This is a genomic window from Mesorhizobium sp. M2E.F.Ca.ET.219.01.1.1, from assembly GCF_004016445.2.
In the GTDB taxonomy this organism is placed as follows: domain Bacteria; phylum Pseudomonadota; class Alphaproteobacteria; order Rhizobiales; family Rhizobiaceae; genus Mesorhizobium.
The window spans coordinates 497,223-553,266 of the sequence record NZ_SADT02000004.1; the positions used below are offsets into that span (position 1 = coordinate 497,223).

Genomic DNA, 56,044 nt, shown 5'->3' on the forward strand with positions numbered 1-56,044 from the left:
TGCTTCTCGCGCCCATGAAAAAGCTCAGCCTGATGGTTCTGGCGTCGTTGGCGCCGGTCTTGCCGGCCAAGGCGATGGACAATGCGTTGCGCGCCGGCCTGATGAAACTCGATCCCGAAACCCGCCTCGAGCAGCGCTGCGACGCCGAAGTGCTCGACCGGATCAGCCAAGACGATCACAACTACAAGGCCGACCGCGTCGTGGCCTACGCCTTTGCCACGCCGCAGATGAGTGCCGATGCCATCAAGAGCTCGGGCGCCGCCTTCCGCAGCAAGGGCCAATGGTACCGGTTGACATTCAAATGCGAGACCGGGCCGGACCACATGCAGGTGCTGCAGTTCCGCTACAAGATCGGCGATGAAATCCCGGAGTCCGACTGGGCCAAATACAATCTCTATGACTAGTTTGCGCCCGTCCGCCTGACCGGTGAACACCCGAAATCGTTGAGGGTTAGCGCTGGCGGCGCCGTTTTCCGGCGATGTCCAAACCTGCGTCTTGACGCCGGTGAACCATGTCTTTAGGGCCGTCTGGGTATTGGGCGACCCGGCATTTCAGGCAAGGGATTTCTAGTCTATGGAAATATTCACTGCCGCAGGCCTTTCAGCTCTCCTCCAGGTCGTCGCAATCGATCTCGCGCTCGCCGGCGACAACGCAATTGTAATTGGCCTCGCGGCCGCCGGCCTTCCGGCTGATCAGCGCAAGCGCGCCATCATTGTCGGCATCGCCGCGGCCACGGTCCTGCGCATCATCTTCGCCCTCATCACGCAATGGCTGCTGAGCATCGGCCCGATGCTGCTTATCGCGGGCGGCCTTCTGCTTCTGTGGGTGTGCTGGAAGATGTGGCGCGAACTGCGCGTCAGCCATGACGACGAGCGTGACGCGACCGAAGCGCTGTCGAACAGCGATTACAACAAGGACGGATCTGTCGCCGGCAAGGGTGCACGCAAGACATTCTCGCAGGCCGCGTGGCAGATCGTGATCGCCGATGTCTCGATGTCGCTCGACAATGTGCTTGCCGTCGCGGGCGCCGCCATGAAGCATCCGACGGTGCTGATCATCGGGCTGGCCCTATCGATCGCGCTGATGGGTTTTGCCGCATCCTTTGTCGCGCGCCTCCTGCATAGATATCGCTGGATCGCCTATGTCGGCCTGCTGATCATCTTGTATGTCGCGATAAACATGCTTCTCGGAGGCGCCGTGCAGCAGTTTCCCGACCATTTTGCCTTCCTGGCGCCATGGTTCGGATCGGACAGCCATTAGCGCTCCTCAGGGCGGACGTCTGACGCCCACCTCTTGTCCTGTCGACGGCAGTTTGCTTCTCCGCCGAAGCGTGCTATTGCGCCGCGCGAATGGCTCAAAGCCGCGCCGTAGATCGACCTTCAGAAGCCTGAGGCTCAACCCTCGATCTCGCCATCACCTCTTGGAAAACAAGTTTATGTCCGCCCCACGCGTCAGCTTCGTCAGTCTTGGATGTCCGAAAGCGCTCGTCGATTCCGAGCGCATCATCACGCGGCTGCGCGCCGAAGGCTATGAGATCGCCCGCAAGCATGACGGCGCCGACCTCGTCGTCGTCAACACCTGCGGCTTCCTCGATTCCGCTCGCGACGAGTCGCTCAACGCCATCGGCTCCGCGCTTTCGGAAAACGGCCGCGTCATCGTCACCGGCTGCCTAGGCGCCGAGCCTGAGGTCATCCGCGAGAAGCATCCCAATGTGCTGGCGATCACCGGGCCGCAGGCCTATGAGAGCGTGATGGCGGCGGTCCACGAGGCGGCTCCGCCCAGCCACGATCCCTATGTAGACCTTTTGCCGCCGCAGGGCGTGAAGCTGACGCCGCGCCACTACGCCTATCTGAAGATCTCCGAGGGCTGCAACAACCGCTGCACCTTCTGCATCATCCCGGCGCTGCGCGGCGATCTCGTTTCGCGGCCGGCGGCGGATGTGCTGCGCGAGGCGGAAAAACTCGCCAGGGCCGGCGTCAAGGAAATCCTCGTCATCTCGCAGGACACGAGCGCCTACGGCGTCGACATCAAGTACCAGACATCGACGTTCGGCGATCGCGAGGTGCGGGCGAAATTCCTCGACCTTGCCGAGGAGCTCGGAAAGCTCGGCATCTGGATACGCATGCATTATGTGTACCCCTACCCGCATGTCGCCGATGTCATTCCGCTGATGGCGGAAGGGAAGATCCTCCCCTACCTCGATATCCCCTTCCAGCATGCCTCGCCGCAGGTGCTGAAGAACATGCGGCGCCCCGCGCATGGCGAAAGGACGCTGGACCGCATCCGCGGCTGGCGAGAGATTTGCCCCGATCTCGCCATCCGCTCGACCTTCATCGTCGGTTTCCCCGGCGAGACCGAAGACGATTTCCAGATGCTGCTCGACTGGCTGGACGAAGCGAAGATCGATCGCGCCGGCTGCTTCAAATACGAGCCGGTCAAGGGCGCGCGCTCCAACGATCTCGGTCTTGAGCAGGTGCCGCAGGAGGTCAAGGAAGCGCGCTGGCATCGTTTCATGCAGCGCCAGCAGAAGATTTCCGCCGCGCAGCTGGCCAAGAAGGTCGGAAAGCGCCTGCCGGTGCTGATCGACGAGGCGCACGGCACATCGGCCAAGGGCCGCACCAAATACGACGCGCCGGAGATCGACGGCTCTGTGCACATCCAGTCGCGCCGCCCGCTGCGCGCCGGCGAGATCGTCACCGTCAAGATCGACCGCGCCGACGCCTACGATCTTTATGGATCGGCCGTCTGATCGTCCTCGAACGCGAAGGCACACCGAATGAGAAAGGGCGCCGCGCGGCGCCCTTTCCTTTTGACATCAGTAACTTGCAGCTTACTGCGGCAGCTTGTCGTCGACGCCCTTGACGTAGAAATTCATGCCGAGCAGCGTGCCGTCGTCGGCAACCTCGCCGTCCTTCAGCCAGGGCGAGCCGTCCTGCTTGGAGACCGGTCCGGTGAAGGGGTTCCAGCCGCCGGCGATCTTCTTCGTGGTCGCCTCTGCCATCGCCTTGACGTCGTCGGGCATGTTGGTGAAGGGCGCGAGCTTGACGGCGCCGTCCTTGATGCCGAGCCACACATTGTCCGGCTTCCAGGTGCCGTCGAGCGCGGCCTGGACGCGGCTGATATAGTAGGGACCCCACTCGTCGGTGAGCGCGGTCAGCTGCGCGTTCGGCGCGAACTTGATCATGTCGGAGGACTGGCCGAAGCCATGCAGCTTGCGCTCCTCGGCGACCTGCAGCGCCGCAGTGGAATCGGTGTGCTGCACGATGATGTCGGCGCCCTGGTCGAACAGCGCTTTGGCGGCGTCGGCCTCCTTGCCCGGATCGAACCAGGAGTTCACCCACACGATCTTGACCTTGAAGTCGGGATTGACCGACTGCGCGCCGAGCATGAAGGAGTTGATGCCCATCACCACTTCCGGGATCGGGAAGGAGACGATGTAGCCGGCAAGGCCCTTCTTCGATTCCTTGGCCGCGATCTGGCCGAGCACGTAGCGGCCTTCATAGAAGCGGGCGTTGTAGATGCCGAGATTCTTGCCGGTCTTGTAGCCTGTGGCATGCTCGAACATCACCTTGGGAAATTTCTTGGCGACCTTCACCTCGGCGTCCATGAAGCCAAAGGAAGTGCCGAAGATGATCTTGCACTTCTCGCGCGCCAGGCGCTCGAAGGCGCGGTCGGCGTCGGGGCCTTCCGAGACGTTTTCGAGATAAGCGGTCTCGACCTTGTCGCCGAGTGCCTTCTCGACCTGGAGCCGGCCTTGGTCGTGCTGGTAGGAATAGCCGAAGTCGCCGATCGGGCCTGTATAGACCCAGCAGGCCTTCAGCTTGTCGGCCGCCTCGGCGGTTGCCGCGACCGACAGCGCCGCGGCAGTTGTCATCAACGCAATAAGCAGTTTTTTCATAGTGTTACCTCTCTGAGTTAAGCCTTGGAGCTTCCCGTCTTTTTGTTGTCGTCAACGATCCGGAACGAATGGCTGCCCCAACGAAGCCGGCGTGTTCATCATCGTCAGCCGCTTGTTGCGCGAGATTAGAACGAGAACCACGATGGTTGCCAGATAGGGTAGCGAAGAAAGAAACTGCGACGGCACCGGAATGCCAAAAGCCTGTGCATGAAGCTGGCCGATCCACACCGCGCCGAAGATATAGGCGCCGGCCAGCACCCGCCACGGTCGCCAGGAAGCGAACACCACCAGCGCCAGCGCGATCCAGCCGCGCCCCGCGCTCATGTTCTCCACCCATTGCGGCGTGTAGACCAGCGACAGATGACCGCCGGCAAGGCCGGCGCAGGCGCCGCCGAAGATCACCGCCAAATAACGGTAGCGGATGACCTTGATGCCGAGCGCATGCGCCGACGTATGGCTGTCGCCGATGGAGCGCAGCGTAAGGCCGGTGCGCGTCCTGAACAGGAACCACATGACCGCCGCGGTCAGCGCGATGGAAATGTAGAACACCGGGTCCTGGCCGAAGATCAGCCTGCCGACGACCGGGATCGAGCTGATCACCGGAATATCGAGATTGGGCAGCCTGACGCCCGGCTGGCCGACGAAGCTGGTGCCGATCATGCCGGAGAGGCCGAGGCCGAGCAGTGTCAGCGACAGGCCGGTCGCCACCTGGTTGGTCGCGAGCGACAGCGTCATGACGGCGAAAAGCAGCGAAAACAGCGCGCCGACGATGATCGCGGCAAGCAGGCCGATCCACGGTGACCCGGTGAGGTAGCCGGCGCCGAAGCCGCCGACGGCTCCCATGATCATCATGCCCTCGACGCCGAGATTGAGCACGCCCGAGCGTTCGACCACAAGTTCTCCGATCGCCGCGATCAGCAGCGGCGTCGCGGCGGTCGCGATGGTCAAAAGGATGTTGACGGTGATGTCCATCAGCGGGCCTCCTCGAGCTTGGGCGCCGCTTCGAGTTGCGCCGTGCCATTCGCCTTCGTCAGCGCCATGCCGATCAGGCGGATGCGGTAGTGGATGAGCGTGTCGCAGCCGAGCACGAAGAACAAAAGCATGCCCTGGAAGACGCGCGCCACCTTGTCGGAGATGCCGAGCGCGCTCTGCACCGCCTCGCCGCCGAGATAGGTCAGCGCCAGCACAAGGCCCGCGGCCACGATGCCGAGCGGATTGAGCCTGCCGAGGAAGGCGACGATGATGGCGGTGAAGCCATAGCCGGGCGAGATCACCGGCTGCAATTGGCCGATGGCGCCGGAAACTTCCGAGATGCCTGCAAGGCCGGCCAGCGCGCCGGAGAGAAGGAAGGTGAAGAACACCATCCTGTTGAAGCCAAAGCCGGCAAAGCGCCCTGCTCGTGGGCTGGAACCCAGCACGCGCACTTCAAAGCCCTTGAGCATGCGGCTCATCATCAGCCAGATCGCAACTGCAGCGACCAGCGCGAAGACGAAGCCCCAATTGGCGCGGCCGGCATCGGGCATCAGTTCGGGCAGCACGGCCGAGTCGCCGAACTGGATGGTCTGCGGGAAGCCATGGCCTTCCGGGTCGCGCCATGGGCCGCGCACCAGCCAGTCGAGGAAAAGCTGCGCGACATAGACCAGCATCAGGCTGGTCAGGATCTCATTGGTGCTGAAGCGCGTCTTCAAAAACGCCGGGATCGATGCGTAAAAGGCGCCGCCGACCATGCCCAGCAGGAGCATCAGCGGGATCACCAGCGGGCCTTCGAATTGCGGGAACAGCACCGGGATGATCGAGCCGAAGATCGCGCCGAATATGAACTGGCCTTCGGCGCCGATGTTCCAGATGTTGGCCTTGTAGCAGACCGACAGGCCGACAGCGATCAGGATCAGCGGCGCCGCCTTGATGGCCAGCTCGTGCAATTGCCAGACTTCGCTGATCGGCTGGATGAAATAGATGTTGAACGCATCCAGCGGATTGACGCCGAGCAATGCGAACATGATGCCGCCGGCGATCATCGTCAGCGCGAAGGCAATGAAAGGCGACAGCACCGAAAACAGCGCCGAGCGCTGCGGACGTTTGACCAGTTCGATGCGCATCATGCCATCTCCAGGCTGTGTTCGGCGTGGCCGGGCTCGGCGCCGCCCATCAGGAGGCCGATCTTCTCGAAAGTCGCCTCGGCGATCGGCAGCGGCTTCGACAGATCGCCATTGTGCATGACCGCGATCGCATCCGACAGCTCGAACAATTCGTCGAGGTCCTGGCTGATGACCAGGACGGCGGAGCCGCTGCGGGCAAGCTCGATCAGGGCCTGGCGAATGCGAGCGGCCGCACCTGCGTCCACGCCCCAGGTCGGCTGGTTGACGACCATGACGCTCGGCTTGCGGTCGAGTTCGCGACCGACGATGAATTTCTGCAGATTGCCGCCCGACAGCGCGGCCGCCTCCGGATCGGGCGCGCTCTTGCGAACGTCCATGGCGGTGATGATACGCTGGGCGGCGCTGTAGACGGTGCTGTTCTTGACCATGCCGCCCGAGCCGACGAAAGCCTTGCCGTCGGTGGCGTGACGCGAAAGCAGCAGGTTCTCCGAAAGCTTCATGCGCGGGGCGGCGCCGTGTCCCAGGCGCTCTTCCGGCACAAAGGCGGCGCCCATCAGTCGCCGGCCGGTGATGGAGAGCGCGCCGACGTCCTTGCCGCGGATGCGCACCGAACCCGCGTCCTGCTGCAGCACTTCGCCGGAGACGGATTCGAAGAACTCGCCCTGGCCGTTGCCGGCAACGCCGGCGATGCCGATCACTTCGCCGGCGCGCACTGTAAGATTGATGTTCTTCAGCGGGATGGCGAAGGGCGTCGCCGGCTTGCGCGTCAGCCCACGGATTTCCAGCAAGGCCGGCGCGGTCTCGATGCCTTCAGCCGGCGCGCGCTCCACGGCCTTCACCTCGCTGCCGACCATCATGCGGGCGAGCGATGCGGCCGTCTCCTGCCGCGGGTTGCAGTGGCCGACCACCTTGCCGTGACGCAGCACGGTAGCGCTGTCGCAGATGCGTTTGACCTCTTCCAGCCGGTGCGAGATGTAGAGGATCGATTTGCCCTCCGAGCGCAGCCGTTCCAGCGTCTCGAACAGCTTGTCGGCCTCCTGCGGCGTCAGCACCGAGGTCGGCTCGTCGAGGATGATGAGCTGCGGCGTCTGCAGGAGGCAGCGGATGATCTCGATGCGCTGGCGTTCGCCGACGGAGAGGTCCCCAACCAGCGAGTCCGGATCGAGCGGCAGCCCATAGCTGAAGGAAAGCGCCCTCGCCTTTGCCGCGATGGTGCTGATCGGCGAACCGTCATTGAGCGAAAGCGCGATGTTCTCGGCCGCCGTCAGCGCCTCGAACAGCGAGAAATGCTGGAACACCATGCCGATGCCGAGCTTCTTCGCCACGCCCGGACTGGTGATCTTGACCGGCTTGCCGTCCCAGAAGATCTCGCCCGCGTTCGGCTCGAGCGAGCCGAACAGCATCTTGACCAGCGTCGACTTGCCGGCGCCGTTCTCGCCGAGCAGCGCGTGGATCTCGCCCTTCGCGATGTTGAGATCGATGTGATCGCACGCCGTCAGCGAGCCAAAAATCTTGGTAAGACCACGAACCTCAAGCAGGTTCGACCTGTCATGATTTGCACTCACAGTGCCTCCCATCCGGCTTACCGGATATGTTCTGTGTTCCCGAAAGCATGGTATGCGCGGCCGGCTCCCATCGGAAAGCAGCACCCAACTTGAAAGAGCTTCAAGAATTTCAGCGGAAACTCAAGGGCTAAGATAGACCTCTTGAGAACAGCGGCAAATCCGCAGCGCTTTTCAGGCAAGCCGTGCCTTCGGGCACGGCAAGTCGCTGAAAAACAGGGCAGCTGACTTAAGGAATGAGAACGGTCGTGCCCGTCGTCTTGCGGGCTTCGAGATCAGCTTGCGCCTTTCCTGCGTCCTTCAGCGCATAGCGCTGGTTGATCTTGATCGCGACGGCGCCGCTCTTGACCACGTCGAAAAGCGCTTCGGCCGACCTCACCAGATCCTCGCGTCTGGCGTTGTAGACGAACAGCGTCGGCCGGGTCGCATAGAGCGAGCCTTTCTGCGCGAGAAGCGACATGGGGAAAGGCGGGACCGGTCCCGACGACGAGCCGAAGCTGACGAACATGCCGAGCGGCCGCAGGCAATCGAGCGAGGCGGGAAACGTGTCGGCGCCGACGGAATCGTAGACGACGTCGCATTTCTTCCCGCCGGTGAGCGCCGCGACGCCGGCGACGAAATCCTGCTCCTTGTAGTTGATGACATGATCGAAGCCATGCGCCCGGGCGAGCTCGATCTTGTCGGAGGAGCTCGCGGTGCCGATAACCGTCGCGCCGAGATGCTTTGCCCATTGGCCGAGGATCAGGCCGACGCCGCCGGCCGCCGCATGGTAGAGGATCGTGTCGCCGGCCTTGACCGGGAAGGTACGGCGCAAGAGATATTCCGCCGTCATGCCCTTCAGCATCATCGCCGCAGCCTGCTCGTCGCTGATGCCGTCCGGCACCTTGACCACGCGGTCGGCTGCGATCACGCGCTGCTCACTATAGGCGCCGACATTGACTGCATAGGCGATACGGTCGCCGGGCTTCAGCCAGTCGACGCCGGTGCCGAGCGCCAGCACGACGCCCGCTGCCTCGCCGCCCGGGATCAGCGGGAAGCCGCCGGGTGGCGGGTAAAGCCCCGAGCGGTGGTAGACGTCGATGAAGTTGAGGCCGATGGCCGTGTGCCGGATCAGGATCTGGCCTTCTCCCGGCTGGCCGGGATCGGCATCCTCATAGGCCAGGACTTCGGGGCCGCCATGGGCGTGGATGCGGATTGCCTTGGACATCGCTCAACTCTCTGAAGGATACGTAGACTGGAGCATGACCCCAAAAGGAGCGCCGATGTTCGAAAGATCATGCGCCGATAGATAGCTAGGTCAGGATGACCATTCGACCAAAAATATCCTGATCCAGGATCAGGGTTTTCTGGCGCCCAGATTGGGAAACATCTGCATGACGCCCCCAATGCAGGCGAGATAGAGGCCGGTGATCGTGATGCCGATCTTGGTGAAGTCGCTGACCTGTTCTCCCAGCACGCCGATCTTATCGTAGAAGGCGGCAAGCGCTGCCTGCGCCAGCGCCAGCGCGCCGAAGGCGCACCACAAGAGCGTCATGCCAAGATTGACCGGCCTCAGCCGCACGACGCGCACCGGATGGATGAAGTTGATCGGCAGGAAGGTCAAAATGCCGGCAACCACCACCACGGCGAACGATACCCATTGCCCCGGCTCGATGACGAAGAGCGTGAACACCACCATGTTCCAGACGACCGGGAATCCTTTGAAGAAGTTCTCCTTCGTCTTCATGCCGGTGTCGGCATAGTAGATCGCGCTGGAAACGACGATGATGGCCGCCGACAGGAAAGAGAGATTCTCGCCCATGAAGCCGCGCTGATAGAGTGCGAAGGCCGGGATGAGCACGTAGGTGACGTAGTCGATGATGTTGTCGAGGAGTTCTCCCGACCATGTCGGCAGGATTTCCTTGACCTCGAGCTTGCGGGCGATCGGCCCGTCGATGCCGTCGACGAACAGTGCCAACCCGAGCCACCAGAACATTGCCGTCCAGCGTTCCTCGCTGGCCGCCACCAGCGACAGAAAGGCCAGGAACGATCCCGACGCGGTGAGCAAGTGCACGGAGAACGCGCGCGCCTGCGGCCACGTCACCTTCTTCTTCGGCAACGGGATCCGCTGCGCGATCTTCTTCGCCGCTTTCCTGGCCGTTGTGTTCTTGCTCACGGTCCCCGCCAGTCCAGCTTGCAGATTTCGGCCGAGCGGCCGGCAAAATTCCAGTTGCGGCCGAAGGCGCGCATCTTGCTCTTGTCGGACTTCGCCACGATGATTTCCGGCGCGATCCAATATTCGGAATTGGTGATCACCGTGTCCTTCTCGCGGTCCTTGCCGGGGATCGGCGTCACCGCGCCATCGATGATCTTCGGTATCTGGAAGACGCGCGTCCTGTCACGCGTCTCGTAGGTGATCGGCACCTGCTCGACGCCGAGGAATTTTCCGACAAGGATCGACAGCAGCGAGGTGGTGCCGCCCGCCTTGCCGGTGAATATCTTGGTCAGCGCCTTAACCGCATAGACCGACGCCCGCTTGTCGATGAACAGGCCGGCGGTCCAGTTGCCGCGGCTCATATAGCCGGGGATTTCCATGATCAGGCCGAGATTGAGACCCGAAAGGTCGACTTCGCCGAAATGGCCCGCATCGATGCGGAAGCCGGCCCAGGTCTGGCAGTAACCCTCGGTTGGCGGATGGCTGCCGAGCGACAGCACGCAGGGACAGAAAACCGTGCAATTGCAGGAGAGTACCAGCTCCCCTTTCATCGCCCAGCTTTGGTCGGTCATCGAATTCTCCCCTTACGCCGAAACTAATAGCAGGGCTACCGCCCACACAAGCAGTATCGTACCGGCAACCCGGCTGGCCACCCTGCCGGCGGTCTGTTTTTCGATCAGGGTGAACAGGCCGATCAGCGCCATCCAGAAGACGTTCATCGCGCCGACGGCGAACATCACCAGCATCAGCGCCCAGCAGCAGCCGAGGCACCAGACGCCCTGCTCCAGTCCAAGCCGGAAGATTCGGCTTGGTTTCGCGCTCCAATTGGCGAACAGGATCGAGAACGGGTTGCGGCATTTTTCGAGGCACGCTTGTTTGAGGCCGCTGAATTGATAAAGGCCTGCAACAAGCAGCGCCGCGGCGCCGGCAATACCGACTGCGGGATCGAGGATCCGGCCGGAACCGGCAAAAGCGTAGACTGCGAGCGTCAGCGCGGCGAAAGCCACGGACGCGCCAAGCCATGTGGCGAGGTATCCGGCAACGAGCGCCAGCGGATGAACAACCGGCTCGCCCTTGATCCTCGCCGTGTCGGCAATTTCGCAATAGGTGCGGATCAGCGGCACGGCCGAAGGCAGCATCGTGGCCACCGCCATCAGGAACCACATCAGCACAAGCGCCGGCGCTTGCAGGCCGGCCGGGCCGGCAAGCTGCGCTGGCGCAAGGCAGAGAGCGAAGAACCGCTCGAGAAAGTCCGGCAAAGGCAGGCTCGGGAGATTCTTCAGCAGCATATCGCCGGGCCTGCCGGCAAGGCTGGCTTCAGCGCCGCGGATCGCCATCGCCCCGAGAAGCAACCATGCAAGGACAATGGCGACGCCCACCGTGAGCGTGACCACAAAGCGCGGACTGCGCGCCACGCCCGCCGTCGCGCGGCCGGCGCGGTCGAGATGGCTGAAATCGTGCTGCTCGCCGCTCATGGCAGTCGAATGGGCTGAATCGCCGCGTTGATCAAGCCGGCCGGTCTGACCTATATCCTGGATTAAGGCCCGACGGGTCGCCTCTCATCATGGAAGCCTAACGTGGAGCATAACGACAAGGCCCGCATTCTGGTTGCCGGCAGCGGTCCGGCCGGCCTGATCGCGGCGCTCGGCTTTGCCCAGGCTGGCTTTGAGGTGACGCTGGTCGGTCCCGAGGCCAACACCACCGATGGCCGCACCACGGCGCTCATGAATCCGGCCCTGAAAGTGCTCGATCGGCTGGGGGTACTTGCCGAACTCAAGCCTCAGGCGGCAGCGCTCAAGGTGATGCGCATCGTCGACGCCACAAGGCGACTGATCCGCAGCCCAACCGTGACCTTCCGCGCCAGCGAGATTGGCGAGGAACAGTTCGGCCTCAATCTGCCGAACAATGCCCTTGTTCCGGTCCTCGCCAAGGCGGCTTCGGCTCATGACGGCATTCATTGGCTGAAATCCACGGTCGAATCCTGGAGCCTCGACGCCGACCTTGCCCATGCAAGGCTGGCCGACGGCAGCGGGGTGTCGGCATCTCTGGCGGTCGCCGCCGACGGGCGCCTGTCTCCAGCGCGGGAAGCCGCCGGCATTCGCGCTTTCGCGCGGCCTTATCCGCAGTCGGCGCTTGTCCTCAATTTCGGCCACCGCGGCGACCACGGCTTCGTTTCGACCGAATTCCATACCGAAACAGGCCCATTCACCCAGGTGCCGCTGCCCGGCAGGCGCTCGAGCCTTGTCTGGGTCGTGAAGCCGGAGACGGCGCAAGAGCTTGCCGCGCTCGATGATGCAACCCTGTCGGAGCGTATCGAGCAGCAGATGCAGTCGATGCTTGGCCGGGTCTCGGTCGAGCCGGGTCGCCAAATCTATCCTTTGTCGGCGGCTTCGCCCGCCCGGTTCGCGCAAAATCGCGTCGCGCTCGTCGGCGAGGCGGCGCATGTGTTTCCGCCAATCGGCGCCCAAGGGCTCAACCTCGGCATCAGGGACATCGACGATCTGATTGGAATCGCCAGTGAAAACCGCGACGATCCGGGGTCGAGCAGGAGTCTTGCTGCCTATGACACCAGGCGCCGGCCCGACATATGGGCGCGCAGCGGCGCGGTGAACCTGCTCAACATGTCGCTGCTGTCCGACATGCTGCCCGCACAGCTGGCGCGCAGTGCCGGCCTCAATGCGCTCGGCAGCTTCGCGCCGCTGCGGGCTTTCTTCATGCGCGAGGGATTGCGGCCGGGCAGCGGCTTTCGCGCCATTGCCGGCGGCCTGCGCAAACCGGCCGGGCGTTAGAGGCTACTTGCCGCGTTTTTTCGACGCCGCCCGCGAAACCTTACGCGCAGCCCATCCGTGGCTTGCAGCATGGACCGCGGCTATTGAATTGCGGCAGCGCCTGCGCCAAATAGGCCCAAGCCGAAAGTCGGGGTCGATTTTTGGCTACCTGACGTGTAAATTCAAGGTCTTAGGCGCCCTGTGCGCGGCCACGAAAGGCGCCTCGGAACCTGAGTGGTGAGTGCGATGAAAACGGCCAAATTCTCGATCGGGCAAGTAGTTCGCCACAGGATGTTTCCGTTCCGCGGCGTGATCTTCGACGTCGACCCCGAATTCGCCAACACCGATGAATGGTACGAGGCCATTCCGGCCGACGTGCGTCCGCGCAAGGACCAGCCTTTCTACCATCTTCTGGCGGAAAATTCGGAGACCGAGTACATCGCCTATGTGTCCGAGCAGAACCTGCTCGAGGACCGGTCGGGCGAGCCGGTGCGGCATCCGCAGATCGGCGAGATGTTCGACAAGCTGCCGGACGGCCGCTACGAGCCGAAGCGCCATTCGAAGCATTGAATGCAGTGGCCTTGAGGTAACAAAAAAGCGGGGCGAATGCCCCGCTTTTTTGTCCGAGAAACACGATTGCGCGATCAGTTCGCGGTCTTGGCCTTGTCCTGCTCGTCCTTGAGCTTCTTGGCGAAATCCTGGTTGTTCTTGGCAACGAAGTCCTGCAGCTTCTTCTGCCGGTCCTCGATATCCGACTGCTGCAGCGGCGGGCCGTCATAAGCGCCGCTGAAGCCGGTGAGCGCGATCTTGATCGGGTTCGGCTGGTTCTGGAAGTTGATCGAGGTCAGCGAGATCGCCTGACCCTTCTTGAAAGACGCCACGAGTTGGTCCGTCAGCGGCACTTCGGCGACGCAACGATCCGGGAAGCAGATCACATAGTCAAGCTTCTGCGCTTTGCCGCCATCGATCTGCAGGCCGATGCCGGGAGGCACGAGGCGGCCGGTCGGGACCGTGACCTGGAAGACCTTGCGGTTCACCTTGCCCTTGAGCTCGATCAGGCTGACGCCGGTGACGAGCTGGCCGTTGCCGGCGGTGACGATGTTCTGCACATTGCAGATGTCGACGTCTTCCTGCTTGGTGCAGGCCTTGAACCAGCCCTGCGGGATCTGCGGCTGTTGTTGAGCCGAGGCGGTGAAAAGCCCGGCGCCCAGAACGCCGACCACGCCTGCGGCCAGCACCGAAAGGCGGTACGCGTTGATCGTCATATGGTGCACTTTCCTCTCAAATGATCCCGGGGACCGGCTTCTTCGTGCCGTGTGGTCCAGCTACCTGTTGCCCAAATGAGGCAACAGGATGACTTCGGAGCGCGTGTTACACTGCCAGCGGCGTCGAATCCAGCCCGGTTTCCGCGATTTCTTCGTGGTTCCTTGTCCCCAGGAGCGGGCATCGATCGGCGGTGGAGCGGCTGAACCCGCCTCCAGTTGGCGCGCCGATTCAATCGGATGGCGAAATGCTCTACGGTGCATGGCGAATCACAAAGCCGCCCGGCAAGGAGACGGTCATGGGCCGCGTTCTCGTCCAATTGATCGCCGCGACCTCGTTTCTGGCTCTTTCGCTCCTTCCGGCGCAGTCGGAGCCGAAGCACGGCATAGCCATGCAGGGCGAGCCGGCGCTGCCGCCCGACTACCAGCATTTCGACTACGTCAACCCGGACGCGCCGAAAGGCGGAAGCGTCACCTATTGCGTCGTCGGCTCCTTCGACAACCTCAACCCCTTCATCCTGAAAAGCCTGCGCACTACCGCGCGCGGCATGATCGATACGGTGTACGGCAATCTCGTCTTCGAGCCGCTGATGCAGCGCAACTATGACGAGCCTTTCAGCCTCTACGGCCTGCTTGCCGACAGCGCCGACATGGATCCGGACCGCAAGTCGATCGAGTTCCATCTCAACCCGAAAGCAAAATGGTCGGACGGCCAGCCGGTGACGCCGGAGGACGTGCTGTTCACCTATGACGTTTTCAAGGACAAGGGCCGCCCGCCCTACAGCGACCGCATGAGCATGATCGCCAAGCTGGAGAAGACCGGCGAGCACAGCGTGAAATTCACCTTCAACGACAAGGCCAATCGCGAATTCCCGCTGATCGTGGCGCTGACGCCCATCGTCCCCAAGCACGCCTTCGACAAGGAGACGTTCGACAAGACCACGCTGAAGCCGCTGATCGGCAGCGGACCCTACACCGTGGACAAGGTGCTGCCGGGGCAGCGCATCGTCTTCAAGCGCAATCCGGATTACTGGGGCAAGGACATCCCGTCCAAGCGCGGCTTCGACAATTTCGACCAGGTCACCATCGAGTATTTTCTCAACGCCAATGCCAAAACGGAGGCGTTCAAGAAAGGCATCTGTGCCCTCGATGACGAGGCGGATCCGGTCAAGCGCGAGCGCGACATCGACTTTCCGGCCTTCCGAAGGGGCGATGTGAAGGAGGAATATTTCAACACCGGCATTCCCCCGGTGGTGACCGGCTTCCTGTTCAACACCCGGCTGCCGAAATTCGCCAATCCGATCGTGCGGCGCGCGCTGGGCATGCTTTACGACTTCGAATGGGCGAACAAGAACCTCTTCGGCGGCAAGTTCAACCGCACCATGAGCTATTGGCAGAACTCCGAGCTGTCCGCGCTCGGCCACCCGGCCGACGATCGCGAAAAGGCGCTGCTTGCGCCCTACCCCGGCCGGGTGCCTGCCGATGTCATGGACGGCACCTGGCGCCCGCCCGTGACGGACGGTTCAGGCCAGGACCGCAAGGTGCTCAAGGCGGCCTTCGAATTGCTGAAAGGCGCCGGCTTCCGCGTGCAGGACGGCAGGATGGTCGACCCGCAGGGAAACCCTTTCAGCTTCGAGATCCTGACCTCATCGCAGGACGAAGAGCGGCTGGCGGCCATCTACCAGCGCACGCTGGAAAAGATCGGCATCGACGTCAGCATCCGCACCCTCGACGGCGACCAGATCCAGTCGCGCAAGCAGCGTTACGACTTCGAGGTGCTGATCGGCACCAGTGGCTTCAGCAACTCCCTGTCGCCCGGCAGCGAGCAGCTCGGCCGCTGGGGATCGGTCGCGGCGAAGACCGAAGGGTCGTTCAACCTCGCCGGCGTCGCCGATCCCGCGATCGACGCCGCGATCGATGCCATGCTGAATGCTCGTACCAAGGAAGACTACGTCGCGGCGGTGCGCGTGCTCGACCGGCTCTTGATCTCAGGCAACTATATCGTGCCGATGCAATACAACACCCAGCAATGGCTTGCTTACTGGAGCTATCTGGAACATCCGCAAAAGACCCCCATATTCGGCTATCAGCTGCCGACCTGGTGGCGAAAGCCCAACTGATGCAAGCCCAGCCCAATCGAGACCAAACAGGAGACGAGCATGAGCGCCGAGAACTCCATCACCGTCGACGTGGTGTCCGATGTCGTCTGCCCCTGGTGCTTCATCGGCCAGAAGCGCCTGGATAAGGCTATTGCCACGGCGGACGTCGACGTGCATGTCCGCTGGCGGCCGTTCCAGCTCGATCCGACCATCCCGCCTGGAGGCATGGATCGCCGCCAATACATGCTCGGCAAGTTCGGCAGCGAGGAACGCATTCAACAGATCCACGCGCGCATAGAACCGCTGGGCGAAGCCGAGGGCATCCACTTCGCGTTCGGCGCCGTCAAGGTCGCGGCCAACACGCTGGACGCTCATCGCGTCATCCGCTGGGCGGGCGCCGCCGGCGAGGATGTGCAGAACCGGCTGGTGCGCCGCCTCTTCCAGCTGAATTTCGAGGAAGGCGTCAACATCGGCGACCATGCCGTGCTGGTGAAGGCAGCCGGAGAGGCCGGCATGGATGCATCAGTGGTCGAGACGCTGCTGCCGACCGACGCCGACGTCGAGGCCGTCCGCAACGAGATCGCCACCGCTTCGCGCATGGGCATCACTGGCGTGCCCTGCTTCCTGCTCGAAGGCAAATATGCCGTCATGGGCGCGCAGGATACCGGCACGCTTGCCGACGCGATCCGCCAGGTCGCCCAGCTCAAGGCTCGCGGCGAGTTGGAAACTGCCGCGGGTTGAGCGTTCCTTGTGCGCGGTTCCGCTTGGAATTACGCCCCTACTTCGCGGATACCTTGGCCTTGCTCAGGAAGAATCCGTGGCCATTGCTGCCCGTGCAGTTCAGTCCCTTCGTCGACGACTGGCAGGAAAACGGCCCCTGGCTCCAGCTGTTGCCGTAGCCGAGCTTGGTCACATCGCTGCAACAACCCTGCTCGCCGGGATTCTTGATCAGTGTCGCCGGCCCTTTGGGTCCCAAAATCACCGTGACGTAGCTCGGCTCGACGCGTGAACAGGAAAGCTCCGGGCCGCCATCCTGCGGCTGGTAGGTGCCGGTTCCGCCCTTCGGCGTGTAGATGCAACCGATATTGCCGGATGGCGTGTTAAACTCGACCTGGCCTTCGGCGCTGGCCGGAATGCTCTGGCTGCCGGCATGCGCCACCGACAGACAGGTGAAAATGCCGAGCAGCGCGGCAGCAACTCTCCGTGCAGGCATGTCATCCCCCTTCGACATAAACCGTCGCGGACAGGTTCGACCCGGGAGGGCGCCGTTGTCAAATCCTGTCCTGCCGCCGAACACGTTCTGGTGAATCGCCTTGTACGCCGCCCTGAGCTAGAACCGCCAAGGGTTCAGCTGATTTTGAAGGGGCACCGAATGGCGGTCAGGCGTCGCGCATTGTTGCTGTTGTGCTTGCCTCTCGCCCTTGGGCTTCCGCTGACATTACAGCGCGTGTCCGCCGAGGAAGCCGTCATGTCGGCGACCTTCGAAGGCAAGCCCTGGACGGCGTCCTTCACCTTGGCCCAGACGATGCAGATGGGCGGCAAGCCGATGCTGAACCTGTCGGGAACAGAACAGGGGTCGCCGACCATGACCTTCAATTCGATGCTCGAGCTGAAGGATCCGAACGACCTTGCCGGCGGCTATCCGCTCAAGACGGGCTCCCCCGCCAGCAGCGCCAACTTCAACATCCTCGATTCCGGCGCCATGGTCGGCCATGTACGGTTTGTCACCGGTGAGATCGTGATCGAGAAGTACGACACAGCCGCAAAGACTATCTCCGGTCATTTCAGCGCCTCGGGGAAAGACGAATCGGGCAAGCCCGAAGAGCTCACCGACGGTAAATTTTCGGGCATTCCGGTCACCGCACAGTAGCCATTTCGGCGGATCGGCACCTGTTTTTCGATCACAAACCCGTGTTTTTTGCTTCCCTAAGGGAAGCTTTCCGTCCGCTGGCTCAATTGCCCTTAACGCACTGGGATAAAAGCCGAAATCAGCGCGATGAATGATCTTCCGGCATTGGCTTTCTGTTGCCTTCGCGCCACGGCGGGTAACCCTGTTCACATTCCCCGGCAGAAAATTAATGGAAAATGATCAATTGGTGTTACCCTGTGTAACAAAACTAGAAAGGTTTGGGCGGGATCGTGACTGGGGTCGGTAGACCGCGACGTACAGTACCGGAGCAAACATCCAGCGAGGCAAAGACCTCGTCCCTGACGCCGGTATCGTCGATGCGTACATTCTGGGGGCTGATGCGAGCCTACTGGTTCTCCGACCGGTGGAAGGAAGCCTGGACACTCACTCTCGTCATCGCGGCCCTGACAACACTGCTCAGCAAGACCGGCGTTTGGCTGGCCCTGATGCTGGGTGAGTTGACCAATTCGGTCAATTTCTACCATGACGCCGCCAACACCGCGCCGCTCAAAACGCTGCTGACCAATGCAGGTCTGGTGATGGTGCTCTTCGTACTCAAGGATGCCGGCATCGCAGGTGCGAGAAGTCTGGTGTCGGCGACCTTGCATCGCAAATGGCGCGGTTGGTTGAACAGCCAGTTCAACGAAGCGCTGCTCGATGGCAACCACACGCACTTCCACGCGCAGCACGGGTCGCCGAGCACCGGTACCGCAGCGCCAGACAATATCGACCAGCGTATCCAGGAATCGATGAAGGCCATGACCGGCGGCGCGATCGGCCTTGCAATGGGTGTGCTCGGCGTCGCCACGTCGCTTTATTTTATCGGCGAGAACCTTATCCAAAGTTCGGTAGAGGTTACCGGATTGGAGTTCCTGGGTGGCTACGGCACAGCCGTTCTTTCGCTCTTGGCTATCGCCACCTACGTGCCAATCAACACCTGGATCGCCGTAAAGCTCGGAAAGGCGCTGGAGAGATTGAACGTGCGGCTGCAGCAGGCCGAGGGTAGCTATCGCGGTGAATTGACCACCTTTCTGCGCCGCAGTTTCCATGTCGCGGCTTCGCGCGGAGAAGATGTGCAGAAGACCATGCACAACCGGCTCTACAGCGACATCGATCGGACCTGGGCGCGATTCAATATCGTCACGGTCTGTTACGCTTCCTTCGAGGCGATCCACAATTTCATGGGTTTTCGCATCATCGCCTATGCGCCGGGTCTGGTCTCCTTCATTCACAACAAGCTTGACCTGAAGGGCTATGTGACGGGCGCCGAGATGCTCAATCAATTGATTGGCCAGTGTTCCTGGCTCATTCGTGTGATGCCGGACATCGCCACCTTGCGGGCCAATGCTCAGCGCGTGACCGAGCTGGCCAATGCCATCGAGAGCGTGCAGCAGCCGCAGGAATTCTACCAGCAGACCGGCCGCTCCGACTTCAGCTACGCAACCCAGAATCCGGTGTTCGGTCTCACCATCCAGAAACTGGAACTCGCCCATCAGGGCGAGGACGCCACACCTTTCCTCAGCGCTGCGAATCTCCGTTTCCGCCGTGGCGAATGGACCTTCCTCAAGGGCGAGTCCGGCTGCGGCAAGACTTCTCTCATCAAGGCGATCAATGGCCTGTGGCCTTATGGCCGCGGCACCATCGTCTTCCCGGAAGGCGTGATGAATTTCTACGCTGCCCAGGAGGTCAAGCTGCAGCAGGTTTCGCTGAAGCAACTCGTCTGCCTGCCGGGTTCAGAGAACGACCATGGCGACACACAGGTGGCGGCGGCTTTGCACAAGGCCGGTCTCGGCGACTTCATCGAACACCTTGCCGACGAGAGCCGCGAAGGCAAGATCTGGGACCAGGTGCTTTCGGGTGGCCAGAAGCAGAAGCTGGTGGTCGCGCGCATCATCCTGCAGCAGCCTGGACTTCTCTTCCTCGACGAGGCGACCGGCGCGCTCGATCCCGAAGGCAAGATCGCCTTCCACCAGGCGATCAAGGACAATTGTCCGAACGTCACCGTCATCAGCGTCATGCACGAGGCGGTGCCGCCGCGCTCGCTTGCCGGCGAGGAATTCTACCATAGCGTGGTTGCGATCGCCGACGGCGTCGCCACCAAGAAGCCGCTCGCTCCCAGCCTGCCGCGCGAGCTCACCACCATCCTCGCCCAGCCGCCGCGGCCGACCGAGGACAAATGGCTGCGCTTCCGCCGGCTGAAGCAGAAATAGCAGTCATACCAAGCCTTTGGCCGGCGGCCGTGGCCCGGCTTGAGTTGTCCTCGATCACAGTCTCGCGATCCGGCCTCTCGCATCCATTTTCAGCGCCCTTCGCGATTGACTCGGCAAAAACCGCTCCTATGTTGCGCGCGCTCGCTGATTTCCAACTCGAACCCCGCGAGCAGAAAGGTCAACCCGCCATGCCTGGCGACAGTCACAGTCGAACGCAACCGCCGTCCGCCTTGACGTGACCTGATTGGCTCGCGTCCTGCCGGACGGCAAGGAGTGAGCCCATGAACGAATTCGCACCCGTACTGGACGACGAAGCCGTCGCCGTCGCCCGTGTTCTTGCCAACGATCACGTCGCCGACGTCGTCGAAGCCCTCAATCGCGAACCCCGCGAGACGGCCATCGAGCTGCTCTGCGCGGTTCCATTCGAGCGGCTGGTCGAGATTTTCGACCAGCCGGAACTCGAAAGCGCTCCGGAACTCGCGGAAGCCCTGCCACGCGCCAAGGTGAGCAAGCTTTTGACCGCCATGTCGGTCGACCGCGCGGCCGACATTCTGCGCGAGCTGGATGAACCGGCCCGCTCGGAGCTGCTCGGCGCGCTTGCCCCGCCGTTGCGCGCGACGTTGCTGTCCATCCTCGGTTATCCGGAAGGCAGCGCCGCATCGATCATGACGACGGAATTCGTCAGCGTGCCTTCGGATTGGACCGTCGGCCGCACGCTCGACTACATCCGCAAGGTAGAGCGCACCCGCGAAACCATCTACGCCATCTACATCGTCGATCCGCAGACGCAGCTCCTGCTGCGTTCGACCGGGTTGCGCCGGTTGATCACGGGTAACCCGGAGGATTCGATCCTGTCGGTGGCGCCTGATCGTATGCCGGTGACGGTGACGCCGCTCACCGATCGCGAGAACCTGGCGCAAACCATCTCCAAATACGACCTGCTCGCCTTGCCGGTGGTGGACCACGGCAGGATCCTGGGCATCGTCACCGTCGACGACATCATCGACACGATGATCGAGGAGACGACCGAGGACGTGCATCGTTTCGGCGGCATGGAGGCGTTGGACGAGCCCTATATGAAGATGGGCTTCCTCGCCATGATCCAGAAGCGCGCCGGCTGGCTGTGCGCGCTGTTCCTCAGCGAGATGCTGACGGCCAACGCCATGCAGAGCTATGAGGGCGAGCTGGAGAAGGCGATCGTGCTGACGCTGTTCATCCCTCTGATCATGAGCTCCGGCGGCAATTCCGGCTCGCAGGCGACCTCGCTCGTCATCCGCGCGCTGGCACTGCGCGAGATCGGCCTGCGCGACTGGTGGCGGGTGGCGCTGCGCGAGTTGCCGACCGGCGTCGTCCTCGGCTCGATCCTCGGCGTCGTCGGCATCTGCCGCATCGCGCTGTGGCAGTATTTCGGCTTCTACGACTACGGTCCGCACTGGATGCTGATCGCGGCGACGGTGGGCGCGGCGCTGATCGGCATCGTCACCTTCGGCTCGCTGTCGGGATCGATGCTGCCCTTCGCGCTGAAGCGTATCGGCTTCGACCCGGCGAGCGCCTCTGCACCCTTCGTCGCCACGCTGGTCGACGTCACCGGGCTGGTGATCTACTTCTCGGTGGCGCTGGTGATCCTGCGCGGCACGCTGCTTTAAAGCGATGCTGGCAGCCGCTGGCATCGCTGGCGGCTGCCACGCTGCGATCAGACGCGTTCGCCGTTCTTCACGCGGTAGCTCGGCTTATACATCGTCACCAGTTCCTCGGCCGCGGTCGGATGCACGGCCATGGTGCGGTCGAAATCGTCCTTGGTAAGCCCCGCCTTCAGCGGGATGCCGAGAAGCTGCGCCATCTCGCCGGCATCCGGCCCGAGGATATGGGCGCCGATCACCTTCCTTGTCGAGCCGTCGACCACCAGCTTCATCAGCATCTTCTCGTCACGCCCCGACAGCGTGTGCCGCATCGGACGGAAGGACGCGCGATAGATCTCGACGTCGGGGAAGCGCTTGATCGCGTCGTCTTCCGAAAGGCCGACCGTGCCGATCTCCGGCTGGGAGAACACAGCAGTCGGAATGGTGTCGTGGTCCGGCGAGGTCGGATTGCCCTTGAAGGCGGTCTCGATGAAGCACATCGCCTCGTGGATCGCGACCGGCGTCAGTTGCACGCGATGGGTGACGTCGCCGATCGCCCAGATGTTGTCGATGTTGGTGCGCGAATATTTGTCGACGACGATCGCGCCCGTCTTGCTGAGTTCGACGCCAACGCCTTCGAGGCCCATATTCTCCGTGTTGGGAATACGCCCGATCGCCAGCATCACCTGGTCGACCGTCAGGGTCTGGCCGGAAGACAGCAGCACATCCAGCCTGCCCTCAGGCGTCTTGCGCACCCATTCCGACACCGCGGGACAGACGATCTTGATCCCCTTCTTCTCCATGGTCTCGTGCAGCGAGCGGCGCAGATCCATGTCGAAGCGGCTGAGGATCTCCTGGCCACGGTACACAAGCGTGGTTTCCACGCCCAAGCCATGGAAAATGTTGGCGAACTCGACGGCGATGTAGCCGCCGCCCTCGATCATGATCGCCTTTGGCAGTTCCTTGAGATCGAAGGCCTCGTTGGAGAAGATGCAGTATTCGTGGCCCGACAGCGCCGGATGCGGCGCCGGCCTGCCGCCGGTGGCGATCAGGATCTGGTCGGCGCTGACGGTGCGGTCTTCGGCAACCAGGTAGACGGAATGCTGGTCGACCAGCACGGCGCGCGAGTGAAAGGTCTCGCCGCCCGCGCCCTCGACGTTCCGCTTGTAGATCGCCTCGAGCCGCGCGATCTCCTTGTCCTTGTTGGCGACCAGCGTCGGCCAGTCGAAGCTTGCCTCGGGCACCGTCCAGCCATAGCCGGCCGCATCGGCAAAATGTTCCGGAAATTGCGAGGCGTAGACGTAGAGCTTCTTCGGCACGCAGCCGCGGATGACGCAGGTGCCGCCATATCGGTATTCCTCGGCGATGGCGACGCGCTTGCCGAGAGCCGCCGCCACCCGGGCCGCCCTCACCCCACCGGAGCCGCCGCCGATGACGAACAGATCATAGTCATAACCGGCCATCGCGATGGGCTCCTGGGGATGAGAAAGACGGGTCACAGGTAGGCTGCAAAACTGCAAAAGAAAAGCCCGGGCAAACCCGGGCTTTGTGGTCCAGCGGCGATCGACCGATCCGAGGCCGATCAGTTCGCGGAATTGTCGGCCGGCGCCGATCCGTCGGCCGGAGCCGAATTGTCGGCGGGCGCGGTGGCGTCCGGAGCAGGCGCTGCCGGCGCCGCGGCCTTGGCGGCGGCGGCAAGCGTCTCGCCGACCTGCTGGGCGAGATCGCGGGCAACGCCGTTCTGCCAGATGTCGGCGGCCTTCACGAGGTCGCGCGTCACGGCGGGGCCGCTGTCCAGCAGCTTCTTGCCGGCATCGGAACTGTAGAAGGTGGCGATATCGTTGAGGTCTTTCTCGGAGAACACCTTGGCATAGGCAAGCGCCGCCTCCTTTTCGAGGTCGGCGCGCCGCGAGGCCAAGCCGAGAGCCTTCTCGGTCACGGTCTTGCCGATAAGCTCCTGCATGTCGGGGTTCTTTTGGATGAGCTGCGACTCCAGCGCGGCGGCCGCCTGCGGCAGGATGTTGTCGAACGAGTCCGTGGCATGGATCGCGGCGACGGCCGCGCGCGCGGCCTTCAGGTGCGATTCGCTGACATCCTGCGCGAACACCGGCGCGGACAGAGCAAGGACGGCCGAGGCCGCCAGAAGCATCGAAAGGCGGCGAACTCGTTTATGCAACATCATGGTCGATAGAACTCCCTGGTTTTCGGGCGGCATGGACGGTTTGGATACCGTCGCCGCCGGCGATGATGGCCGTTGACGCCAGCCCGATGAAAAGACCGTGCTCGACGACGCCTGGAATGGCGAAGAGAGCATTCGAAAGCGCTCTTGTATCCGGAATGCGGCCAAAAGATGCATCGAGGATAAAGTGGCCGCCGTCTGTAACAAATGGCTGGTCCCCCGTCATCCTCAATGTCACCGGGCCGGAAAGGCCGAGGCCGGCAGCGGCCGCGCCAATCGCGATCTCGGTGGCGCGCAGGCCGAATTTGTTGACCTCGATCGGCAGCGGGAAGCGGCCGAGAGTTTCGACCATCTTGGACTTGTCGGCGATGACGATCATGCGCTGGGAAGCCGCGGCGACGATCTTTTCGCGCAGCAGCGCGCCGCCGCCGCCCTTGATCAGCGTCAGGTCGGGATCGACCTCGTCGGCGCCGTCGATGGTGAGGTCGAGTTCGGGCGTCTCGTCGAGCGTCGACAGCGGCACGCCGAGCTCGCGGCAAAGCGCGGCGGTGCGTTCCGAGGTCGGCACGCCGATGACCTTCAGGCCGGTGGCGACCTTCTCGGCCAGCAGCCGCACGAACTCTTCCGCGGTGGTGCCGGTGCCGATGCCAAGCCGCATGCCGCTGTCGACATGGGCGAGCGCTGCCCGCGCGGCCTCGACCTTCAACTGCCTTGCATCCATGCGGAGCCTCGATTTCGCCGGTTTCGCGCGCCTCCTAGCACTTTTGCCTGTCCCGTCAAAGGCTCCCTCATCAAAGGCTCTGTGGACCGATCGAGGCTCCTTGCTTGAACTCAGGCCAGCCTGTATCGGCTGCAGCAACGAGAATTTCGCAGGACCGCCCATGACCCGCCCGATCATTGTCTTCGACCTCGACGGTACGTTGGTCGACACGGCGCCGGACCTGCTCGACAGCCTCAATCACAGCCTGGCGGCAAGCGATCTGGCCGCTGTCGATGAAGCCGGTTTCAGGCGCTTCGTCGGCCATGGCGGCCGCGTCATGATCGAACGCGCGCATGCCGCGCAGAACAAGGCGCTGGTGGCCGAAGAGCACGACCGGCTGCTGAAGCTCTTCCTCGACCACTACACGCTCAACATTCCCGGCAAGTCACGCCCCTACCCCGGCGTGATCGCGGCGCTCGACCATTTTCAGGCCGCCGGCTACCTGATGGCGGTCTGCACCAACAAATATGAAGCCAATTCCGTGGCGCTGATCGGCGCGCTTGGCATGTCGGACTATTTCGGCGCGATCTGCGGCCAGGACACGTTTGCCTTCCGCAAGCCCGACCCGCGCCACCTCACCGAGACGATCCGGCTGGCAGGCGGCGATCCGAACAACGCCCTGATGGTCGGCGATTCGCAAACCGACATCGACACCGCCAAGGCGGCCGGCATTCCGGTAGTGGCGGTCGATTTCGGCTACACCGACCGCCATGTGCGCGAATTCGAGCCGACGCTGGTGATCTCGCATTTCGACACGCTGACGCCGGAGCTGGCCGAGCGCCTGATCGCCGCGGCTCGCTGAGCCGGCGCCAAATCGCGCCGACAGAAAATCAGGGAAATCAAACCGCGGAATAACCTCGGCACATCGCCTTGACTTCGCGCACCCGCCTCCCTTATATCGCGGCTCGCTTCGGCCTTCGGGCCACAGGCGGGCGATTAGCTCAGCGGGAGAGCACACCCTTCACACGGGTGGGGTCGCAGGTTCAATCCCTGCATCGCCCACCATCTAACCTCCCGAAATGGTTAGATGATTTAGCTTCCAGGTAACCCTTGAGAACTGCCGTCATAGTGGCACGCCGGCCGTCCAACTTGCGGCCGATCACGAATGCCGCGGGCGCCTAGATCAACCCTCTCCTCACATTCATGCGCGTCACGGCCGTCACCAGGACGGCACCGGTCATGAAATAGAGCGTGGCGACGATATGGCCTTGGTGGAAGTGCAGCCCGGCAAACAGCAGGGCCATGACCACGGCAAGGAAGGCGATGACGCGAGAGAAGGCATCGGGCATGGGGCGACCTTGTGCAATGTGTTGACTGGCCGCCCTCATTCAGCCGCTCGCTCCATAGAGCGGTTTTCGATTTTTCGCAATCGGCCCGGTGCGCGCATCTGTGACCACCTTCACATACGTCAGCCAGGGTTTGCGCGCAGATATGGCAACGGAGGCACCAAGGACCGACTGACTTACAAGGTCCGAAGGCAGCTTCCGAACTGGATGCGGTTTCGCAGGAAGGAATTTTGATCACCTAGCCATTTTCAGATTTGCTGTCTGCGCGCTGGGTACCTCCCACCCAAGCGCGCGGACGGCGTTCTCGAAGGATCGGTCCGTAACCGCCAGTGCGCCCGGTCTCCTTGCAGTTTGCCGGCTTATCCGGTTCGACGTGTCGGGCATGACATTCGAATGTCTGTCAGCCACCCGCCGAATGCGGAGAGCCACCGTAGAAGGAGACGACGCTTTGATCGAGCACGCACTTATCCTACAATTTCCGTCTAACGAGAGACGGAATCGTATCATGGCTACAAACGGCGCGGACGACAGCAACCTGCCGCGCCTGGCGCGCATTGATCCGCGCCAGTTCGATCTGTTGTTCAGCGGCTGTAAGCTCGAGCGCTACGCCGCCGGCCAGCACCTGTTCGTCCAGGAGGATGCGTCCGACCGCATCTATGGTGTGATGAGCGGCACGGTCGAGATTTCGATCTATTCGCCGGGTGGGCAGAAGCTGGTGGCCAATATCGAGCTGTCGCGCAGTCTTGTCGGCGAGATCGGGGCACTGGACGGACGCCCGCGCACGGCCACCGCCAGCTGTCTCACGGCATGCGAGCTGGTTTCGCTGAGCCGGACACAACTCTTTGACCGCATTGAGAAAAACCCGTCTCTCGCACGAGCGATGATCGAATTGCTGTGCACGCGGCTGCGCTGGGTCAGCGGCGAGTTGGGCGACCAGGCCTTTTTCGGCATCGAGGCACGGCTGGCGAAGCGGCTGGTGTTCCTGAGCAGCGTCATGGCCGACTCCACGGGTTGGATTCCGATTTCACAATCCGAGCTCGGCGAATTCCTCGGCGCAACCCGCGAGTCCGTCAACAAGACGCTCAACGACTGGCGCAACCGGCAGATGATCGCCATCAAGCGCGGCGGCTTGCGCATCACCAACGCCGCCGCGCTGCACCAGATCGCCGAGTCGCAGGACGACGACTGAGCGAGACGGCCTGCGGCCTCGCCGCAGTTCTCCGTCAGCTGCATCCGGGAGACGACGACCCGGCTAAGCGCCCCGATCACAACCGCGAGATCAGGTAGCGCAGCGCCGAGCGGCTCGGCATGAAGAAATAGCCGCCGCCTTTCGTGGTGACGAACTGAGGCACATCCTTGAGCACGGTGACCTTTTCCCAGGATGGAATCGAGAACCGGCCGCCGCCGCCCCGAGCCCCGATCGTCGGATCCGTCTCCCCGACAAGCCCCTGGAACGAATTCGACGAGACCCAGGTCTGCTGGATGAACTCGTATTGGCGCTCGATATCAGCGTTGAGACACATGAAGAGCAGTCCCTTCTCGGTCTTTCCGCCCCTGTCCTTTTTCTCGTAGGTGCGGCCGACGCGCAGGATGCGATGGCGCTTGCCGATCCTGATCTGCGTCTGGCGATCCTCGCCGAGCGAATCGCGCGGGTTGGAACGGCGTATGTGGGAGCCGAGCGGACAGGCATGCCCCTGCGGATCCTCGGCGCCGAGCGCGAAATCATTGTCGACGCCGCGGCCCGGCCGCCCGTTCGGATTGCGCACCAGCGAGCTGCCGTCCTGCCAACGGCCGAGCATCTTTGCCGCCACCCAGCGCGGCGTGATGGCCGCATCGCCCGTCTCGCCGGCGGCCTGCAGAGCAGCCCGCCTGCAATAATCGTCGAACAATTCGACATGCTGCTCGAACTGGCGCATGACGAGGAACGTGCCGTTGCGGCCAAAATCACGCGGCGGAGGCGGCTGCCCGGGTATCTGGCGGTTGCGCCGCACCTGCGACAGGATGCCGGCGCGGTCCAGCGCTGCTTCGACTGAGGGCGAAGACGGGTAGAAGCCATGCTCGTCGCGGTAACCGAACAGGAATTCGCCCGGCGCGATGAGATGCATGGGCGCGGCTCCCTTGGCGGCGCGCGCCGTACCCCGAACGATCGGTTGCGAGATGCCATCGGCGAAGCCGAAATGCTCGACAGCCCGCTTGCCTTCGCGCCGCACCTTCAGCGGCAGTTCGGCGGTCACCGACAACCCGGCGCCTGCCGTCTGTCGCTTCATGGCCGTGATCTCTGCCTTCAGCAAGGCGGGCGTCTCGGCATAGCAGATGATGACGGCATCGACGGGCTTGGCGGACGACCCCCACTGCCATTTGTCGGGCGCGTCTGGGCCGGTGTCGTTGAGGATGCGGCTGCGCTCGGGCGTACCCATGCCTTCCCGGAAGGCGACCGGGAACGTGTCCAGCGGTTCGTCGTCGACGCCGCCTTCGAGCCCCAGCCGGCGCAGCCCGTTGGGGCCGAACGCCACGGTCATGGCGCGGCCCGCGGGCACCCCGTCGCCGAAGCTGGTTTTGCCGATGACGAAGTCGAGCCACGCCTTGCGCTTCGCCGCCGGCAGGCCGTCGGGCACCTCGATCGCAAGCATATGCGCGTCGCCGAGCGCGCCGAACGGCCCGAAGAAGATCGACTGGATCTCCCCGGATTCCAGCTCTTCGAGGGGCGAGGACGGAGGCTCCGGCTGGCTCCTCGCATCAGCCGGCTGCGCTTGCGGACGCGGCAGGGAACCGAAAAGGCTCAGCCAGTCGCGCGCCTCGTTGCCGGTGGCCGAGGCGATGCCGCCCCTGATCCTGGAGTTGATGCGGATACGCGTGGTGTTGAGGTGCGGATAGGCGGTGTACCAGAACAGCGTCGGCACCTGCTGGCGCCGCGCCCAGCGCTTGAAGCGATCACCGTCGCGCGCGCCATCCAGGAACAGCCAGCGCGTGCGCGGATAGCCGTCGGTGTTGCTCCACACACCGGTCAGGCCGGCCGAGGCCTTGGCGATGAAGTCCTCGAGATAGCTTTCCCAACTTCCTCCATAATTGGAGAAGAACACCAGCCTGTTGGTGCCGGGCAACAACACCCAGCGGGCGAAATGAATGGTGTTGATGGTGGCGAGGAAGCCTGGCCTGAACACCTTCTGCGCCGATATCGAGATCAGGTAGAAGGAGAGCCGCAGCGCCAGCCGCCGCAAGATGCCCACCTTCATCGTCGAGATCGCCGTCAGATTGTTCTGCGCGGTGTGGTCCTCATGGGCGAGGATCTTTTCAAGCGCGCCGATCTCGACAGGGGTACTCGCCGGCTGGTCCTTGTCCTCAAGCCGCCGCAACGCCAGGAAGCAAAGCCCGACGAACAGGGCGAAAATGGCCAGCAGGCCGAGGACCGAAAGCAGAAGCGAGGTGCCCGCAATCGCGATGTTGGTGAAGGTAACCCCATGCGGGTTTCCGAATACGAGCACATAAGTCATGCGCCAGAAGGCCAGAACGACGATCGCGACGGTGGCGAACATGGCCGGCGTCAGCAGCGTCGTCGTCAGGGCGCGCGACCAGTGGCCGGGCGGCCTTTCCAGCAGGCTTTCGGCGGGCTCGAACGCCCAGCCGAATTGCCCGAGGCAGCGGACATGGCGGCGCGCCTCGGCAAGCACATCCATCGCATTGCCGCTGCCCGCGCGCGCCTTTTCGACGATCTCGCGCACACTGTCGGCGAGCCGTGCCTCGGCCAGGATACGGCGCACGGAATGCCCCGGCGTGCCGGAGAAAACCAGCCCGGCGGCGCTGCCGAAGGATGGCGATATCTCGATGTGCTTCCTCTTCAGGAAGTCTTCCAGCGAACCGCCATCCGGTAGGCCGCAGACATCCCTGAAGATCGGCCTCAGCCGGTGACCGATCGCGTGCGCTAGGGCGGCAACGACATCGTCGGTGCTGCCGTCGCCGGAGATTTCCAGCACCAGCGCGCCGGTCTCGGCCCCCGTTTTCTCGTCCTTCCCCGTCGGAGCGACGGCCAGGCTGGTGAAATGGATGGTGCCGACCTTGTCGAGCGCGGCGCTGAGCTCGCCGATCGCCGGATTGCCGAGATCCGCGACCTTGTCGCGCACCGCATCGAGCGGCATCGGCCGGGTGATCGGGCAGACCACTGTCACCATCGACTGCTCGGCGGTGCGGCAAAGCGGCGAGCGCTCGAAATCGACCTTGAGGCTTGCCGGGTAGGCGCCGACATTCACCATCTTGCCGGCCCTGCCCCGCGCGCGGGTCAGCTTCGGCTTGCTGAACAGGGCACGGATGCATTCACCGATCTGGATGCGGGCGATCTCGGCGCCGATGCACAAATGGATGCCGTAACCGAACACCATGTAGTCGCGATGCGGGCGCGAGGTATCGAACTCGTTCGGCCGTTGCACGATCTCCGGATCGAACATCGCCGAAAGCGTCGCCGGCATGACGACCGTTCCGGCTTTGACCACGCGCTCGCGGCGGGTGCCCTTGCCGATGACCGCGTCACGCCTGGTGTAGCGCCAGGGTCCGATCCAGATCGGCTTGAAGCGCATGGCTTCCATGATCGCCCGGTCGAGCTTGCCGGTATCGCCGGCGCCGAGAGCTTCATCCACGGCGTGCCGCGCGTCGGCTCGCGACAGGATCACATCCAGGCAATTGCTGCCGGCCAGCACATTGGTCGGCACGAAGCCGGCGACCATGCCGAGCATGATGGAATGAATATCGGCCAGCGACAGGCGCCCCTGGTCCATCAGCGCGACGAGGCGAGCCAGCGGCCTGTCATCCTTGCCCGTCCTTTCCCTGACCGCGGCGATCGAGCGGTCGATAACCTTGATCAGGCGATCGCCGCCGACCACGGCAAGCTGGCGCGTGGCGGGATTTGCCGTCGGATCGGAAAAGAACAGCGCGCTGAGCGCGATCGACCAGTCGGCGAATTCGGTCTCATCGTCGATCTGAAGGCCGAAATAGTCTCGGCAGATGCACACCGGCACGATCTTCATCAACCCTGCGATAGCGTCGAAGCCGGGGCTGGCGCGGGTTATGATGTCGCGCGAATGGCGCTCGGCGATCGGCCTGACGGTGGCTTCGACCTCGGCGGGCGGGAACGCGCTCAGCACGGCCGATTTCATCTGCCGGTACGCGGCGCCGTCCTGCATTCCGAGAATGAAATTCGAGCCCCTCGCCAGCTCGGCCATTTCCGGCCCGTAAGGCGTCTCGAACTCGTCACCGCGCTCCAATATGTCGCGCACATCCGCGCCCTTGGTGACGAGCAGGAAATTGCCGAAGCCGAGATTCGGCCAGAAGCGGCGCAGCAGCGCCAGCAGCCAGCGCGGATCGCCGAGCAGAAAGCCGGCGATGCGCGAGGCAATGCCGCCCTTGGAACGCAGTCGATAGATGTCGAACGGCGGCATCTCGGCGACGGGACGCTGGCTCTTCTGGGCGGCCCGGACAGCGGCGAAGTACTTCAATGTGATCATGCGCGTTCAAGCCCCCCGGCCGTCCACGTCAATGCGATGCCGTCACCGTCTGGCCTAGGTTTGCATCGGTCCGGCGTATGTGAATTCGTTCACAGTGGTCTGTTGTCGGCCCGGCAATCATGCGGCTGCCTTGGCCCGATCGAAATTGGCAATCAGGAAATTGTTCCGGGACGGGTCCACGAACGGTATCCAGCGTATCCTCTGCTCGGAAAAATCAGGATGCCGGGTCATGAAAATCGCAAGCTCGCGCTCTGCCTCGTCATGCCTTCCGCTTCTCGTCAGGGCGCCTATCTTCAGGAACCGGGCGTAGAAGTAACCTGGCGACAGGTTGATCGAACGCTCGGCTGTGGCGATCGCGGCCGGCCAGTCCTCGATGAAGCAATAAGCGGCGGCAAGTTCGCCCAGATTGTGGAAGCGATAGAGGTCGAACGGGCTCAACCGCTCGGTATCGAGGAAGAACGGGATCGCGCCGGCCGCGTCGCCAAGCAAAAGATGCGCGCTGCCCATGGCCGAGCGGGCGAAGGCGAAGCTCGGATTGATGTGGATCGCCTCGGCAAGGTGCTCGGCCGCCAATGCCGGCAGGCCGCGCATGATGTCGGCCGCGCCGAGATAGGCATGCGGACGCGCGTCGAGGCTGTCCATCAGCAGCGCCTTGCGCGCAAGCGTCTCGACTTTCTCGAGATCGTCGCTGTCGCCGAAACGCAGCCATGCCCGCCAGAAATACCACCATGCGAGCTCGTTCAGCACGGCACTTGAGTTCGGATCGTCCCGGTAGGCTCTGTCGAAGAAATCCAGCGCGATGTCGGTATCACGGCGCGTGCGCCTGTTCATGTGCCAACGGCCGCGCCTGACCAGCTGCCAGGTTTCGAGGCTTTCCCAAGGAACCTGGAACGTACGCGCCTGCTCGGCGCGATCGACCTCCTTGTCGAGGATGGAAACGATCTCGCTGCCGATCTGATCGCGCAGGCTGAAGATGTCCACCAGGTCGCGGTCGAAGCGTTGCGACCAGACCAGGCGCCCGTTCGACGTGTCGCTGAGCGATGCGTTGAGGCGAATATGCCTGTCGTAGCGCGCCAACGTGCCGCTGACGATGTAGCGGGCCCCAAGCGCATTGCCGATGAGCCTTGTGCCCAGGCTGTCGTCACGAAACTGGAAGCTGGATCCCTTGGCGATGACCGAAAGCCAGCGCGTGTTGGAAAGGCCGTATATGATGTCCTCGGCGATACCGTCGGCCATATAGCCGACATCGGGTTCGCTTCCGTTGCCCTGGAACGGCAGCACGGCGATTGCAGGCGGGCCCTTGGCGGTCGGCCTGTAATGGCCGGACGCGGTGGGGATGGAAGCGAAGGAGGCCGGCGTGGCAGGCCTGTTGCCGCCGCGGCCCGCGATCAGCACCCGCACCGGCAGGGCGATGTTCTTCAGGCTGAACTCGCCCAGATCGGTGAAGACCGCCGCTGTCTTATCCTTCACATGGTGCCAGGTCGTGGCCGAGATGGCGACACCGTCATGCGGCGCGAATTCCTGGAGCCGGGCGGCGATGTTCACGTCGTCGCCGTAAAGACGGCCTTCGCGGACAATCACGTCGCCGGTGTTGATTCCGGCGCGAAACGGCATGCGCATGTTCTCGGCAACCGCCGCGTTCAGCGCCGCGATCCGCGCTTGGAAATCGAAGGCCGCCCGCAAGGCTTCGATCGGGTTGCCGAATTCGGCCATGATGCTGTCGCCGGCATCGCCGAACGTGCGCCCGCCAAATGCGCCGCAGCTGCCGGCGATGATGTCGCGCCTCTCCTCGAACGCGGCGACGGCGAGCTCATCGTCGATGCCCATCAGCCTCGAGAATCCAACGGCGTCGATTGAAATGATTGTCGCAAGCTGACGGGTGTAATTCCGTTCAGCCATGATCGAGCCCCCAGTCCCCGCTTGCAGTCCAGAACGGGCGACCTGCGCTCAAAAGAAACGCGTCAACGTCTGCCGATGGATATCCCCCGGCAGGTCCGGCGCGCCATTGCCACCCTGTTATGACCAGAACTCTATCAGGGTCTTGCCGAAAGCTCTACCACGAACAGCTAATGTGGCGAGCCGGCGCATGGTTAGTCATTCACTATGTCGGAAGACACATCCGCATCGTGCCGTTACCCGTTGAAATCACACCTTCTTTTCGTCACACAATGCCGAATTTGGCTGCTGCCAGCCGAACATCGCCACGTCGAGCCAGACGCTTCACAAGGCGTTATTTTCACGCTACGGAACCAAGGTGCCTGCGTGCTGGTTTCTGACGGCACCCAGGCGCATATGAAACCTGGCCAAATACGCGATTTGAGGGCTCTCATGCGCACTGTTGTTTTAGCAACCGGTATCGCGGCCTTCCTTGCCGGCGGATCGGCCCTTGCGGCGGACGACCAGCCACTGCCCCCGCAAAATGCCAAGAAACTCTCGGAGATCGTCGCCAAGGTCGAGCAGCGCACCGACTTCCGCTATGTGAAGGAGGTCGACTGGGATAGCGACGGCTACACCATCACCTACTACACCACCGACAAGGCCAAGGTCCAAATCACCTACGACCCGGTGACCGGCGAGCCCAAATAGGCCGCGGTCGCTTGCCCCTCTGCCATTCCGCGGGGCCTGCATTCGGCATAGACTCGATCGTCGAAACAAGCGGCCTGAGGAGAACATGCGGCTTCACACCTGCGCGAGCGCCCTACTTGTGACCGCTTCGATCGTAGGGACGTCCGGCTTCGCGGGCGGACGGCCCGTCCTTCGATTGCCGAAAGGCGCGGTTGCCCGCCGAAAGGGCGATCTGCGCCGACCAGCAAATGTCAGCCATCGACGCCTTGGTCACCAAGGCCTACGCCGGTTTTGAGCCGGCCTTCGGCGGCGACAAGCGCAAGATCGCCAGGGGGTTGGTCGCCGACCGGAATGCCTGCAAGACGGATGCCGCCTGCATCGTCAGCGCCCAGAACAATGCGTTGCAGACATATGGCAGCGCGCCGTCATGGGTACAGGACTACAACATCGCGCTGATCGGCAAGAAGGCGCTCGACTTTGCTGCAAGGACGCCGAAGCCGACCGACCAGCCCCTGCCCGCGTCGATCGGAAATTGCGGCTTCACCCACATCAAGACGCTGACGACAAGGCTGGGCGACGACCCGCTGGAAACCGCCAGTCCGGATGCCGGCAGCGCCGCGACGTTCACCAATGGCGGCACGGCGGTCTCCTATGACCGCGAACCGGGACTGGCGAGTTCCAAGGTCGGCGATCCGGTCGTCATGTGCCTGATCGCCATCCCGCGCGACTGTCCGAAAGACGATCTGCGCGGCAGGGTTTACTACGCCGTCGACCTCGCCGCCAAAGGCGCATGGGCTCTGCCGGACTCGCAGCACCTGTGCGGTGGCGCCTGAGGACCCCCGGCACCGCGCCGCGGAGTCCGGCGCGGCGGACCGGCCTTGCATCGTCACAACTTTGGTGGCTGACTGCCCTCCTGATTGCGGGCACGGGGGTGCATGGCAATGATCGGCTACGTCCTGAAGCGCATCCTGATGGTGCTCGTCGCCTATCTGGTCGCGGTGCTTGCCGGGTTGATCGCGGTGGTGGTGATCTACGCCGTATTGAGCTCCCTGCCCAACGCGCCGGGCTACTTCGGACTTATGGAATTCACGCCCATTGCCGTCCTGGTCGTGCCGCCGCTCGGCATGTTCGTCTATTTCCTGACGATTATCCTGACGGGGGCGCAGACGCTGGTCTTCGCTTTGATCGCCGAGTTCTTTTCGCTGCGCAGCTTCTGGCTGCACATGCTGTTCGGCGCCGCCGCTGCGGCGGCCGGCTTCATGCTGATATGGCCTGACGCCGCCGATGACCCGGAACGCTGGGCCGACATCGGCATCATCGCGGGCGGCGGCCTCGTGGCCGGCCTGATCTACTGGCTGATCGCCGGGCGCGACGCCGGCTTCCGCCCGCCGCTCATCAAAGCAATTCCAGGAAAAGTGTGAAGCAGTCAGGCTCTGCGGCATCGCCGTAGCCTTCCGTCCGGAATTGCTTGACGTTAACAGCGCTCAGCTTGAAGGCGTACGCACCGCTTCGGTCGCGTCCAGCGCCTGCATCAGCTTGGAATCGCGGTCATAGACGTCGTCGAAATACTCGACCTTGCCGGACATGTCGGGCCAGGCGGTGAAATAGGCGACATAGACCGGGATGACGCGTGTGACATTCTCGGTCGAATGCCCGTGCTTCAGCTTCTCGGCGATATCGTCGACAGAGGTGCCAAGCACCGCCGCCGCCATGCCCCGCGGATCCTGCAGGCGGATGCAGCCATGGCTGAGCGCCCGCATGTCGCGTGCGAAGAACGACTTCTGCGGTGTGTCGTGCATGTAGATGGCGTGCTTGTTGGGGAAGAGTATCTTCAACTCGCCGAGCGCGTTGGCCTCGCTTGGCTGCTGACGCACGCTGAACGGTATCTTGGAGCCGTAGGCGCCCCAGTCCACCTCCGACGACGGGATCTGCCTGCCGCGCGAATCCGTCACCTCATAGCCGGCCCGGTCTAGATAGCCCGGATCGCTGCGCAGTCTCGGCAGCATCTCATTGACGATGATCGACTGCGGCACGCCCCAATAGGGGTGGAAGTCGACTTGCTTGATCTGGTTGTAGAAGAAGGCGGTCTGGTTGGTGACCCGGCCGATGACCGCGCGGGTCTTCAGCTTCTCCTCGCCATTGTCGATATAGCTGGCGGTGAAGGCCGGCTGGTTGATGAAGACGCGTGGACTGCCGAGATCCGATGGCAGCCAACGCAGTTCCTCGAGCGCCACCTTGACCTTCTCGATCCTGTCGGCTTTCGAAGCCCCGGCCAGCAAGGCCACTGTGCGCGGGCCGATGACGCCGTCGCCCTTCATGCCCTCCCGCTGCTGCACCGCCTTGATCACCGGCACCAGTTCGGGTTCGTAGACTTCGCTCTTGCCCAGCCTGGCAAGAACCTCGCCGTAGCTGCCGCCCATGTCGTCATCGAGATTGCGGGCAATCAGCGTCAGCAACTTCGGCAGTTCCGGGCTGCTCTCGCCGGGCTTGAGCAACAGCTTGGGATCGACGACGATCTCGTTTTCCTCGCTGGCTTCAAGCGCCTCCAGCTCGACGCGCAGCGCCTGGTACTCGGCGTTCTGCGGATGCCGCGATTCGAGATAGGTACGCACTTCCTGGGTATGGGCCAGCGTCTTCAACGCGCCTTCCAGATCGAACGGCTTGGCCGGGAAATCGTAATAGCCGGTCATCCGGTTGGGATCGACGCGGCCGCTCTGGGCATCATGGGCATAACGCAACACGCGCGCCGACAGCGCCATCTCGAAGCGGACCAGTTCCCTGGTTCGCTCTTCCGGCGTGGCGGAAGTCGCGGCCGCGGGGATATCGACGGAATAGTCGGCCGGCGTCAGACCATAACTCGCCGCCTCGCCCAGCACGCGCACGGCATCCTGCGCCCTGCTGTTGGGCGCGTTGTCGCTCACCCAGATGAAATCCGGATTGGCCGAGTAATAGGCAATCAGCGCCTTGGCGATGTCAGGCTCGGCGAACAGCTCATAGTCGCTCAGGCCGGCAACTGCATCGCGGAACGCGGAGCTCGTCACCGACGGGACAAAGGCGGCATCCTGCGCCGTTGCGGGCGGTGTCGCAGGTACCAGCGACTTGAAGTCGACGCGCACGAGCTTGTCGGCCCGGTAGGTGTTGTAGGTCGGGCTGCTGATTCGGACGCTGCCGCTATCCTCTCCTGGCGGCCGTATCTTGCGTGGCTTCGGCGGCGGCGGAAATTCGCCCTGCGGATCGTGCCGGATGCCGCCGCCGAACAGCATGTCGAACAGCCCTTGCGCGCTTGCCGGCTGGTGCCCGAGGGTAAGCGCCGCCGCGATCGCGATCGGCAGCACCGCCTTTTTGTTCCCGAGGAATTTCATGAATCACTCGCTCCGGTTGTCACCGGTTCCCGTTCCGCGCCGCTAAACGATCTCGCCCACCGCATGGCGGATGTAAGGCGCAACTATACTGATTCATACCGATTTCGTTAAGCTTCCATAAATTTCCATGGCCATGTTGCAGAACGGTTTCACATCCGTGTGAGACCCGTGCGGCCAGCCTCGGTTCCCGCGATGCTTGCGCCATTGCGCCAGACATTGGCGGAACCGGCTTGGACGTGACAAACCCCGGTCGTTATGCTCGAAATCCTGGTCGCTTGAGCCGTGGCCTGGAGGATGCGCAGTGAAGAAAGGGTATCGCCAGCTTCTCGACGAGGCGAATGCCGAGATCGAGGTCGTGTCGCCGGAGGAGGCAGCGGGGCTGCTGGAGGATGACGACACGATCTTCGTCGACCTGCGTGACCCGCGCGAGGTCGAGCGCGACGGCAAGATCCCCGGCGCCAAGCATGTGACGCGCGGCATGCTGGAATTCTGGATCGATCCCGAAAGCCCCTACCACAAGCCGTTCTTCGCCTCAGGCAAGACCTTCGTCTTCTTCTGCGCCGGCGGCTGGCGCTCGGCTTTAGCCACCAAGACGGCGCAGGACATGGGCCTGACGCCGGTCAAGCATATCCTCGGCGGCTACACCGCCTGGAAGGCGGCCGGCCTGCCGGTCGAGCCGGGGCAGAAAAAGAAGGCGGACTAACAGGCTGATTAGTGCAGGATCGATTCGCGCTGCCCGGTCACGAAACCCACCGCTCGCGCAACGACATCCCTGTCGGCGAGGATCCGGCGGTGGCCGAGCCCATCGGCCCAATGCAGATGGACATGCTCGCCGGCGCCCGCGTAACGCCTGGCATGGTCGGCATGGACCTCGCGATCGTCCGGCGCGTGGATGATCAGCGTCGGCACCGGTGCCGTGGCAAGCTGGCGGTCGCCGGTGAACTCGCTCAGCGGCCGGCCCGACAGATGTTTCACCCGATCCGCCATGGCGACGCGGGAACGCGGCCCAACATTCATCATTTCGCTGAAGTCGTCGAAGATTGCCGGCAGCGAGCTCGGCGCCGCGATCAGCACCAGCTTTTGCGCCTTGAGCGGCGGTATGCCCTTGACCGAGGCCGCAACCGCATTGGCGGCAATCGCGCCGCCGAAGGAGTGGCCGACGACGGCGGCAAAGGGGCCGAACCATTCGCCCGCGACCCGCGCCGCATCCACCGCATTCACCATGTTGAGACGGCGGCCGAGCGAATGGCCATGCCCGGGCAGGTCGAGCGAGACGACCTTGTAGCCGGCCGCGCGAAAACCTTCGATCAGGGCGCGCATGTATTCGGTGCGTGATCGCCAGCCATGGATGACCAGCACGGCGCCGCGCGGCTCCCGGCCCGGCTCCGGGCGGAACTCGTGCACGGCAACGCAATCCGTCCTTGTCTTCAACCGGTGATGGCGCGCCTCGGCCATGAAGGCTGAAGCGCGTTCGACGGCCCGGCGTTCGCCGTCGCTCAAGCTCTTGACGCTGGGTGTGCGGCAAAACAATTCGAACGCGGCGCGGCCGCCAAGACGCGGCGCAACACGCTCGGCCGCGCCGAAAACGCCCCGGATGACCTTCATTCCAAATGATGCCATATTGGCAGTCCATCCATTCGTTCAAGCATGAACATAATAGTTCAAACATGAACATTAAGCAAGAGCTGCCCTGGGACAATCCACGCTTCCGCAACTGGGTGGCGGTTGCGCGCGCCTGCCATGTGCTGGAGCGCACGCTGGCGGTGAAGCTGGCGCCGCTGGACCTCAAGCCGGCACAGCTCGACGTGCTGATGAACCTCTACCGCCATCCCGGCATGTCGCAGCACGACCTTGCCCGCAAGCTCCTTGTCGGCCGCTCCAACATCACCATGCTCTTGCCGCAGCTTGAGGGGCGCGGCCTGCTGCGCCGCGAAGGCGACGAGAAGGACAAGCGCGTGCTGCGGCTGAACCTCACCGAGGCCGGCGAAGCCCTGCTGATGAAGGCGCTGAAGGTCCACATGGCGCTGATCGAGAAGGCGATGAGCCAGTCGACCCCGGAACAGTGCGATCTGATCGGCGAGCAGATGCGCAAGATCGCCGACGTCTTGAAGGAAGCCTGAGCGGGCTTCCAACTACCACATGGTTTTCTTGGCCCGCTCCGGCCACCCCTTGTCGTAAGCGGCGCCATCGATGTTCTTGCGGCTGGTGACCTCGAGTATCTGGCCGGGCGTCGGCAGCGACTTCGGGTCGACATGTTTTGCCGGGTTCCAGAGATCCGAGCGCACGATGGCGCGGGCGCATTGGAATAGACCGTGTCGACATCGATGACGGTGACCGAGCGGGCCGGCTTGCCGTCGACCATGAAGGACGCGCAAAGCTCGGCATCGGTCGTGATATGCGCGCGGCCGTTGATGCGCAGCGTGGTGCCCGAGCCCGGCACAAGAAACAGCAGCCCGACGCGCGGATCGCGAATGATGTTCTTCAGCGAATCGGCGCGGTTGTTGCCGCGCCTGTCCGGCATCATCAGCGTCTTCTGGTCGACGAGACGCACGAAGCCAGCGAGATCGCCGCGTGGCGAGCAATCCAGCCCTTCCGGCCCGCTGGTCGCCAGCGCTACGAAGGGCGAGGCCTCGATGAAGGCGGCGTATTCGGGAATCACATGGTCGAGCTCCTTGACGATCGAAGCTTCGCCCGGCAGCCCGTAAAGCGCCTCGAGCTGTTCGACGGATGTGATGCGCGACATCTTCTTTGCCTCCTGACCTTTTGCCGGCGCTACCCCATGACCATGACGCCTTGACGACAGCCGGCTGTCGACATTGGATTGCCACCCGCCAGGCTAACGGTCCCGGCTCAGCCCCTTGTCGGCCAGCTCCGCCAGATAAGCGTTCCAGCGCTGATCCTTCTCATGGCCGAGCGTATGCAGATAGTTCCAGGTGAAGATGCCGGTGTCGTGGAAATCGTCGAAGGTGATGCGCACCGCGTAGTTCCCGACCGGCTCGATCTTGAGGATCGCGACATCGCGCTTGCCGGGGACCGTCACCCGCTGCTCCGGCGAATGGCCCTGCACTTCCGCCGACGGCGAAGCCACGCGCAGGAACTCCGCCGGCAATTCGAACGGCTGATGCCCCGGAAAGGTCACGGTCAAGAGCTTGCGGTCCTTGGAGACCCTGAGTTCCTTTGGCGCGGTCATGATTGGTCCTGTCTAGAGCCGGATGATTTCAGGTCGAATCGACCTCAAATCTGAATCCGTCTCTAAGTCAAAGAGATAGAGCATGATGTCGTCCGAAAAACCGCTTCACACTTTTCGGCATCATGCTCTGAGTTGCGCCCTTCCCTACGCCGCTTCGAGCGATGCGGAAAGCCACTTGAGGCCAGCCGACACGCGATGTCGGTCGGGGAATGTTACCAAAGATCAAGACCTTCTATCTTGAATGCGGCATCGGATCGTATCACATAGCCATATATAACGACGCCGCTAAAGGCCACGGGAAACGCTTGCCAATGGACATCATCGACCCCTTCGGTCGCACGATCAGCTACCTGCGCGTGTCGGTCACCGACCGCTGCGATTTCCGCTGCACCTATTGCATGGCCGAGGACATGACCTTCCTGCCGAAGAAGGATCTGCTGTCGCTCGAAGAACTCGACCGGCTCTGCACCGTCTTCATCGAGAAGGGCGTGAAGAAGCTGAGGCTCACCGGCGGTGAGCCGCTGGTGCGCAAGAACATCATGCACCTGGTGCGCCAGCTGTCGCGTCATCTGGACAGCGGCGCGCTGGAAGAGCTGACTCTGACCACCAACGGCTCGCAGCTGTCGCGCTTCGCCGCAGAGCTCGCCGATTGCGGCGTCAAGCGCATCAATGTCTCGCTGGATACGCTCGATGCCGAAAAATTCCACCAGATCACGCGCTGGGGCAATCTCGGCAAGGTGATGGAAGGCATCGATGCCGCGCAGAAGGCAGGCTTGAAGATCAAGCTCAACGCGGTCGCGCTGCGCGACTTCAACGATGCCGAGATCCCCGAACTGATGCGCTGGGCGCACGGCCGCGGCATGGACCTCACCCTTATCGAGACGATGCCGATGGGCGAGATCGAGGCCGACCGCACCGACCAGTATCTGCCGCTGTCGCTGCTGCGCGCATCGCTGGAGCGCCAGTTCACGCTCGCCGATATCCCCTACAAGACCGGGGGCCCTGCCCGCTATGTCCATGTCACGGAGACCGGAGGCCGGCTCGGCTTCATCACACCGATGACGCATAATTTCTGCGAGAGCTGCAACCGCGTGCGACTGACCTGCACCGGCACACTCTACATGTGCCTCGGCCAGGAGGACGCCGCGGATCTGAGGGCACCGTTGCGCGCCTCCGAAGGCAACGAGCTGCTCGACGCGGCGATCGACGAGGCCATCGGCCGCAAACCCAAGGGCCATGATTTCATCATCGACCGCCGCACCAGCCGTCCTTCGGTCTCGCGGCATATGAGCGTCACCGGCGGCTGATTTTTTTCGCGGCTTGATGCATGATCGCCTTTGGTTGTTGGCCAAAGGGGGGAACATGCAGAATCGTCGGCGCATCGGCTGCCCGTCACCGGCGGCTATCCTTTTCCTGTCGGCAATCATCACGACAACGGCAACCGCCAAGCCGTTCACCTACGTGAATGCGCGGTTCGGCCAGTCATGCACATTTCCCGACGATATCTTCGACAAGCCGATGCCCGAACCGGAAAATGGCGATGGGCAGCAATGGCTTAGCGCCGACGGCGCCAGCCTGACCTGTTCCGGCATCTACAATGTCGATAACGACACCCCGAAGGGTTTCGTTGCCCAAGAGAAAGCCAGCACCGAACCGGGCTACAAGGTCACCTACAGCAAGACCGGCAAGAACTGGGCGGTGCTCTCTGGAAGCAAGGACGGCAAGGTCTTCTACGAACGGCGCCTGTTCGGAAAGGACGACGTCATCCGCACCGTCTGGATCGAATATCCCGCCGCGCTCAAGGCGAAATACGACCCTCTGGCCGGCGCGATCGCCAAGAGCCTCAGCGGCCCTTGAGGCGGACCGGCTCCCCTGAAAATAATGCGCTCGCACCCACCTTCCGCCCGATTTACCGCCGGCCTTTTCCGGCCTAGCCTTCGGGCGCGATTTTCGCTCTCAGGGGGAGTGCCATGCGCACATTCATACTTTCACTTGCAATGCTTGGGATTGCTTCCATACCGGCCGCCGCTCAGTCGATCGGCGGCACCTATACCGTCGCCGGCACCAACTTCGACGGCTCGAAATATGGTGGCGAGGCAACCATCACGCTGACCAGCGACACTACCTGCACGATCCACTGGGAAACCGGCGGCTCGACCTCGGACGGTATCTGCATGCGTAACGACAATGCGTTTTCCGCCGGCTATGCGATGGGCAAGGAAGTCGGTCTCGTCGTCTACAAGATCGAGAAGGACGGCTCCCTGCATGGGCTGTGGACCATCGCCGGCCAGAACGGCAACGGCACCGAAGTGCTGACGCCGAAATAAGTCTTCCGAACCTTGGCAAATCGATCTCGTGGGCCACGCAGAACTTCGTGGCCCATTTCTTTGCCGTTGCTGTTTTCCGGTCGCCTGCTACGGCTTGATCTAGAAAAAGAATCCGGAAACGCCTTTGCCTCTTTCACCAAACCTGCGCGGCGCGCTGTTCATGATCGTGGCCATGGTCGGCTTCACCTTGAACGATGCGATCACCAAATTTTCTTCCGAATCGATGAACATGGCGCAGGTCATGCTGGTGCGCGGCGCCTTCGCGTCTCTCTTCGTCGGCCTGCTTGCCTGGCGGCGCGGCGCGCTGGTCAACCCAGCCGCCATGCTGCAGCCGATGGTGGCCATGCGCGTGGCCGGCGAAGCCGGCGCCACGGTATCGTTCCTGATCGCGCTTGCGCATCTGCCGATCGGCAATGTCTCCGCCGTCATGCAGGCATTGCCGCTGGCGGTCACCATGGGCGCGGCGCTGGTGTTCGGCGAAAGCGTCGGCTGGCGACGCTGGACCGCCATTGCCGCCGGTTTCGTCGGCGTGCTGATCATCGTGCGGCCGGGATTCGACGGTTTCAGCGTCTATTCGCTGGTGGCCTTGGCCAGCGTCGCCTGCTGCGCGGTGCGCGACCTTTCCACCAAGCGCATCCCGCAAGCGATCCCGACGATGCTGGTGTCGACAGCGACCGCGCTCGCCATGACCGTGCTGGGCGCGCTGCTCTTGTCGCCGATGGGCGGCTGGACGCCGATGAGCGGCCGGTCGACCATGCTTCTGGCGCTCGCGGCGGTGCTGGTGCTCATCGGCTATCAGTTCATCATCATGGCGATGCGCTCGGGCGACATCTCCTTCATCGCGCCGTTCCGCTACACCGCCCTGCTCTGGTCGATCCTGCTCGGCCTCGTCATTTTCGGCGATGTTCCCGACCTGCCCATGATCGTCGGCGCCGCCATTATCATCGGGTCCGGCCTCTATGCGCTCTACCGCGAGCGCGTCGTCGGCAGGCAGCAGCCTGCCGCTGAAAGCGCTGGACCCGACATGGCGCCGGACGGCATATAGGCCGATGGACCGAAATGTCGCGGGGATCATTCTGGCGGGTGGCAAGTCGCGCCGAATGGGTGGCGGTGACAAGCCGCTGCTTTCATTGGGCAAAGCCAGGATGATCGACCATGTCGCCGCGCGATTGAAGCCGCAGGTCGCGACCCTCGGGCTCAACGCGAACGGCGATCCTGCGCGATTTGCCGGCACGGGCCTGCCGGTGATCGAGGACACGGTGCCGGGCCATGCCGGACCGCTGGCAGGCATCCTCGCCGGCCTTGAATGGGCGGCGAAGCAAACAACCTGCCGGTGGCTGATGAGCGCCGCCGGCGACACGCCATTCTTCCCCGACACCCTCGTCGAGCGCCTCGCCGCCGCAACCCGCGAGCGGCCAGGCGCGATTGCCGTCGCCAGTTCGGGCGGCAGGTGGCATCCGACCTTCGCGCTCTGGCCGCTCGGCCTGCGCGACACCCTGCGCCATTTCCTCGTAGACGAAGACAACCGGCGGGTTTCGGCCTTCATGGAGCGCCAGGGCTATGTCGAGGTCGAATTCCCGATGATCGAGGCCGGCAGCCAGAAGATCGATCCGTTCTTCAACGTCAACACGCCGGACGATCTTGCGGCGGCGGAGCGTCTGTTGCAAAGCCTCAGGCCATGAGACGCGTATTCGGCATCACCGGCTGGAAGAACTCCGGCAAGACGACCCTGACGGAAAAGCTGGTCGCCGAGCTGGTGGCGCGCGGCTGGACGGTTTCGACGGTGAAGCACGCCCACCATGACTTCGACATCGACAAGCCGGGCGCCGACAGCTTCCGCCATCGGCAGGCTGGCGCCACGGAGGTTGCCATCGTCTCCGGCCGGCGTTGGGCGCTGATGCACGAATTGCGGGGCGAGGAGGAACCCGCCCTGGACGACATCCTGGCGCGGCTGTCGCCCTCGGACATCGTGCTGGTCGAAGGCTACAAGCGCGAAGCGCACAAGAAGATCGAGGCAAGGCGGCTCGAGGCCAAGGACCGGACGCCGCTTTCAGCCAACGATCCCAACATAGTCGCGGTCGCCGCCGACTTTCCGGTCGAAGGCGAAGGCCTGCCGGTTTTCGACCTCAACGACACCAAATCGATAGCCGACTTCGTCGAGCGCAGCACAGGTCTCGTCGCTGAAACCGAGTAACGCAGCGGCAGATCGGGATTGTCGTTTGCCGTTGATTTGCAGTTGCTTTTTTCTCGCAAAGAGTGGGAGTATCCGCCTCAGCGGGCGGTAACGAAGCTCCGCCCACAAGAGCCGCACGGGACAGCGGCCATGACAATATGAGAGGATTATCATGCGTATTGCACTGCGTATCGCGCTTGCCGCTTCGGCCGCGCTGCTGACACTTGGCGTCGCCCAGGCTCAGGAAAAGACCCTGAGGATCGGCACCGAAGGCGCGTACCCGCCCTTCAACAACCTGACTTCGGACGGCCAGCTGGTCGGCTTCGACATCGATATCGCCAAGGCGCTTTGCGACGAGATGAAGGTGAAATGCACCTTCGTCGCGCAGGATTGGGACGGCATCATCCCGGCGCTCCAAGCCGGCAAGTTCGACGCTATCGTCGCCTCGATGTCGATCACGCCCGAGCGCCAGGAAAAGGTCGACTTCACCCACAAATACTACAACACCCCCTCGGCCATAGCCGTGCCAAAGGATTCGCCGCTCAAGGGCGTGACCAAGGAAGATCTCGCCGGCAAGAGCATCGGGGTCGCCACCACGACCACGCATTACAACTACGCTTCCAAGACCTACACCGACAGCACCATCAAGGGCTATCCGAGCAGCCCTGAGGAGCAGGCTGATCTGGCCAATGGCCGTCTCGACGCGATCGAGGACGACATCGTCGTGTTGCAGCAATGGCTGGATACGCCGGACGGCGCCTGCTGCAAGATCCTCGGCCAACCCTCGCCGCAGCCGGTCGAGATCTTCGGACCGGGTGCGGGCATCGCCGTGCGCAAGGGCGAGACCGATCTGGTCAACAAGCTGAACGAAGCGATCGACACCATCCGCAAGAACGGAAAGTACAAGGAAATCAACGACAAGTACTTCAAGTTCGACGTCTACGGCGCCGAATCCTGATCGTTACGCCCAGGGGCGGTGAGGCACCCCTCGCCGCCCTTCTCTTCTCCCGGGATCGCCACGGAGACACGACCCGTCAATGCCGGCCCAAAGCATTTGGACACTTCTCAGCTGGGGACCGGATGGCTGGAGTGACGACATTGCGTCTGGCGTTCTGGTCACCATCGTGCTGGCGCTCGCCACACTGCCGATCGGCCTGACGATCGGATTTTTCGTCGCCTTCGCCAAGCAGCATGAAGAGCCCTCGCTGCGGCTCGCCGCCAACATCTACACCACGGTTTTCCGTGGCCTGCCGGAGCTGGTCACGCTCTTCCTGTTCTTCTTCGGCATGCCGCTTCTGCTGCAATACTTGGTGCGGCTGTTCAACCCGGCCGCGACAATCGACGTCAACAGCTTCATCGCCGGCATGATCGTGCTGTCGCTGATCTTCTCCTCCTATGCCAGCGAGGTCTTCCTTTCCGCGTTCCGCGCCATTCCGAAAGGCCAGTATGAGGGCGGCTACGCCATCGGCCTGTCGAAATGGCAGACGATGCGGCTGATCATCCTGCCGCAGCTGATACGCATCGCCTTCCCCGGCCTCGAGAATTGCTGGCTGAGCCTGCTGAAGGACACCTCGCTGGTCTCGGTGGTCAATCTCGCCGAGACCTTGCGCCAGTCCGGGGTCGCGGCGCGCGTCACCAAGCATGCCTTCCTGTTCTACAGCGTCGCGGCGCTGATCTTCCTGGCTCTCGCCATCCTGTCGTCGATCGCCACCGGCCATATTCTGCGTCATCTCGGGCGGAGGGCGGTGCGATGAGCGTCAGCCAGGCCATCGTTGTCGACAAGCCGCCCCCTCTGGCCCGCGGCTGGCCGCGCGCCCGCATCGTCGGCTACGCACTGGTCGGCGTATGGATCCTCTTCGGTCTCGGCATCGTCGCCTATCTCGTCTACGCCTGGAATCCAGAGTTCTTCGCCCGTTACGCGCCGGCCTATCTGCAGGGCCTGGGAACGACCCTGTCGCTGGTTTCCATCTCGATGTTGCTGGGAGCGATCTTCTCGCTGCCGGTCGCCTATGGCCGCATGTCGAAGAACTGGATCCTGTCCGGGCTTGCCTATTGCTATGTCTATTTCTTCCGCGGCACGCCGCTATTGGTGCAAACCTATCTCGTCTATTACGGCGTCGGTTCCTTCCGGCCGGAGCTGGAAACGGTCGGATTGTGGTGGTTCTTCCGCGAAGCCTTCTATTGCGGTGTCTTTGCCTTCTCGCTCAACACCGCTGCCTATCAGGCCGAAATCCTGCGAGGCGCCATCGAAAGCGTGCCGCGCGGCCAATGGGAGGGCGCTGCCTCGCTCGGCCTGCACAAATTGCAGACGCTGCGCAAGGTCATCCTGCCGCAAGCGATCATCGTCGCGCTCAGGCCCTACGGCAACGAGCTCATCCTGATGATCAAGGCCTCGGCGATCGTCGCCATCATCACCGTGTACGACCTGATGGGTAACGCCAAGCTCGCCTACGCCAAATCCTTCGACATCCAGGCCTATATCTGGGTGGCGATCGTCTATCTGGTGATGGTCGAGATCCTGCGCCACGGCATCGAATGGATCGAGCGCCGCATCACCGTCCACCTGCATCGCTAAGCAATTCCAGGAAAAGTGTGAAGCGGTTTTCCGTCCGGAATTGCGCTAAACAAAGAGACATCCCGGCATCGCCTGTGCCAGTCGATGCGGCTTGCCGCGCCTTGACGAATTCGCTGCATGGCCTAGACGTTCCGGCACTGAAATCTCTGTTTTGTTGGAAGGCAGGTCTATGGCATCGGTTGCATTTCTCGGTCTTGGCGTCATGGGCTATCCGATGGCCGGGCACCTCAGGAACAAGGGCGGCCATGACGTCACCGTCTACAACCGCACCAAGGCGAAGGCCGAGCAGTGGGTAGCCCAGCATGGCGGCAAGCTGGCGCTGACGCCGGCCGAAGCAGCCGAAGGCAAAGACTTCGTCTTCTCCTGCGTCGGCAATGATGATGATCTGCGCTCGGTCACCACCGGCGCGAACGGCGCCTTCGCCGCGATGAAGAAGGGTTCCGTGTTCATCGACAACACCACCGCTTCGGCCGAGGTGGCGCGCGAACTGGACGAAGCCGCGCGCAAAGCCGGCTTCTCCTTCCTCGACGCGCCCGTATCCGGCGGCCAGGCTGGCGCCGAGAACGGCGTGCTGACCGTCATGGTCGGCGGCGATGAGGCCGCCTTCGACAAGGCGAGGCCCGTCATCGACGCCTACGCCCGCATGGTCGGGCTGATGGGCCCGGCCGGTGCCGGCCAACTGACGAAAATGATCAACCAGATCGCCATTGCCGGCCTCGTCCAGGGGCTGGCCGAGGGCATCCATTTCGGCAAGAAGGCCGGCCTCGACATCGAAAAGGTGGTCGAGGTGATCTCGAAGGGCGCCGCCGGCTCCTGGCAGATGGAAAACCGCCACAAGACGATGAATGCCGGCAAATATGATTTCGGCTTCGCCGTCGACTGGATGCGCAAGGATCTCGGCATCTGCCTGGCCGAGGCCAACCGCAACGGCGCCAAGCTGCCGGTCACGGCGCTTATCGACCAGTTCTACAAGGATGTGCAGGACATGGGCGGCAGGCGCTGGGACACGTCCTCGCTGCTTGCGCGCCTGGAAAAATAGGCGACGATGGGCCTGCCCGATCCGAGTTGGAGCGCCGACGACATCGTCGCGCACCTGCGTGCGATCGGCACGGAGACGAACTTGGCAGGCATGGCGCGCTTCGGCATCAACACGGCGAGCGCGCTTGGCATCGGCAATACCGACTTGCGGCCGCTGGCGCGCAAGCTCAAGAAGAACCACGAGCGGTCGCTGCTGCTATGGGACAGCGGCATTCGGGAGGCGCGGCTGATGGCGGCCTTCACCGGCGAGCCGCAGAAGGTCGACATCGATCAATGCCGGCGCTGGGCCGCGGATTTCGACAGCTGGGAGATCGTCGACACTGTCGCCGACCTGTTTGCCGAAACGCCATTCTGGCGCGACCTGATCGACGAATTCGCCGAGGACGAACGCGAATTCGTCCGTCGCACCGCCTTTGCCATGCTGGCCTGGAGCGCGGTGCATTTGAAGAAAGAGCCGGACGCGACCTTCCTTGCCTATCTGCCGCTGATCGAGAAACATGCCCGTGATCCGCGCAATTTCGTCCGCAAGGCGGTCAATTGGGCGCTGCGGCAGGTCGGCAAGCGCTCGATGAGCTTGCACGCCCCTGCCCTTGCGCTGGCGGAAAGACTGGCGGCATCGTCGGACAGGACGGCGCGCTGGATCGGCAGGGATGCGGTGAGGGAACTGACGGATGCCAAGCAGCTCGCAAGGCTCGCAGCCGCAAAAGCCTGACCTTGCCGGCATCCGCTTTGTCGAGGTGACGCAAGAAACGCGGGACCGTTTCGAAGACCTGTTCGAGCAGCCGGGCGCGCCGAAATATTGCTGGTGCATGGCCTGGCGCCATTCCAGCCGCGAGCACATTGGGAACGACGAGAAGAAGCGCATGATGATGGCGCTGATCGATGCCGGCACTCCCGTGGGCATCGTCGCCGAGTTGGACGGCAAGCCGGTCGGCTGGTGCTCGGTCGCGCCGCGCGAGACCTACCGGAAACTGTCAAAACAGCAGGACGATAGCGAGACCGGCATATGGTCGATCGTCTGCTTCTATGTGCCGAAGGCTTTGCGCGGCGGCGGGCTGGCCTCCGCCCTGCTCGACGCCGCGATCGACCACGCCTTCGGCAAAGGCGCGCGTGTGATCGAAGCCTATCCCGTCGACGAGGCCGCGCCCAGCTATCGCTTCATGGGCTTTCGCGACATGTTCGTCGCGCGGGGCTTCCACGAGATCGGCACTGCCGGTACACGCCGGCATGTCATGCGGCTCGGCCGTTGAGCCTGGATCGGTCACGACGCTTTTACTCGATTCCGCAAATCGGCTGGCGGAGGATGGAGCGATGATGAACATGCGTTTCAAATCATGCGCGGCGTTGGCGACAGCGCTCTTGTTCGCGGCCACTGGAGCCGATGCCGCGGCCGAGGTCGCGCATATCTTCTGGAAGGATCTGCGCCCTGCAACGCAGGCGATCGCCGAGGACGCGAACCTGCCGATGATTGCGGCAAAGCTGCCCGATCACGGTGAGACCTTGTCGCTCAATCTCCAGGACAAGATGATACAGTTGGCCGGCTATGCATTGCCGGTCGATCGCGACGGCGACCTCGTTTATCAGTTCCTGCTCGTGCCGTGGACCGGCGCCTGCAGCCACATGCCGACGCCGCCGCCGAACCAGATCGTGCTGGTGACGCCGGCTCGTCCTTACACGATGAAAGAGGCCTACGAGCCGGTCGCCGTCACCGGCGTGCTGAACCCCGGCATGGAGAAGAGCCAGCTCTTCATTCTCGACGGCGTGTCGATCGTCCAGTCGGGCTATGCGGTACGCAAGGCCGAGGTGGTGAGTGTCGACACAGTGCCGGACACCGTCACCCTGCCGGTTAACTCACCGTGGAGTTTCCTCAACAAAAAGAAGAACTAAGGCTCAACAATCCACCTGAGTGGCGAGTGGCTCAAGCCGATTGCAATCCAGCGAGCGATGCGTACATTTGCCGTGGATGAAATCCCTCGGACGTATTGTGATGATGCAGGAACGGTATCTTTTTTTGGTGTCAAGGATCCTGGGTAAAGAGATCAAAACGATATCCAACCAGCATCTTCTATGGCTCATAAGTTTGTTTAGTGGATCTTTGATAGCTGCTTTTGTTATCCCCGAACATAATCGAGCGCTTCTTGTATACGCGCTGATAGCGGACTTGACGGTGACGATAGCCTCCGCTGTAATCTTGGAATTGTATCGAAGGCCCGAGCAGTGAGGTTCAGTCGACCGCGAAACGGTAGAGAATCAGGCCAGCCGCCATACCGCCTGGCCCGAGCGTGTCACGCCGCGTTCGCGCCCGACTCCTTATCCAGCACCATGTAGTCGAGCGGAATCTCCGTCGTGTATTTGATCTGCTCCATGGCGAAGGACGACGAGACGTCGCGAATCTCGATCTTGGCGATCAGCCGCTTGTAGAAGGCGTCGTAGGCGGCGATGTCGGGAACCACCACGCGCAGCAGGTAATCGACGTCGCCGCTCATGCGGTAGAACTCGACCACCTCGGGGAATTCCTGGATGACCTCGGAGAACCGCCGCAGCCATTCATGGCTGTGCGAATTGGTTCGGATCGACACGAAGACGGTGACGCGCACATTGACCTTCTCATGGTCGAGGATGGCGACGCGCCGCTTGATGACGCCCTCTTCCTCGAGCTTCTGGATGCGCCGCCAGCACGGCGTGGTCGACAAGCCGACTTTCTTGGCGACGTCGGCCACCGCAAGCGTGGCGTCCTCCTGCAGGAGGCGGAGAATTTTTCTGTCGAGGCGATCCATAGGGAGGCTCCAGGGGAATAGTTTGGCTATAATCCCTTTTATCGGAGCCTTTCACAAGAAAGAAATTCTGCCAAAGGCGGCAAAACCGAGTGATATCTTGCGGAATGCCTAACCGATGCGATAGCGGATTTCCGACCTCAGGAACGGCAGCAAATCCATTTCAAACCAGGGATTCTTCTTCAGCCAGCCGGTGTTTCGCCACGACGGATGCGGCAAAGGCAACACTTTTGGACTGGCCGGCGCATCCCAGATGGCGCGCCAATTCCTCACAGTATCCGTCAAGGACGCCGCGCGGGTCGTGCCCATATGCCAGGCCTGCGCGTAGCCGCCGATGGTCAGCACCAGGTCGATCTGCGGCATCAGCGCCATCAGCTGAGCGCGCCAGGCCGGCGCGCATTCGCGACGCGGCGGCAGGTCGCCACCCTTTGCATCCTGGCCGGGAAAGCAGAAGCCCATCGGCACGATAGCGAATTTTTCCGTATCGTAGAACTCTTCGCTGCTGACGCCGAGCCAACTTCTAAGCCGATCTCCCGAGGCATCGGTGAACGGCATGCCCGACAGATGCACCTTGGTGCCGGGAGCCTGGCTGGCGAGCAGGATGCGCGCGCGCGAAGACGGTCTCAGCACCGGTCGAGGCTCATGCGGCAACGGCCGACCAATCGGATGGTCCGCGCAAATGCGGCAAGCCCGCACCCTCGCGGTAAGGCGCTCCAGCGCTTCGCTCATGTCGGGCGGATTATCCAATAGCGTCGCTCAGGCCGTCGCGCTCGGCCGGCTCGTCAGCGCCGCGTACCAGCGCAGCACGTTCGTGCATTCCTCAGGCACCTTGATGCGGGCCGGCTTCATGAAATCGATGGCGATCATTCCGGTAATGTCGGCAACCGAATAGGCATCGCCGGCGGCGAACTCGCGCTGCGCCAGTTCCTTGTCGAAGAGGCGCAGGAATTCGATCACCTTCGGTTTGTTGGCCTCGCCCCATTCCGGGATCTGCGGCACCTCCCACTCCTTCATCGCCGGATGGATGTGCCGGAACGCGGCCGCGACGCTGGCCATGAGGTTCAGTTCAAGGCGCCTTTGCCACATCTCGACTTTTGCCTTGCCGAGCGCGCCCTTGCCGAACAGCGCCGGCTCGGGGTGCAACTCCTCGAAATAGCGGCAGATGGCGATCGATTCGGTGATGACGGTACCGTCGTCGAGCTCGAGCACCGGCAGGCGTCGTAGCGGATTGCGCTGCGCGACCTGCTCGCCGCGATGCTCCAGCGCGCCCATGTCGATGGGCACAAGCGGCACCGTCAGCCCCTTCTCGGCAAGGAAGACACGCACACGCCGGGGATTTGGCGCGCGGCCGCCATCGAACAGCTTCATTCCATTCTCCAGCTCCTCCACCGGATCATAGGGCCCAGATACGCCCATCACCAGAAGCGAAAGAACTCGCGCAACGCGTCGCTGAACGAAGCCAGCGTGCCGTGCTTTCGCTCGACCGGCGCATTGTGATGGCTGTCGCGCCAATCCTGTGGCGCCTCGAAGCTGCCTGCCCAGATGCCGACCTTGGCCGCTCTCGCCACCGCCTCCTCGGTCTCGAAGCCGCCGAAGGCAACCGCCCATCCGGCCTGCACCTGGGCCTGGTTCAGGTCGGTGTCGCCTGCCCTGCAATCGCCGAGCAGCCGGCCGTAGCGGTCGCGCTGCCAGCCGCTGCAGGAAACAGGCCTGCCGGCGATGAGCCGCACCAGCGACTGCCGCGCCAGCTTGCCGCAGGGATAGTCGGCGCCGTTCTGCCGGCAGGTCTGCAGATATTCAGGCGCATCGATACCGCGCATGCGGATGCGCTCGACCCCGAGCGTGATCGAATCCCCGTCATTGACGATCGCCGTGCCCTGCTCCGTACGCCTCTCGAAGCGATCGAGCCGCGCCGCCACCAGGATCAGCAACCCGAGCAAGAGGAAGGCCAGCCCATAGTCCAGCAGCTTGCGCCAGGGGCTGCGCGGCGGGCTTGCCGCGTAGCGCCGGCGCGGTCCTCGCGGCCCGAAGCGGCTCATATGGCAAACAGTCTCTTAATCATTCGAACGTAGCTTAACGAACTGAAAATCGCTGCGCGCAGAAATTGAAGTCCGTATGCCTTTGCTACGCTCGAACACAGCGGATAAATTCATTGTGGACCGCCGTAAACCGCACCGCAACAGCGATGTGGCGCGCGCGGTGCGCAAGACGCGCGACCGCCTTTCGCAACAGGCGGGCAGCCTCGACTTCGACCGCGAACTCCTGAAACTGCATGCGCGCGCCATGGTGGTCAGCGCGGTCGCAATCCCGCTGCTGGTGCTTGCGGTGGCGGCTCTCGGCCGGCTGGCGGGCCTGGGCAACCAGATCACCATCTGGGCCCTGGCGATGCTGCTTTGCTACGCGATCGTCGCTTTCATGTCGCGGCGCATCGAACGAACCGAGGCCACCGAACTCGACCCGGCACAGACGCGCCGCGATTTCCTGATCGGCCATTTCCTGTGTGGCCTGGGCTGGGCATGGTTCGCATGGATCGGCTGCGACACCTGCCAGATCGACCAGTTCCATGTGGCCAAGGCCATGGTGCTGCTGATCGCGATGGCGACCACCGCCGTAATGGCCTCCTCGCTTGCCGGTGCGCTGTTGGCGACCTTTGCCATCCCCGTTGCCGTCTATGTCTACACCATCATCCGCCTGTGGACGCCGATCGAAGCCACAATGGCGGCGCTCCTCATCGCGGCTCTCCCCTTCTTCGGTTACGTCGCGCGACATCTCAATCAGGCCTCGTTGATGGTGCTGTCCTTCCGTTCGGAAAAGGACGCGCTGATCGCCGAGGTCGAGACGGCAAAATCGATGTCGGACGAGGCAAGGCGGCGCGCCGAGGACGCCAATCTGGCGAAGTCGCGCTTTCTCGCCTCGATGAGCCACGAGCTCCGGACGCCGCTCAACGCCATCCTCGGCTTCTCCGAGGTGATGGCCAATGAGGTTCTGGGTCCGATGAACAATCCGACCTATCGCGATTATGCCCATGACGTGCACGAGTCCGGCCAGCATTTGCTCGACCTGATCAACGAGATCCTCGACCTGTCGCGCATCGAGGCCGGCCGCTACCAGCTCAACGAGGAGCCGGTCGTGCTGGTGACCATCGTCGAGGATTGCTGCCACATGATGGAATTGCGCGCCCGCAACAAGGATATCCGCATCATCCAGGAGTTCGAGGAGACCTTGCCGCGCCTCTTCGCCGACGAGCGCGCGGTGCGGCAGATCACGCTCAACCTCCTGTCCAATTCGATCAAGTTCACGCCGTCCGGCGGGGAAGTGCGCGTGCGCGTCGGCTGGACCGCCGGCGGCGGCCAGTACATTTCGGTCAAGGACAACGGCCCGGGCATACCGGATGAGGAAATCCCGGTGGTGCTTTCCGCTTTCGGCCAGGGCTCGATCGCCATCAAGAGCGCCGAACAGGGAACCGGCCTCGGCCTGCCGATCGTGCAGGGCCTGCTTGCCATGCATGGCGGCGAGTTCGAGCTTCATTCCAAGCTGCGCGAAGGCACGGAGGCGATTGCCATCTTCCCGCTGAGCCGGGTGATGGAAGAACTGCCGGCCCTGCCGACCAAGACGGTCGCCACGCGCGGGCGCCGCTGACGCGATCCCCGCGGCTCTAGAGCCGAACAGCCATCGCCATGCCTGAGCTGGTCAGCGCCGCGGCCTTGACGATACCGGCAGCGAGAGCGGCCCCAACTCCTTCGCCATGGCTGATGCCGAAATCGAGCAGAGGCCGCAGTCCGAGCCTTTCGGCAGCCTTGGCATGGCCAGGCTCGGGCGACAGGCCGGCAAGCAGACAATGGTCGAGCGTACCGGGGCTGGCCGCATGCAGAACAGCGGCCGCGGCAGTCGCCACGAATCCGTCGAGCAGGACGGGAATCTTCTCCATGCGAGCCGCAAGAATGGCGCCGCAGATCGCCGCGAACTCGCGTCCGCCAACCCGTCGCAGGGCCTCCAGCGGATCGCCGAGGCCGGAACCATGAAACGCCAGCGCCCGATCGACAACCTCGGCTTTTCGCGCCATCGTCGCCGCATCGGCGCCAGACCCCGGCCCAACCCAATCCGTCCCCTTGCCGCCGAACAGCGCGGCGCAGAGCGCGGCGGCGATCGTCGAATTGCCAACCCCGAGATCACCTAGGCACAGCAGATCCGCGCCGCCTGCGACCGCCTCCATGCCGAAGGCCATGGTCGCGGCGCAGCCGCGCTCATCTAGCGCCGCCTCCTCCGTGATGTCGCCTGTGGGGATATCCAATGCCAGGTCGAAGACTTTCAAGCCGAGATCGTTGGCGATGCAGACCTGGTTGATCGCGGCCCCGCCGGCGGCGCAGAGCTCGACTTCATTGGCGGTCGCCGCCACACGCCGCGGCGAAATGCCGTGCCGCACCGCGCCGTGATTGCCGGCGAAGATCGCCACCAGCGGCCGGTTGATCGCCGGCGGCGCGCGGCCGCTCCAGGCGGCAATCCAGGCCGCGATGTCCTCGACGCGCCCGAGCGATTCGTTCGGCTTGTCCGCTTTGGCAAACAGCGCGCGGACACGCGCGCCCGCCGCGTCATCGGCAGGCGGCAACGCCGCCAGGAGGCTTCGGAAATCGTCGAAAGGCTTAGCAGGCATTTGCGTCGGTCGCGGCTCGTTGCGGAAATCGCAAGCGGCATAGCCGCCTTCT

At 63.2% G+C, this 56,044-nt stretch carries 55 protein-coding genes, 1 tRNA gene and 1 pseudogene (1 of these 57 running past the window's edge); 32 read left to right on the forward strand and 25 right to left on the reverse strand.

Annotated elements, in window-relative coordinates:
- From EN862_RS22545 to rimO, 3 genes are all read left to right on the forward strand, one after another.
- Positions 1-404 carry the 3' portion of a DUF930 domain-containing protein gene (locus EN862_RS22545; protein ID WP_127868052.1) on the forward strand. 4 nt of this gene lie to the left of the window's left edge, so only the last 404 of its 408 coding nucleotides appear in the window; its start codon lies beyond the left edge, outside the window; it ends in the stop codon at positions 402-404.
- 169 nt (positions 405-573) lie between these two features.
- Positions 574-1,260, forward strand: coding sequence for a TerC family protein (locus tag EN862_RS22550; protein ID WP_127868053.1), 687 nt, complete (start codon positions 574-576; stop codon positions 1,258-1,260).
- 175 nt (positions 1,261-1,435) lie between these two features.
- Positions 1,436-2,749 carry a 30S ribosomal protein S12 methylthiotransferase RimO gene (rimO, locus tag EN862_RS22555; RefSeq protein WP_127868054.1) on the forward strand — a complete coding sequence of 438 codons (1,314 nt, stop codon included), beginning with the start codon at positions 1,436-1,438 and terminating at the stop codon, positions 2,747-2,749.
- 81 nt (positions 2,750-2,830) lie between these two features.
- Here the strand turns inward: rimO and EN862_RS22560 are convergent, their stop codons facing one another.
- From EN862_RS22560 to EN862_RS22595, 8 genes are all read right to left on the reverse strand, one after another.
- A complete protein-coding gene (locus EN862_RS22560) occupies positions 2,831-3,898 on the reverse strand; it encodes a BMP family ABC transporter substrate-binding protein (protein ID WP_127868055.1) in 1,068 nt (355 codons plus the stop codon).
- Between the two features lie 51 nt (positions 3,899-3,949).
- Positions 3,950-4,870, reverse strand: a complete 921-nt coding sequence (locus EN862_RS22565) for an ABC transporter permease (protein WP_127868056.1) — start codon at positions 4,868-4,870, stop codon at positions 3,950-3,952.
- The gene (locus tag EN862_RS22570; RefSeq protein WP_127868057.1) at positions 4,870-6,000 is read right to left on the reverse strand and encodes an ABC transporter permease; all 1,131 of its coding nucleotides are present in this window, start codon (positions 5,998-6,000) and stop codon (positions 4,870-4,872) included. Before EN862_RS22570 ends, EN862_RS22565 begins: the two co-directional genes overlap by 1 nt.
- Positions 5,997-7,574, reverse strand: coding sequence for an ABC transporter ATP-binding protein (locus EN862_RS22575; RefSeq protein WP_189401299.1), 1,578 nt, complete (start codon positions 7,572-7,574; stop codon positions 5,997-5,999). Before EN862_RS22575 ends, EN862_RS22570 begins: the two co-directional genes overlap by 4 nt.
- Before the next feature lie 214 nt (positions 7,575-7,788).
- Entirely contained in the window at positions 7,789-8,766 is a 978-nt protein-coding gene (locus EN862_RS22580; protein ID WP_127868059.1) for a quinone oxidoreductase, read from the reverse strand.
- Positions 8,767-8,895: 129 nt separating this feature from the next.
- Positions 8,896-9,714, reverse strand: a complete 819-nt coding sequence (pcsA, locus tag EN862_RS22585) for a phosphatidylcholine synthase (RefSeq protein ID WP_127868060.1) — start codon at positions 9,712-9,714, stop codon at positions 8,896-8,898.
- Positions 9,711-10,325: a DUF1326 domain-containing protein gene (locus tag EN862_RS22590; protein ID WP_040982853.1), complete on the reverse strand. Its 615-nt coding sequence runs from the start codon at positions 10,323-10,325 to the stop codon at positions 9,711-9,713. The genes pcsA and EN862_RS22590 overlap by 4 nt, the downstream gene beginning before the upstream one ends.
- A 12-nt stretch (positions 10,326-10,337) precedes the next feature.
- Positions 10,338-11,228: a DUF2182 domain-containing protein gene (locus EN862_RS22595; RefSeq protein WP_127868061.1), complete on the reverse strand. Its 891-nt coding sequence runs from the start codon at positions 11,226-11,228 to the stop codon at positions 10,338-10,340.
- Positions 11,229-11,330: 102 nt separating this feature from the next.
- On the opposite strand from EN862_RS22595, the gene EN862_RS22600 reads away from it, so the two are divergent.
- Both EN862_RS22600 and hspQ read left to right on the forward strand, forming a co-directional pair.
- Positions 11,331-12,542, forward strand: coding sequence for a UbiH/UbiF family hydroxylase (locus EN862_RS22600; RefSeq protein ID WP_127868062.1), 1,212 nt, complete (start codon positions 11,331-11,333; stop codon positions 12,540-12,542).
- 225 nt (positions 12,543-12,767) lie between these two features.
- Positions 12,768-13,091, forward strand: a complete 324-nt coding sequence (gene hspQ / locus EN862_RS22605) for a heat shock protein HspQ (RefSeq protein WP_189401302.1) — start codon at positions 12,768-12,770, stop codon at positions 13,089-13,091.
- Between the two features lie 74 nt (positions 13,092-13,165).
- Here hspQ and EN862_RS22610 read toward each other — a convergent pair whose 3' ends face one another.
- Positions 13,166-13,786, reverse strand: coding sequence for an invasion associated locus B family protein (locus EN862_RS22610; RefSeq protein ID WP_127868064.1), 621 nt, complete (start codon positions 13,784-13,786; stop codon positions 13,166-13,168).
- Positions 13,787-14,082: 296 nt separating this feature from the next.
- Between EN862_RS22610 and EN862_RS22615 the strand changes: the two genes are divergently transcribed.
- Together EN862_RS22615 and EN862_RS22620 are read left to right on the forward strand one after the other, a co-directional pair.
- On the forward strand, positions 14,083-15,903 hold the full coding sequence (locus tag EN862_RS22615) for an extracellular solute-binding protein (RefSeq protein WP_127868065.1): 1,821 nt from the start codon (positions 14,083-14,085) through the stop codon (positions 15,901-15,903).
- Between the two features lie 39 nt (positions 15,904-15,942).
- A complete protein-coding gene (locus tag EN862_RS22620) occupies positions 15,943-16,623 on the forward strand; it encodes a DsbA family protein (protein WP_127868066.1) in 681 nt (226 codons plus the stop codon).
- Positions 16,624-16,660: 37 nt separating this feature from the next.
- Here the strand turns inward: EN862_RS22620 and EN862_RS22625 are convergent, their stop codons facing one another.
- The gene (locus EN862_RS22625; protein WP_127868067.1) at positions 16,661-17,095 is read right to left on the reverse strand and encodes a hypothetical protein; all 435 of its coding nucleotides are present in this window, start codon (positions 17,093-17,095) and stop codon (positions 16,661-16,663) included.
- Positions 17,096-17,350: 255 nt separating this feature from the next.
- On the opposite strand from EN862_RS22625, the gene EN862_RS22630 reads away from it, so the two are divergent.
- The 3 genes from EN862_RS22630 (at position 17,351) to mgtE (ending at position 21,647) form a co-directional block, all read left to right on the forward strand.
- Positions 17,351-17,752: a DUF6252 family protein gene (locus EN862_RS22630; protein WP_127868068.1), complete on the forward strand. Its 402-nt coding sequence runs from the start codon at positions 17,351-17,353 to the stop codon at positions 17,750-17,752.
- Positions 17,753-18,108: 356 nt separating this feature from the next.
- Complete coding sequence (locus EN862_RS22635) at positions 18,109-20,001, forward strand: ABC transporter ATP-binding protein/permease (protein WP_189401306.1); 1,893 nt, start codon at positions 18,109-18,111, stop codon at positions 19,999-20,001.
- A 281-nt stretch (positions 20,002-20,282) separates the two neighbouring features.
- Entirely contained in the window at positions 20,283-21,647 is a 1,365-nt protein-coding gene (mgtE, locus tag EN862_RS22640; protein WP_127868070.1) for a magnesium transporter, read from the forward strand.
- A gap of 47 nt (positions 21,648-21,694) precedes the next feature.
- On the opposite strand, the gene gor is transcribed toward mgtE, so the two are convergent.
- The 3 genes from gor to rpiA all read right to left on the reverse strand — a co-directional run bounded on the left by gor (position 21,695) and on the right by rpiA (position 24,520).
- Positions 21,695-23,083: a glutathione-disulfide reductase gene (gene gor, locus EN862_RS22645; RefSeq protein WP_127868071.1), complete on the reverse strand. Its 1,389-nt coding sequence runs from the start codon at positions 23,081-23,083 to the stop codon at positions 21,695-21,697.
- A gap of 119 nt (positions 23,084-23,202) precedes the next feature.
- On the reverse strand, positions 23,203-23,802 hold the full coding sequence (locus EN862_RS22650) for a DUF2059 domain-containing protein (protein ID WP_127868072.1): 600 nt from the start codon (positions 23,800-23,802) through the stop codon (positions 23,203-23,205).
- Positions 23,789-24,520, reverse strand: a complete 732-nt coding sequence (rpiA, locus tag EN862_RS22655) for a ribose-5-phosphate isomerase RpiA (protein WP_127868073.1) — start codon at positions 24,518-24,520, stop codon at positions 23,789-23,791. The genes EN862_RS22650 and rpiA overlap by 14 nt, the downstream gene beginning before the upstream one ends.
- A gap of 160 nt (positions 24,521-24,680) precedes the next feature.
- On the opposite strand from rpiA, the gene EN862_RS22660 reads away from it, so the two are divergent.
- The gene (locus tag EN862_RS22660) at positions 24,681-25,361 is read left to right on the forward strand and encodes a phosphoglycolate phosphatase (RefSeq protein WP_127868074.1); all 681 of its coding nucleotides are present in this window, start codon (positions 24,681-24,683) and stop codon (positions 25,359-25,361) included.
- 128 nt (positions 25,362-25,489) lie between these two features.
- Positions 25,490-25,564, forward strand: a tRNA-Val gene (locus tag EN862_RS22665).
- Between the two features lie 113 nt (positions 25,565-25,677).
- Here EN862_RS22665 and EN862_RS36300 read toward each other — a convergent pair.
- Entirely contained in the window at positions 25,678-25,848 is a 171-nt protein-coding gene (locus EN862_RS36300) for a hypothetical protein (RefSeq protein WP_189401309.1), read from the reverse strand.
- Between the two features lie 502 nt (positions 25,849-26,350).
- Here EN862_RS36300 and EN862_RS22670 point away from each other — a divergent pair.
- Positions 26,351-27,034: a Crp/Fnr family transcriptional regulator gene (locus EN862_RS22670; protein ID WP_127868075.1), complete on the forward strand. Its 684-nt coding sequence runs from the start codon at positions 26,351-26,353 to the stop codon at positions 27,032-27,034.
- A 76-nt stretch (positions 27,035-27,110) separates the two neighbouring features.
- Here EN862_RS22670 and EN862_RS22675 read toward each other — a convergent pair whose 3' ends face one another.
- Positions 27,111-31,337, reverse strand: coding sequence for a cytochrome P450 (locus EN862_RS22675; RefSeq protein ID WP_127868076.1), 4,227 nt, complete (start codon positions 31,335-31,337; stop codon positions 27,111-27,113).
- A 117-nt stretch (positions 31,338-31,454) separates the two neighbouring features.
- Positions 31,455-33,236 carry an adenylate/guanylate cyclase domain-containing protein gene (locus EN862_RS22680; RefSeq protein ID WP_127868077.1) on the reverse strand — a complete coding sequence of 594 codons (1,782 nt, stop codon included), beginning with the start codon at positions 33,234-33,236 and terminating at the stop codon, positions 31,455-31,457.
- Positions 33,237-33,665: 429 nt separating this feature from the next.
- On the opposite strand from EN862_RS22680, the gene EN862_RS22685 reads away from it, so the two are divergent.
- From EN862_RS22685 to EN862_RS22695, 3 genes are all read left to right on the forward strand, one after another.
- Positions 33,666-33,923, forward strand: coding sequence for a PepSY domain-containing protein (locus EN862_RS22685; RefSeq protein WP_095818037.1), 258 nt, complete (start codon positions 33,666-33,668; stop codon positions 33,921-33,923).
- A gap of 227 nt (positions 33,924-34,150) precedes the next feature.
- Positions 34,151-34,735 carry a hypothetical protein gene (locus EN862_RS22690; RefSeq protein WP_245519670.1) on the forward strand — a complete coding sequence of 195 codons (585 nt, stop codon included), beginning with the start codon at positions 34,151-34,153 and terminating at the stop codon, positions 34,733-34,735.
- 102 nt (positions 34,736-34,837) lie between these two features.
- Positions 34,838-35,323: a hypothetical protein gene (locus tag EN862_RS22695; protein ID WP_127868078.1), complete on the forward strand. Its 486-nt coding sequence runs from the start codon at positions 34,838-34,840 to the stop codon at positions 35,321-35,323.
- Between the two features lie 63 nt (positions 35,324-35,386).
- Here the strand turns inward: EN862_RS22695 and EN862_RS22700 are convergent, their stop codons facing one another.
- A complete protein-coding gene (locus EN862_RS22700) occupies positions 35,387-37,264 on the reverse strand; it encodes a murein L,D-transpeptidase (RefSeq protein WP_127868079.1) in 1,878 nt (625 codons plus the stop codon).
- Between the two features lie 301 nt (positions 37,265-37,565).
- Here EN862_RS22700 and EN862_RS22705 point away from each other — a divergent pair, with 301 nt between their 5' ends.
- Positions 37,566-37,967 carry a rhodanese-like domain-containing protein gene (locus EN862_RS22705; protein WP_126060937.1) on the forward strand — a complete coding sequence of 134 codons (402 nt, stop codon included), beginning with the start codon at positions 37,566-37,568 and terminating at the stop codon, positions 37,965-37,967.
- 8 nt (positions 37,968-37,975) lie between these two features.
- On the opposite strand, the gene EN862_RS22710 is transcribed toward EN862_RS22705, so the two are convergent.
- Complete coding sequence (locus tag EN862_RS22710) at positions 37,976-38,884, reverse strand: alpha/beta hydrolase (RefSeq protein WP_127868080.1); 909 nt, start codon at positions 38,882-38,884, stop codon at positions 37,976-37,978.
- A gap of 47 nt (positions 38,885-38,931) precedes the next feature.
- On the opposite strand from EN862_RS22710, the gene EN862_RS22715 reads away from it, so the two are divergent.
- Positions 38,932-39,384: a MarR family transcriptional regulator gene (locus EN862_RS22715; RefSeq protein WP_095818032.1), complete on the forward strand. Its 453-nt coding sequence runs from the start codon at positions 38,932-38,934 to the stop codon at positions 39,382-39,384.
- 12 nt (positions 39,385-39,396) lie between these two features.
- On the opposite strand, the pseudogene EN862_RS22720 reads toward EN862_RS22715, so the two are convergent.
- A pseudogene (locus EN862_RS22720) lies at positions 39,397-40,007 on the reverse strand (pyridoxamine 5'-phosphate oxidase family protein).
- A 93-nt stretch (positions 40,008-40,100) separates the two neighbouring features.
- Entirely contained in the window at positions 40,101-40,454 is a 354-nt protein-coding gene (locus EN862_RS22725; protein ID WP_127868081.1) for a DUF971 domain-containing protein, read from the reverse strand.
- 311 nt (positions 40,455-40,765) lie between these two features.
- Between EN862_RS22725 and moaA the strand changes: the two genes are divergently transcribed.
- From moaA to EN862_RS22790, 13 genes are all read left to right on the forward strand, one after another.
- Positions 40,766-41,761 (forward strand): GTP 3',8-cyclase MoaA, encoded by a 996-nt coding sequence (gene moaA / locus EN862_RS22730; RefSeq protein WP_127868082.1) that lies wholly within the window; start codon positions 40,766-40,768, stop codon positions 41,759-41,761.
- Between the two features lie 55 nt (positions 41,762-41,816).
- The gene (locus EN862_RS22735; RefSeq protein WP_127868083.1) at positions 41,817-42,311 is read left to right on the forward strand and encodes a hypothetical protein; all 495 of its coding nucleotides are present in this window, start codon (positions 41,817-41,819) and stop codon (positions 42,309-42,311) included.
- Between the two features lie 113 nt (positions 42,312-42,424).
- Positions 42,425-42,781 (forward strand): hypothetical protein, encoded by a 357-nt coding sequence (locus EN862_RS22740; protein WP_127868084.1) that lies wholly within the window; start codon positions 42,425-42,427, stop codon positions 42,779-42,781.
- A gap of 124 nt (positions 42,782-42,905) precedes the next feature.
- Positions 42,906-43,826 carry a DMT family transporter gene (locus EN862_RS22745; RefSeq protein WP_127868085.1) on the forward strand — a complete coding sequence of 307 codons (921 nt, stop codon included), beginning with the start codon at positions 42,906-42,908 and terminating at the stop codon, positions 43,824-43,826.
- Between the two features lie 4 nt (positions 43,827-43,830).
- Positions 43,831-44,463, forward strand: coding sequence for a molybdenum cofactor guanylyltransferase MobA (mobA, locus tag EN862_RS22750; protein WP_127868086.1), 633 nt, complete (start codon positions 43,831-43,833; stop codon positions 44,461-44,463).
- Positions 44,460-44,975: a molybdopterin-guanine dinucleotide biosynthesis protein B gene (gene mobB, locus EN862_RS22755; RefSeq protein WP_127868087.1), complete on the forward strand. Its 516-nt coding sequence runs from the start codon at positions 44,460-44,462 to the stop codon at positions 44,973-44,975. Before mobA ends, mobB begins: the two co-directional genes overlap by 4 nt.
- Before the next feature lie 151 nt (positions 44,976-45,126).
- Positions 45,127-45,912, forward strand: a complete 786-nt coding sequence (locus EN862_RS22760) for an ABC transporter substrate-binding protein (protein WP_042642409.1) — start codon at positions 45,127-45,129, stop codon at positions 45,910-45,912.
- Between the two features lie 79 nt (positions 45,913-45,991).
- Positions 45,992-46,708: an ABC transporter permease gene (locus EN862_RS22765; protein ID WP_127868088.1), complete on the forward strand. Its 717-nt coding sequence runs from the start codon at positions 45,992-45,994 to the stop codon at positions 46,706-46,708.
- Positions 46,705-47,529 (forward strand): ABC transporter permease, encoded by an 825-nt coding sequence (locus tag EN862_RS22770; RefSeq protein WP_127868089.1) that lies wholly within the window; start codon positions 46,705-46,707, stop codon positions 47,527-47,529. The genes EN862_RS22765 and EN862_RS22770 overlap by 4 nt, the downstream gene beginning before the upstream one ends.
- Positions 47,530-47,698: 169 nt before the next feature.
- On the forward strand, positions 47,699-48,568 hold the full coding sequence (locus tag EN862_RS22775; RefSeq protein ID WP_127868090.1) for an NAD(P)-dependent oxidoreductase: 870 nt from the start codon (positions 47,699-47,701) through the stop codon (positions 48,566-48,568).
- A 6-nt stretch (positions 48,569-48,574) separates the two neighbouring features.
- A complete protein-coding gene (locus EN862_RS22780; protein WP_127868091.1) occupies positions 48,575-49,279 on the forward strand; it encodes a DNA alkylation repair protein in 705 nt (234 codons plus the stop codon).
- Positions 49,239-49,817 carry a GNAT family N-acetyltransferase gene (locus tag EN862_RS22785; protein WP_127868092.1) on the forward strand — a complete coding sequence of 193 codons (579 nt, stop codon included), beginning with the start codon at positions 49,239-49,241 and terminating at the stop codon, positions 49,815-49,817. Before EN862_RS22780 ends, EN862_RS22785 begins: the two co-directional genes overlap by 41 nt.
- A gap of 64 nt (positions 49,818-49,881) precedes the next feature.
- Positions 49,882-50,454 carry a DUF3299 domain-containing protein gene (locus EN862_RS22790; protein ID WP_127868125.1) on the forward strand — a complete coding sequence of 191 codons (573 nt, stop codon included), beginning with the start codon at positions 49,882-49,884 and terminating at the stop codon, positions 50,452-50,454.
- A 398-nt stretch (positions 50,455-50,852) separates the two neighbouring features.
- Here the strand turns inward: EN862_RS22790 and EN862_RS22795 are convergent, their stop codons facing one another.
- The 4 genes from EN862_RS22795 to EN862_RS22810 form a co-directional block, all read right to left on the reverse strand.
- Positions 50,853-51,344 (reverse strand): Lrp/AsnC family transcriptional regulator, encoded by a 492-nt coding sequence (locus tag EN862_RS22795; protein WP_006205209.1) that lies wholly within the window; start codon positions 51,342-51,344, stop codon positions 50,853-50,855.
- 108 nt (positions 51,345-51,452) lie between these two features.
- Positions 51,453-52,070 carry a uracil-DNA glycosylase family protein gene (locus tag EN862_RS22800; protein ID WP_127868093.1) on the reverse strand — a complete coding sequence of 206 codons (618 nt, stop codon included), beginning with the start codon at positions 52,068-52,070 and terminating at the stop codon, positions 51,453-51,455.
- A 27-nt stretch (positions 52,071-52,097) separates the two neighbouring features.
- Complete coding sequence (locus EN862_RS22805) at positions 52,098-52,709, reverse strand: glutathione S-transferase (RefSeq protein WP_127868094.1); 612 nt, start codon at positions 52,707-52,709, stop codon at positions 52,098-52,100.
- A gap of 47 nt (positions 52,710-52,756) precedes the next feature.
- Complete coding sequence (locus EN862_RS22810; RefSeq protein ID WP_127868095.1) at positions 52,757-53,380, reverse strand: thermonuclease family protein; 624 nt, start codon at positions 53,378-53,380, stop codon at positions 52,757-52,759.
- Between the two features lie 76 nt (positions 53,381-53,456).
- On the opposite strand from EN862_RS22810, the gene EN862_RS22815 reads away from it, so the two are divergent.
- Complete coding sequence (locus EN862_RS22815) at positions 53,457-54,980, forward strand: HAMP domain-containing sensor histidine kinase (RefSeq protein ID WP_127868096.1); 1,524 nt, start codon at positions 53,457-53,459, stop codon at positions 54,978-54,980.
- A gap of 16 nt (positions 54,981-54,996) precedes the next feature.
- Here the strand turns inward: EN862_RS22815 and EN862_RS22820 are convergent, their stop codons facing one another.
- Positions 54,997-55,992, reverse strand: coding sequence for a nicotinate-nucleotide--dimethylbenzimidazole phosphoribosyltransferase (locus EN862_RS22820; protein WP_127868097.1), 996 nt, complete (start codon positions 55,990-55,992; stop codon positions 54,997-54,999).
- Between the last annotated feature and the right edge of the window lie 52 nt (positions 55,993-56,044).

Coding starts and splice junctions, on each gene's coding strand:
- EN862_RS22550 (WP_127868053.1), top strand. CDS start 574: ATGGAAATATTCACTGCCGCAGGCCTTTCAGCTCTCCTCCAGGTCGTC.
- rimO (WP_127868054.1), top strand. CDS start 1,436: ATGTCCGCCCCACGCGTCAGCTTCGTCAGTCTTGGATGTCCGAAAGCG.
- EN862_RS22560 (WP_127868055.1), bottom strand. CDS start 3,898: ATGAAAAAACTGCTTATTGCGTTGATGACAACTGCCGCGGCGCTGTCG.
- EN862_RS22565 (WP_127868056.1), bottom strand. CDS start 4,870: ATGGACATCACCGTCAACATCCTTTTGACCATCGCGACCGCCGCGACG.
- EN862_RS22570 (WP_127868057.1), bottom strand. CDS start 6,000: ATGATGCGCATCGAACTGGTCAAACGTCCGCAGCGCTCGGCGCTGTTT.
- EN862_RS22575 (WP_189401299.1), bottom strand. CDS start 7,574: ATGGGAGGCACTGTGAGTGCAAATCATGACAGGTCGAACCTGCTTGAG.
- EN862_RS22580 (WP_127868059.1), bottom strand. CDS start 8,766: ATGTCCAAGGCAATCCGCATCCACGCCCATGGCGGCCCCGAAGTCCTG.
- EN862_RS22590 (WP_040982853.1), bottom strand. CDS start 10,325: ATGACCGACCAAAGCTGGGCGATGAAAGGGGAGCTGGTACTCTCCTGC.
- EN862_RS22595 (WP_127868061.1), bottom strand. CDS start 11,228: ATGAGCGGCGAGCAGCACGATTTCAGCCATCTCGACCGCGCCGGCCGC.
- hspQ (WP_189401302.1), top strand. CDS start 12,768: ATGAAAACGGCCAAATTCTCGATCGGGCAAGTAGTTCGCCACAGGATG.
- EN862_RS22610 (WP_127868064.1), bottom strand. CDS start 13,786: ATGACGATCAACGCGTACCGCCTTTCGGTGCTGGCCGCAGGCGTGGTC.
- EN862_RS22615 (WP_127868065.1), top strand. CDS start 14,083: ATGGGCCGCGTTCTCGTCCAATTGATCGCCGCGACCTCGTTTCTGGCT.
- EN862_RS22620 (WP_127868066.1), top strand. CDS start 15,943: ATGAGCGCCGAGAACTCCATCACCGTCGACGTGGTGTCCGATGTCGTC.
- EN862_RS22625 (WP_127868067.1), bottom strand. CDS start 17,095: ATGCCTGCACGGAGAGTTGCTGCCGCGCTGCTCGGCATTTTCACCTGT.
- EN862_RS22630 (WP_127868068.1), top strand. CDS start 17,351: ATGTCGGCGACCTTCGAAGGCAAGCCCTGGACGGCGTCCTTCACCTTG.
- EN862_RS22635 (WP_189401306.1), top strand. CDS start 18,109: ATGCGTACATTCTGGGGGCTGATGCGAGCCTACTGGTTCTCCGACCGG.
- mgtE (WP_127868070.1), top strand. CDS start 20,283: ATGAACGAATTCGCACCCGTACTGGACGACGAAGCCGTCGCCGTCGCC.
- gor (WP_127868071.1), bottom strand. CDS start 23,083: ATGGCCGGTTATGACTATGATCTGTTCGTCATCGGCGGCGGCTCCGGT.
- EN862_RS22650 (WP_127868072.1), bottom strand. CDS start 23,802: ATGATGTTGCATAAACGAGTTCGCCGCCTTTCGATGCTTCTGGCGGCC.
- rpiA (WP_127868073.1), bottom strand. CDS start 24,520: ATGGATGCAAGGCAGTTGAAGGTCGAGGCCGCGCGGGCAGCGCTCGCC.
- EN862_RS22660 (WP_127868074.1), top strand. CDS start 24,681: ATGACCCGCCCGATCATTGTCTTCGACCTCGACGGTACGTTGGTCGAC.
- EN862_RS36300 (WP_189401309.1), bottom strand. CDS start 25,848: ATGCCCGATGCCTTCTCTCGCGTCATCGCCTTCCTTGCCGTGGTCATG.
- EN862_RS22670 (WP_127868075.1), top strand. CDS start 26,351: ATGGCTACAAACGGCGCGGACGACAGCAACCTGCCGCGCCTGGCGCGC.
- EN862_RS22675 (WP_127868076.1), bottom strand. CDS start 31,337: ATGATCACATTGAAGTACTTCGCCGCTGTCCGGGCCGCCCAGAAGAGC.
- EN862_RS22680 (WP_127868077.1), bottom strand. CDS start 33,236: ATGGCTGAACGGAATTACACCCGTCAGCTTGCGACAATCATTTCAATC.
- EN862_RS22685 (WP_095818037.1), top strand. CDS start 33,666: ATGCGCACTGTTGTTTTAGCAACCGGTATCGCGGCCTTCCTTGCCGGC.
- EN862_RS22690 (WP_245519670.1), top strand. CDS start 34,151: ATGTCAGCCATCGACGCCTTGGTCACCAAGGCCTACGCCGGTTTTGAG.
- EN862_RS22695 (WP_127868078.1), top strand. CDS start 34,838: ATGGCAATGATCGGCTACGTCCTGAAGCGCATCCTGATGGTGCTCGTC.
- EN862_RS22700 (WP_127868079.1), bottom strand. CDS start 37,264: ATGAAATTCCTCGGGAACAAAAAGGCGGTGCTGCCGATCGCGATCGCG.
- EN862_RS22710 (WP_127868080.1), bottom strand. CDS start 38,884: ATGGCATCATTTGGAATGAAGGTCATCCGGGGCGTTTTCGGCGCGGCC.
- EN862_RS22715 (WP_095818032.1), top strand. CDS start 38,932: ATGAACATTAAGCAAGAGCTGCCCTGGGACAATCCACGCTTCCGCAAC.
- EN862_RS22725 (WP_127868081.1), bottom strand. CDS start 40,454: ATGACCGCGCCAAAGGAACTCAGGGTCTCCAAGGACCGCAAGCTCTTG.
- moaA (WP_127868082.1), top strand. CDS start 40,766: ATGGACATCATCGACCCCTTCGGTCGCACGATCAGCTACCTGCGCGTG.
- EN862_RS22735 (WP_127868083.1), top strand. CDS start 41,817: ATGCAGAATCGTCGGCGCATCGGCTGCCCGTCACCGGCGGCTATCCTT.
- EN862_RS22740 (WP_127868084.1), top strand. CDS start 42,425: ATGCGCACATTCATACTTTCACTTGCAATGCTTGGGATTGCTTCCATA.
- mobA (WP_127868086.1), top strand. CDS start 43,831: ATGGACCGAAATGTCGCGGGGATCATTCTGGCGGGTGGCAAGTCGCGC.
- mobB (WP_127868087.1), top strand. CDS start 44,460: ATGAGACGCGTATTCGGCATCACCGGCTGGAAGAACTCCGGCAAGACG.
- EN862_RS22760 (WP_042642409.1), top strand. CDS start 45,127: ATGCGTATTGCACTGCGTATCGCGCTTGCCGCTTCGGCCGCGCTGCTG.
- EN862_RS22765 (WP_127868088.1), top strand. CDS start 45,992: ATGCCGGCCCAAAGCATTTGGACACTTCTCAGCTGGGGACCGGATGGC.
- EN862_RS22770 (WP_127868089.1), top strand. CDS start 46,705: ATGAGCGTCAGCCAGGCCATCGTTGTCGACAAGCCGCCCCCTCTGGCC.
- EN862_RS22775 (WP_127868090.1), top strand. CDS start 47,699: ATGGCATCGGTTGCATTTCTCGGTCTTGGCGTCATGGGCTATCCGATG.
- EN862_RS22780 (WP_127868091.1), top strand. CDS start 48,575: ATGGGCCTGCCCGATCCGAGTTGGAGCGCCGACGACATCGTCGCGCAC.
- EN862_RS22785 (WP_127868092.1), top strand. CDS start 49,239: ATGCCAAGCAGCTCGCAAGGCTCGCAGCCGCAAAAGCCTGACCTTGCC.
- EN862_RS22790 (WP_127868125.1), top strand. CDS start 49,882: ATGAACATGCGTTTCAAATCATGCGCGGCGTTGGCGACAGCGCTCTTG.
- EN862_RS22795 (WP_006205209.1), bottom strand. CDS start 51,344: ATGGATCGCCTCGACAGAAAAATTCTCCGCCTCCTGCAGGAGGACGCC.
- EN862_RS22800 (WP_127868093.1), bottom strand. CDS start 52,070: ATGAGCGAAGCGCTGGAGCGCCTTACCGCGAGGGTGCGGGCTTGCCGC.
- EN862_RS22805 (WP_127868094.1), bottom strand. CDS start 52,709: ATGAAGCTGTTCGATGGCGGCCGCGCGCCAAATCCCCGGCGTGTGCGT.
- EN862_RS22810 (WP_127868095.1), bottom strand. CDS start 53,380: ATGAGCCGCTTCGGGCCGCGAGGACCGCGCCGGCGCTACGCGGCAAGC.
- EN862_RS22815 (WP_127868096.1), top strand. CDS start 53,457: ATGCCTTTGCTACGCTCGAACACAGCGGATAAATTCATTGTGGACCGC.
- EN862_RS22820 (WP_127868097.1), bottom strand. CDS start 55,992: ATGCCTGCTAAGCCTTTCGACGATTTCCGAAGCCTCCTGGCGGCGTTG.